This window comes from Candidatus Polarisedimenticolaceae bacterium (assembly GCA_036275915.1).
Taxonomy (GTDB): domain Bacteria; phylum Acidobacteriota; class Polarisedimenticolia; order Polarisedimenticolales; family DASRJG01; genus DASRJG01.
In genome coordinates this window covers 1-55,947 of record DASUCV010000004.1, presented here as the reverse complement: position 1 = coordinate 55,947, position 55,947 = coordinate 1, and the positions used below count along the sequence as shown (strand labels likewise).

Genomic DNA, 55,947 nt, shown 5'->3' with positions numbered 1-55,947 from the left:
CCTCGCGGCGGCGCTCATATATTGGGTTCTTCGCGGGATCGACCCCAAGGACTTGCGGAGCAGCCTCGCGGCCGCGTCGTGGTGGCTCCTTGCCCTCGCCGCGATCGTCAACTTCTCGCATAACGCGTTCCGGGTCCTTCGTTGGCGCTGGCTCCTGGAGCCGACGCGCCATGCGGTCCCGTTCCGTCCGATGTTCGCTGCGGTGATCCTCGGCTACATGACGACCCTCGCCGGCGGCCGCATCGGAGAGCTCGTACGACCCGCCCTCCTCTCGGCGCGCGAGAAGCTGCCGCTCGGCCCGACGATGGGGACGATCGTCACCGATCGGCTCCTGGATGGCTTCAGCATCGTCGCCCTCTTCGCGATCGGCAGTGCGCTGGCCTCGTTCGCGCCTTCGGCGTTGCCGATGGCGGCGAAGATCCGGGCCGGCGCTTGGATCGCGTTCGCGTGCGTCGTCGTCGGCCTCGTCGCGCTAGCGCTCCTCTCGACCGCGGTCGCGCGCGGGCGGCGGTGGCTCGCGGGCCGGTCTGCGCTGGTCCGATGGATCGGTGGCGCGATCCTCGGCTTCGCCGAAGGGGCTGCCGCGCTCCGTTCGTTGCGCCGGCTCGTTCCCATCGTGTTCGCGAGCGTCGCCGCGTGGTTCACGATCGCCGTCGGAACCTGGCTCGGGATCCGGTCGGTCGGGGCGGCGGTGAGCTTGTCGGACGTCTTCGTCCTCATGCCGCTCCTCGCCGCGGGGATCGCGATCCCGACGCCGGGCGCGGCCGGCGGCTATCACGCCACGATGAAGTTCGGGCTGACGACGCTCTTCGGCGTCGATCCGACCTTGGCGGCCGGCGCGGGGGTGCTCATGCACCTCGCGATCGCGATTCCGATCTTCGTGGCGGGCATGATCCTCCTCAAGACCGAGAAGATCTCGTGGTCGGACATGGTCGCGGCGGCGAAGCAGGTACGTACGCTCGGGCACCTGGAAACGGCCGAGGCGGCCCCGTGAAGTGCCCGTTCTGCAGCCACCTCAAGGACAAGGTCGTCGATTCACGCGAGACCGGGTCCGGCGATGCGATCCGGCGCCGCCGCGAGTGCCTGTCCTGCGGGCGGCGCTTCACGTCGTACGAGCGCGTCGAGGAGATTCCGTACTTCGTCGTCAAGAAGGACGGCCGCCGCGAGCCGTTCGATCGCCAGAAGCTGATCGTCGGCCTGCACCGCGCGTGCGAGAAGCGTCCGGTCCCCGCGCGCGCGCTCACCGCGATCGTCGACGAGGTCGAGCAGATGGTCCAGGACAACCCCGAGAGGGAGATCCCGGCGCGGACGATCGGCGAGCGCGTCATGGACAGGCTCAAGGACCTCGACAAGGTCGCCTACGTCAGGTTCGCGTCCGTCTACCGGCAGTTCGAGGACGTCGAGGAGTTCATGTCCGAGCTCAGGAATCTCGTCGACACGCGGAAGTGAGGGGCCGATGACGAAGGGATTGGGATCGATGCTCGAGGCGGCGCGGATCCAGAGCGAGATCAACCGCCTATTCGACAACTTGCTCACGCTCGACGACGGACGCGAGAGCGGGAGCTGGATGCCGATGGCGGACATCGTCGAGACCGAGGACGCGCTCGTCCTCACCGTCGAGCTCCCGGGTGTCGCCAAGGATGACCTGAGCGTCTCGACGAACGGCGGCGACCTGATCCTGAAAGGCGAGAAGGGCAAGCCGGGGCCGAGCGGTCCCGCGCGCTTCCTCGTCGCGGAGCGTGCCTACGGGAGGTTCCGGCGCGTGATCCATCTCGGCGTTCCCGTCAACACGCACAAGGCGGAGGCGTCGCTCGCCGACGGCACGCTCCGGATCCGCTTCCCCAAGGTCGCCAATCGCCGCGGCGAAGAGGTCGCGATCGACGTGAGGACGTCATGACGAAGCCGAGCGCTCCCGGACACGAGGGCGAGCCCAGGATCCCGTCCGAGCTCCCGGTGCTCCCGCTCCGGGACATGGTCGTCTTCCCGTTCATCATCGCGCCGCTCTCGGTCGCGCGGGACCTCTCGATCCAAGCGGTCGATCACGCGCTTTCCGAGAACCGGATGATCCTTCTCGTCGCGCAGCGCGACAAGGACGAGGAAGAGCCGGAGCGCGAGGACCTTCACGACGTGGGGACGGTCGCCGTCATCATGCGGATGCTCAAGCTGCCCGACGAGCGGATCCGCGTCCTCGTCCAGGGGGTCTGCCGCGCGCGCGTCGCCGAGTTCACAGGCACGCGGCCGCACCTCACCGCCAAGATCGAGCGCCTCGTCGATCCGCCGTACGACGGCACGTCGATCGAGAAGGAGGCGCTCGTCCGCTCGGTCAAGCGCGCGCTGGAGCGCGCGAGCGGCCTCGGCAAGAACATCCCGTCCGAGGTCATGGTCATCGCGGGGAATCTCGAGGACCCCGGACGCCTCGCGGACCTCGTCGCCTCGAATCTCGATCTCAAGGTCCACGAGGCTCAGGAAGTCCTGGAGCTCGCCGACCCGATCGAGCGCTTGAAGCGCGTCAACGATCTCGTCCAGCGTGAGATGTCGCTCCTCTCGATGCAGCGCGAGATCGACTCGATGGCGAAGGACGAGATGGACCGGAGCCAGCGCGAGGCCTACCTCCGGCACCAGATGAAGGCGATCATGTCGGAGCTCGGCGAGGGCAACGACCTCGGCGAGGAGATCGAGCGGTACCGCGAGCGCGCCCGCACGCTGACGCTCTCCGCGCAGGCGCAAGAAGAGGTCGAGCGCCAGCTCAAGAAGCTCGAGCGCATGCACCCCGACGCCGCGGAGGCCTCGACCGTCCGGAACTACCTCGACTGGGTCCTCGGGATGCCGTGGGGCAAGACGACGAAGGACAACCTCGACCTCGAGAAGGCGCGCGCGATCCTGGACGAAGACCACTACGGTCTCGAGCCGGTCAAGGACCGCATCCTCGAGTACCTGGCGGTCCGGAAGCTCAAGAAGAAGAGCAAGGGGCCGATCCTCTGCTTCGTCGGACCGCCCGGCGTCGGCAAGACCTCGCTCGGCCGCTCGATCGCCCGCGCGCTGGGTCGGCAGTTCGTGCGTCTCTCGCTCGGCGGGGTCAAGGACGAGGCCGAGGTCCGCGGCCACCGCCGGACCTACGTCGGTGCGATGCCGGGCCGCATCGTCCAGGGAATTCACCAGGCGGGCTCCGCCAATCCGGTCTTCATGCTCGACGAGGTCGACAAGATCGGGCAGGACTTCCGCGGCGATCCCTCGGCGGCGCTCCTCGAGGTGCTCGACCCGGAGCAGAACGGGACGTTCCGCGATCACTACCTCGGCGTGCCGTGGGATCTCTCCGACGTCATGTTCATCGCGAACGCGAACCTGCTGGACCCGATCCACCCCGCGTTCCGCGACCGGATGGAGGTCATTCGCCTCTCGGGCTACACCGAGGAAGAGAAGCTCGTCATCGCGGAGCGGCACATCGTGCCGAAGCAGGTCGAGGAGAACGGCCTCAAGACGAGCCGGATCGAGTTCTCGGACAACGCGCTCAAGGCGCTCATCTCCGGGTACACGCGCGAGGCGGGCCTCAGGAATCTCGAGCGGCACGTCGCCGCGGTGTGCCGTAAGGTCGCGCGCCAGGTCGCCGAGGGCCGCAAGGGAAAGGTCCGCGTCATCGCCTCGAGCCTCGAATCGTTCCTGGGGCCGGCGCCCGCCACGCGCGAGGATGCGCTGGCCACGGACCAGGTCGGCGTCGCGACGGGCCTCGCCTGGACCGAGGCCGGCGGCGACGTCCTCTTCGTCGAGGCGACGACGATGCGCGGCCGCGGCGGCCTGATCCTCACCGGCCAGCTCGGCGACGTCATGAAGGAGTCCGCTCAGGCGGCGCTCTCGTTCGCACGCTCCCACGCGCACGATCTCGGCCTCGAGCCGGAGTACTTCGAGAGCCGTGACATCCACATCCACGTCCCCGAGGGGGCGATCCCCAAGGACGGGCCGTCCGCCGGCATCACGATCGCGACCGCGATGGTCTCGGCCTTCATGGACCGTCCGATCCGCCGCGATCTCGCGATGACGGGGGAGATCACCCTGCGCGGAAACGTGCTCCCGGTCGGTGGCATCAAGGAGAAGGTCCTCGCGGCCCGCCGGTCGGGGATCCGGACGATCCTGCTCCCCGAGGCGAACCGCAAAAACCTCGAAGAGATCCCGAAAGCCCTCCGGAAGGACCTGAGGCTCGAATTCGTCGAGGATGTCCGGGACGTCTTCCGGCTCGCCTTCCGGGAGGCGCTCGAGCTGACCGGCGGCAAGCCCGCCCGCGAGCCGCGGCCCAAGCGGGTCCCCCTGCAACCCGCCCACTGACCGGCCGGCTGATAAACTCCCGCGTTCCCCCGGGGTCTTTGCCCGGGAAAGAGTCCGACTAGACGCTTTCGGACCATCCCCCGTACCACGAAGCGGGTCCGAAACGTCCTGGCGGGGTTTACCTGAGCATGCGGGACGACGAGGACCTGACCGATCTGATCCGCGCCGCTGCGGGCGGCGACCACCGGGCTTTCGAGGATCTCGTCCTGCGAAAGCGCGAACGTGTCGTCCGGACGGCGTTTCAGATCGTAGGCGACCTGGAGGACGCGCGGGATGTGGCCCAAAGCGTTTTTCTCCGGCTCTGGAGGGTGTTGCAGCGGTTCGACCTTCAGCGGAAGTTCGACACTTGGCTGTACCGCATCACCGTGAACCTGGCGATCGATTTCATCCGGCAGCGAGGACCGAAGGGTTTCCTCCAGCCCCTTCCCGACGATGCCGGAGAGCGGCTCGTCGATCCGGGTCACGGACCGGCCGACGCCTTCGACGTCCGCGAACTCCAGCGGACGTTCCTGCGTCTCGCCGCGCGCCTCGCCCCCAAGCAGCGGGCGACGTTCGTCCTCAAGGAGATCGAAGGGCTCGACACCGCCGAGATCGCCCGCATCCTGGGGATCACCGAGTCGACCGTCCGTAACCATCTTCTGCAAGCGCGGCGCGTGCTCCGCGAGGGGTTCAAGAAGCCGTGAGCGCGCACCTCGATCCGGCCGGCTTCGACGCGCTGACCGGCGCCGCCCGCCGCGAGGCGGTCGATCATCTCCGGGTCTGCTCCGGCTGCCGCGCCTCCGCGCTCGCGCACGATCCCACGATCCTCTTCGCGCTCCTCGACCGGACTCCGGTCCCCGCGCGCATCCTCGACGACGTCGCGTCCGGCGTCCGGCGGGAGATCCAGGCGGTGCCCCGCCCGCAGACGGTCCGTCGCTTCGCGGCGGCGGCGATGCTCGCGCTCGCCCTCGTCTGCGGCTTCGTCGCCGGCCGCTCGCCGCTGCCGGCGCCCGCCTCCGCGATCGCGGTCCTCCCGCACGATCTGCCGCGTGCGGCGGTCGACGTCAGCCCGCAGCAGGCTGTGTCCGGCGTCGTCGACTTCAGCGTCGGCGAGACGCAGGTCGTCATGGTCTACAACGGAGATCTCCATCTATGAAGCGCCCCGTGCTCTCCATCGCGGGGCTCGTCGCCCTCACCGTCGCCCTCGCGTCCCCGGCCTTCTCCGGCGTCACGGCGCGCGCGTTCGAGGTGAAATTCAAGTCGCTCGCCGATGCGGCCGAGCTCGTGAGCCCGCTCCTCTCGCCGCAGGGCACCGTGACGCTCCAGCCGCGCCTCAAGACCCTCACCGTCCAGGACCAAGCCGAGGTCCTGGACCGGATCGCCGCGGTGCTCAAGAGCTTCGACACGGCCCCGCGCGACGTCGAGATCGCCATGAGCCTCTTCCTCGGCACCGACCGGCGCGAGCAGGAAGCGGGGCGCTCCGTCCCGCCCGAGACGATGACGCGGGACGTGCGCGGGATCGCCGAAACGCTCGGCGACTTCACGAAGTGGAACTCGTACGAGCCGCTCGGCGGGCGCGCGGTGACGGCGGCGGAGGGCGGAAGGGTCACGGCCTCGCTCTCCGACGAGTACCGCGTCGCCTACGACGTCGAGACGGTGCGCGACGACACCGTGCGCCTCACGAACTTCGTGCTCCAGCGGGTCACGCGCAGCCCCGAGGGGAAGGAGACGGTCCAGGACGTCTACTCCGCGGCCGTCGTGCTTCCCGTCGGCCGCATGCTCATGCTAGGCGCCGCGCAGAACCCCGAGTCCAAGCGGGCCCTCTTCCTCACGCTCCGCGCGAGGCCGAGGTAGCCGTGGCGCAGTTCGTCTGCCGCATGGCGCTCCCGACCGGGGAGATCGTCGAGCGCACGATGGTCGCCGACAGCGAGTCGGCCTTGAGGCGCGAGCTCGAGGAGAAGGACATGCTTCTCCTGGAGTCGCGTCGCGCGAACCCGCTCGCCTCGGCGCTCTCCGACGCGATGGCGGTGCGGTCGCGGATCGCGTCGCGCGAGTTCCTCTTCTTCAACCAGGAGTTCTCGGCGCTGCTCAAGGCCGGCCTTCCGATCCTCGCCAGCCTCGACATCCTGATCGACCGCCGCAAGAACCAGGTCTTCAAGAAGGCGCTCGTCAACATCCGCGAGCGCGTGCGGTCGGGCGAGGCGCTGTCGGAGGCGTTCGCGGCGCAGGGCGATCTCTTCCCCAAGCTCTACGCCGCATCGCTCGCCTCGGGCGAGCGCTCGGGCGAGCTGCCGAGCGTGCTCAAGCGCTACATCTCCTACACGCGGAACGTCATGACGATCCAGAAGAAGGTCGTCGGCGCGATGATCTACCCGGCGATCCTCGTGACGGCGTCGATCATCATCGTCGTCATCATGCTCTTCTACGTGATCCCGACGTTCGCCTCGCTCTTCAAGGATCTCGGCACGACACTCCCCTGGATGACGCAGCTCCTGGTCGACGCCGCGACGTTCCTGCGGTCGATGTGGCAGGTCCTCGTCGCGGCGATCGTCGGCGGGGTCGTCGCCTTCGCCGTATGGAAGCGGAGCCCGTCGGGGCGGGTCGGTTTCGACCGGCTCAAAATGAAGATCCCGCTCATCGGGCCGGCCATCAAGGATTACGCCCAGAACCGCTTCACGCGGACCCTCTCGACGCTCCTCGCGGGGGGCATCCCGCTCGTGACCTCGCTCGAGCTCGCCGCGCGCGCCGTCGGCAACTACGTCCTCGAGAAGGAGCTCATGGACGCCACCGTCCGCGTCCGCGAGGGGCAGTCGCTGTGGGAGTCGCTCGAGCGGACGGGGTACATCGGCGACATGGCGATCGAGATGGTCAAGGTCGGCGAGTCGACGGGCGCGCTCGTCGAGATGCTCGACAACGCATCCGAGTTCTCGGAGGAGGAGATCGACTACCGCCTGTCGAAGATGGTCACGCTCATCGAGCCGCTCATGCTCGTGTTCATGGCGCTCATCGTGACCGGGATGATCCTGGCGATCTACATGCCGCTCTTCCAGGCGGTCGGTAACTCGAAGTTCTAGGAGCGCGGCGATGACCGAACGGCCGGACGTCAAGGACAGGAACCTCGCCCCCGGGCTCGAGCCCGACGCCGAGGGCTCCGTCCTCTCCGAAGAGACGATCGCGCGCCGCGCGGCCGATCGCATCGGCGTCGAGTACGTCGACCTCGAGAACTTCGAGTTCGACCCGGATCTGTTCCGCTCCATCCCGGTCGATCTCATGTTCCGGTACAACTTCGTGCCGCGTCAGCGGACGGCGACGGGGCTCCAGATCGTCGTCGCCGATCCGACCGACGTGCTCATGGTCGACGAGCTCGAGCTCCTCCTCGGGAGCCCGGTCGAGGTCGCCGTCGGGACGCCGACGGCCATCCAGGAGATCCTGAAGAAGTCGGAGTCGAGCCAGCGCGTGCTCGAGGAGGCGACCGAGGAGTTCCGGATCCAGGTCGTCCGGGAGGACGACGAGACCGGCGAAGAAACGCTCACGATCGACAAGCTCACCTCGGACCAGTCACCGATCATCAAGCTCGTCGATTCGACCCTGTTCAACGCCCTCCAGCGCCGCGCCTCCGACATCCACGTCGAGACACGCGACAAGGAGGTCGTCATCAAGTACCGGATCGACGGCGTCCTCTATCAGGCGATGGAGCCGATCGACAAGAAGTTCCACCAGACGATCATCTCGCGCATCAAGGTCATGTCCGAGCTCGACATCTCGGAGAAGCGGGTGCCGCAGGACGGCCGGTTCAAGCTCCGGATGAAGGGGCGCACCGTCGACTTCCGCGTGTCGATCATGCCGTCGGTCCACGGCGAGGACTGCGTCATCCGTATCCTCGACAAGGAGTCGACGAACCGCGAGTTCGCCTCGCTCTCGCTCAACGTCTGCGGCTTCGACGATCGTGAGGTGGTGCGGATGCGCCGCTTCATCAAGGAGCCGTACGGGATGGTCCTCGTCACCGGCCCCACCGGCTCCGGGAAGACGACGACCCTCTACGCCGCGATCTCCGAGATCAAGAACGACGAGGACAAGATCATCACGATCGAGGATCCGGTCGAGTACCAGCTCCCGGGAATCACGCAGATCCCCGTCAACGAGAAGAAGGGACTGACCTTCGCGCGCGGGCTCCGCTCGATCCTCCGCCACGACCCCGACAAGATCATGGTCGGCGAGATCCGTGACGCGGAGACCGCCCAGATCGCGATCCAGTCGGCGCTCACCGGCCACCTCGTCTTCACGACGGTCCACGCGAACAACGTCATCGACGTCCTGGGCCGGTTCCTCAACATGGGGGTCGAGCCGTACAACTTCGTCTCGGCGCTCAACTGCATCCTCGCGCAGCGCCTCGTCCGCCTCATCTGCAGCAGCTGCCGGCGCCCCACGAAGGTCACGCGCGAGCAGCTCACCGAGTCGGGGCTCGATCCCGCCCGTTACCTCGACTACACCTTCTACGAGGGGAAGGGCTGCATCGATTGCAACGGCGCGGGCTACACCGGGCGCACGGCGATCGCCGAGCTGCTCGACATGTCGGACCGCATCCGCGAGATGATCCTCGAAAAGAAACCCGCCGCGGACATCAAGCGCGCCGCCAAGGAAGAGGGGATGACCTTCCTCCGCGAGGCGGCGCTCGCGAAGGTGTTCGCCGGCAAGACCACGCTCCACGAAGTCAACAAGGTGACCTTCATCGAATGAACGCACTCGAGCCGATCCTCAAGCACGTGCGGCGCCTCGAGCCCGAGGCGCTCCTCCACCTGCCGCCGAGCTTTCCGCCGGTCGCGATCGAGATCGACCGCGCCGACCTGCGTCTCGTCCGCATCCGCCCGCAGAAGCGCGAGCGGCCCGCGATCGAGGCGTTCCACGTCTTGAGCGCCCCCGAGGACGCCGCTGCCGCCTCGATCCTGAAGCCGGGCGGCGGGGCGGGAGCGGAGCTCGCGAAGCGCCTCCGCGACCTGTTCCTCCAGACGGGGACGAAGCCCGGGCGCGTGTCGCTCGTCCTCCCCGACAACTTGGCGAAGGTCTCGATCGTCACGCTCCCCGAGAAGCCGCGCACCCGGAAGCAGCTCCTGGAGCTCCTGCGGTTCAAGCTGCGCCGCTCGGTCCCGTTCCGCCTCGAGGACGCCGTCCTGACTGCGAGCCTCCTCCCCGGGCCCGGGCCGGAGGTCGGCGTCCTCGTCGCGGTCATGCTGCGATCGGTCGTCGAGCCGTACGAGGCGGCGTGCGAGGCCGCGGGGGGACGCCCCGGCCTCGTCGATCTCTGCACGCCGAGCCTGTTCAACCTTCTGAGGCGCGATCTCGTCGCCGCGTCGGCGGCGGGCGGCGACGCCGCGCTCCTCAATTGCACGCGCGGCTACTTCACGCTCATCCTCGTGCGCGAAGGGCAGGTCGTCTTCTTCCGCTGCAAGTCGTACGCGGGGGGCGACGAGGCGGGGCGGCCGGAGCCGCTCTCCGTCATGGCGCGCGAGCTCGCGTCGTCCTTGTCGTACTACCAGGAGAAGCTGTCGGGCGCCGGCATCGGCACCGTCTTCGTGCGTGCCCTCGACCCCGGCCTGGACGAGGTCGCGCCGATGCTCCAGCGCATCGGGTTCGGCGCCGTCCGCGCGGTCGAGCCGGCCGGGCTCCTCGCGGCCTCGACGCGGCTCGGCCCCGACGATTTCCTCCGCGCGGCGCCCGCACTCGGGGCGGCCGCGGGAAGGACGGCCGCGTGATGCGCGCGCTCGACCTCAACCTCGCCAGCCGGCCCTTCGAGAACAACGTCCCGTTCTGGGCGGGCCACGCGCTCGGACTGGCCCTCGTCCTCGCGTTCACCGCGTGGAACGTGCGCACCTATCTGGCGACACGCAGCGCGATCGAGAAGGTCCAGGCCGACATCGGCTCGGTCGCCCGCCAGATGGCCGAGCTCGACCATCGGGACGACGAGGCGATCAAGGCGGCTCACGCGTACGACCTCAAGACCCTCCAGGCTCAGGCCGACGTCGCGAACGAGATCATCCTGAGGCGCGGCCTCTCGTGGACCGATCTCTTCAATCAGTTCGAGAAGGTCATCCCCTACGAGGTCCGCGCGACGGCGGTCAGGCCGCTGTACGGCCCGGGAGGTGCCTCGCCCGCGGCGCGCGGGAAGTTCGAGGGGACGGTCCCGATCTCCGTCGAAGGACAGGCGCAGAGCTTCGAGGCGTTCCTCGAGTTCGAGCGCGCGCTCATCATGGACCCCCATTACTCGGCGGTCGAGCCTCTCCGCACCGAGGCGGTGACCGGCGGGACCGATCTCAAGTTCGAGCTCACCTTCCTCTACGACCCGCAGGGCCGCCTCGGCGGCGAGCATCCGAAGCTGCCCCATGTCCTGGACGCGGCGAAGAAAGCGGAAGAAGAGGGGGGCGAAGCCCCGCCCGACGCGATGAAGGCGCCGCAATGACGGCCCCGCGCGCCCGCTTCGACATCCGCCGCTCGTCGGGTCAGATCGCGCTCGTGCTCGGCGCTCTCCTGCTCGCGAATGTCGTGGTGTCGATCGTTCTCGTGCGGCCGAAGGTTGCGGAGTGGCGGCAGCTCACCGACGAGACGGGACCGCACCGCAAGGTGGTGAAGGATCGCGAGAAGGAAGTCCAGCAGCGCGAGACGTACGCGGCATCCTTGAACAAGGCGCGCGACGACATGAAGCGCCTCGCCGAGGACGTCCTCTCCACGCGCCAGCGGCGCATGATCGCGGTCCAGCTCGAGGTGACGAAGCTCGTCAAGGAGTTCGGGATCGCCGCCGACCGCGTCCAGTACGACAATCCCACGAGCGACAACGGCGCGATGGAGCGGTTCGGCATCCAGGTGCCGCTCCAGGGCGGCTACACGAACCTGCGCAAGTTCATCCACGCGGTGGAAAGCTCCGACAACTTCCTCGTCATCGAGAAAGTCGCGCTCGGGCAGGGGAAGACGCCCGACTCGGTCGAGCTCAACATCACGCTGGCGACCTACTTCATCGCGCCCGACGCGAAGCTCGATCAGCTCGGCAAGAAGCCCGTGGCCCCGCCGAAGGAGAGCTGATGGCGCGCGCGCTCTCCAAACGCGAGAGGAACCTCCTCGCCGCCCTGGCGCTCGGCGCCGGGATCTGGATGTGGTATTCGTGGGGGTCAGGCGACGCTCCGGCGGTCGCCGCCAAGAAAGAGGCCGAGAAGGCCAAGAGCGCGCTCGTCATGGGAAAGGTGCCCCTCGTCCACATGGAGCTCCTCGACAAGGCCGAGACCAACTACGACTCCCACGGACGGGACCTCTTCAAGTACTCGACCCGCCCGCCCTCGGTGGCGGAGGTCAGGCGGATGAAGGCGGAGCTCGCCGCGGCGCAGAAGGCAGCGGCCCTGGCGGCCGAAGCCCAGAGGAAAGCCGCGGAAGAAGCGGCGCAACGAGCGGCCGCGGCCGCAATCGAGGCGAAGCTGCACCCGCCTCCTCCGCCCAAGCCGCAGCCGCCTCCGGTCACGTTCCGCTACATCGGCTTCGTCGGACCGCCGAAGGACCGCGTCGCCGCTTTCGACCTCAACAACGAGACCTTCGTCGCGAAGGCCGGGGAGGTCGTCCGCAAGGACTACCGGATCGACGAGATCCGCTACGAGTCGGTGCTCATCAGCTTCGTCAACCCGGAGTTCAAGGGGCAGACCCGCGAGCTGCCGCTCAGCCGCGGGAAGTAACGGGGGACAGACGTGTCGATCACGCAACGCACGGCGGGGGCGGCCCTGGCGCTCCTGATCCTCGCTGGAAGCGGCTGCGCCGCGCAGAAGGCGTACCACACCGCCGAGCAGGCGGCGCGGCGCGAGAACTGGGACCAGGCGGTCCTGGCCTTCAGCAAGGCCTCGGCGCTCGATCCGGGCAACTCGCGCTACGACATCGCGCTGTCCCGCGCGAAGCTGAAGGCCTCCGCCGAGCACTTCGACAAGGCCAAGCGCTACGCGAAGTCCCAGCAGTGGGACCTCGCGGTGGCCGAGTACCAGCAGACGCTCCTCCTGAATCCCGGGAACCAGCACGCGGCGGACGAGATGGACAAGGCGCTCACGATGATCAGGCGCCGCGACGAGCAACCCTCCGAGATCGAGCGCCTGAAGGAGCAGGCCAAGAAGGACGCGTTGGCACCGCCCAAGCTCTCGGCGAAATCGAACATCCCGATCCAGGTCCAGTTCCGCGACAAGCCGATCGGCCAGATCTTCGACGTCATCGGCAAGGCGTCTCAGATCAACTTCATCTACGATGAGAAGACCGACCTGAACAAGCCGATGACGATCGAGATCGGCAGCGTCACGCTCGAGAAGGCGCTCGACATCCTGATGCTGCAGACGAAGAACTTCTACAAGGTCATCGACGAGCACACCCTCTTGATCGCGCCGGACAGCCGGCAGAAGCGGACGGAGCTCGAAGACCAGGTCATCCGCACGTTCTACCTCTCGTCCGCCGAGACCAAGCAGGTCGTCTCGGTCGTCCGCACGCTCCTGAACTCGCGGCAGGTCGCCGAGAACGACGCGCTCAACTCCGTGTCGATCAAGGACACCCCCGACAAGGTCGCGATCGCCGAGAAGCTCATCGACTCGAACGACAAGTCCAAGGGCGAGGTGATCATCGACGTCGAGCTCATGGAGGTCAACCGGCACACGCTCCAGAACGTCGGCATCGACCTGTCCTCCAAATCGCTCAGCCTCCAGTTCCTGGACGGCAAGACGTCGCTCCCGCTGAACAACCTCTCCAGCCTCAAGCAGCAGGGGAACTGGCTCCTCGGGCCGATCCCTTCGGTCGTCATCAACTTCCTCAAGAGCGACACCGACTCGAAGACGATCGCCCAGCCGCAGCTCCGCGTCTCGGAGGGCGAGAAGGCCGAGATCGTCATCGCGAACCGCATCCCGATCCCGAACACGTCGTTCAACAGCTCCCAGACCGTCGGCGGCAACATCGTGCCGATCACCTCGTTCACCTATCAGAACGTCGGCATCACGCTCCAGATCGAGCCGCGCGTCCACCACAACAAGGAGGTGTCGCTCAAGGTGCAGGTCGAGGTCTCGAACCTCGCCGGCACCGTCGACCTCGGCACCGGGGTTACGCAGCCGATCATCGGCACGCGTCAGGTCCAGACGGTCATCCGCCTGCGCGACGGCGAGACGAACCTGCTCGCGGGCCTCATCAAGCGCGACGACACGGTGACGAAGTCGGGGGTCGCCGGCCTCAGCGACGTCCCCGGGATCGGCGACGTGCTCTCGAGTCACAACACCGACCGGCAGGACACCGATCTCGTCCTGACCCTGACCCCGTACATCGTGCGCATCCCGGACATCTCGGAGGACGACCTTCAGACGCTGTGGGTCGGGACCGAGGACAACATGCGCCTCCGCGGTTCCGTGCGCGGCGTCATGGGCGTGTCGCCGTTCCAGGACGCCGACGAGGACACCGGGAAGGCCGTCGCCGGGCCGAACCCGACGAAGCCCTATCTCCCGCCGCTCTCGCCCGACGCGCAGAAGCCGGCGACGGCCGGGGCCCAAGGCGCCGCGGGCACGATCGGCGGCGTCGCGGTCGAGAAGAACCGTGCCGAGGCGCCGGTTCCGGTGCCCGTTCCGACTCCGGCCCCGACCGGTGGATCGAGCGGTACGGTCGGCGGCTCGGGGACGCAAGAGACGCCGCCTCCGCCACCCGCGCCGCCGCCCCAGGGTGGCGAGCAGGGTGGGGGCGAGGTCGTCAACCCTCCGGCGGAGGGTTCGCCGCCCGAGCAGCCGCCGGTTACGAGCCCGGCCACGGTGCGCATCGTGCCGTCGGCGCCGTCGTACCACATCGGCGACCGCGTCGTCGTCGAGGTGCGCATCGACAACGCGACGAACGTCGGCTCGGTCCCGTTCCACCTCAAGTACAACCGTCAGGTCATCGAATTCGTCCCGCCCGCGGTCCAGGGGCCGTTCCTGAACGCCGACGGCGCGAACACCGTCTTCCTCGCCAACGACAACGGCGGCGAGATCGTCGTCGGTCTCTCGCGGCTCGGAAGCGGCGACGGGATGACCGGCGGCGGCACGCTCGCGACCTTCCAGTTCCAGGCGATCAACGCGGGCGACTGCGGCTTCGCGTGGAACGGCGCGTCGGTCAAGGACCCACAGGCGCGCAACCTCCCGGCGAGCTTCCTCACGGCGCCGGTCGCGGTCGAGCCGTAGGAGCCGCGATGATGACGAGGAGCGGGGAGCGGGGCCTGACCTTGATCGAGCTCGTCTGCTGCTCGGCGATCATCATCATTCTCGCGAGCGTCGCGGTGCCGGTGGCGAACACGTGGGTCAAACGCCGGAAGGAGCTCGAGCTCAGGCGGGCGCTTCGCGACATCCGCTCCGCGATCGACCGGTTCCAGTGGGACGTCGAGCACAACCCCGGCATGCGAGGGACCAAGATCAACGCCACCAACGAAGACGGCTACCCGGAAAAGCTCGACTGGCTCTACCAGGGTTACGACATCGGCGACGCGGCGGGGACGAAAATCAAGTATCTGCGCCGCCTGCCGCTCGACCCGATCACCGGAAAATCCGACTGGGGGACCCGCTCGAACAAGGATCGCCCGGATTCCTTGGCGACCGACGGGATGAACATCTTCGACGTACATTCGAAGAGCGAGGCCAAAGCTCTGGACGGGACGAAGTATGCGGATTGGTAGGTCCCGGAGGCGCTCGGGTGAGCGCGGCTTCACGCTCATCGAGCTCATCGTCGTCTGCGCGATCATCGGGATCCTCTCGACGGTCGCCGTGGCGAACTATCGGAGGAGCATCGTGAAAGCGAAGGAGGCGGCCCTCCAGCAGGACCTCTACACGATGCGGACCCTCATCAACCAGTACTTCGCCGACAAGGGGAAGTATCCGGACGGCCTCCAGGCGCTCGTGGACGACCACTACCTCGCGGTCATCCCGCGGGACCCGTTCACGGACAGCTCGGACACCTGGCAGACCGAGCAGGCCGAGATCGACTCGCAAGAGGACATTTCGCAGGAGCCGGGGATCGCGAACGTCAAGAGCGGGGCCGAGGGGACCGCCCTCGACGGACGCTCGTATGCCGAATTCTGAGGAGAGTGCGATGACGACGAGGAGAGCAGCCTGGATCGCGGCGGCGGCGCTCGCGGCGGCGGCGATCGTCCTGCCGGGGTGCGAGAATTCGCCGCTGAGCGCCGGCAAGGATTTCAAGATCACGCTCATCGCGCAGCCCGGGGCGGTGGTCATCGACCCCGCGAACAACATCAACGAGGGGACGTCGACGCTGCTGGCGACGGTGCTGGACGGCAACTCGGTTCCCCAGCAGGGGATCACCGTCTACTTCTCGGCCAACGGCGGCTCCCTGTCGTCGGGCGCCCACGGCGTGAAGACGAGCGGCGCAGGCATCGCCACCGACGTGCTCACGGTCGGCGCCAACGACCCGGCGTCGATCACGGTGACGGCGACCTCCGCATCGATCTCCGGCACCGCCACGGTGACGAAGACGGCCGTCGCGGGGAATCGCCCGCCGTCGGTGCTCATCGTGGCGTCCCCGCAGAACACGCAGGCGTCGGGCGGCGCGGTGGTGTTCGACGGCTCGGGTTCGTCCGACCCCGACACGGGACAGTTCATCACGATGTACAAGTGGGTCATCACGTCGACGAATCCGGACGTCGGGAAACCGAACCCGATCATCGCGGAGGGGCCGGGCGTCTCGGGGGTCTCGATTCCGAACGACGCGATCACCGCGTTCCAGAACGCCCAGGGCCTGACGGTGACGCTCCTGGCCACCGACGATCCGACCGCCCCCGCGACCTTCGCGGCCGGCCAGCCGGTCGCCTACCGCGCGCAGCAGACGATCAACTACACGATCACGGGGTGCGCCAACACCGCGCCGACCGCCGTGATCGCCGGCCCCGCGACCCAGCAGATCATTGGCGGCGCCGGGAGCCTCGCCACGGTCCAGCTCGACGGCAGCCTCTCGACCGATGCCGAGACGCCGATCGATACCTACACCTGGAACTGCGGTAACGGCTCCATTCCTCAGGTGGTTCCTCCGGCGCGCGCGGTCTGCTCGTACCTCGTCGACGGCGTACAGCGCACCTACACCGTCACGCTCGTCGTAACCGACCGCGGGAACGGCCAGATCGTCAACGGCCAGTACCAGTGTGTGAAGCAGTCGACCCCGGCGACGATCCAGCTGCTGGTGACGCCTCAGGCCGGAGGCTAGAGAGGTGGCGATGCCCCGGCGGCGCAAGGAGCGAGGCGCGCTCATGGTCGCGCTCATGGCGGGGCTCGCCATCATGATGATCCTCTCCGCCGTCGCCGTGCAGAAGTGGGCCGACGTCGTGAGGCGCGACAACGAGGCCGAGATGATGTTCCGCGCGCAGGACATCGTCCGCGCCCTGCGCCGCTACCAGAAGGACCAGGGCAAGCTCCCGAACGAGCTCAAGGACCTCCGCGAGCCGGGAACGAAGGGCCAGTACTTCATCCGCCACCTCTGGAAGGATCCGCTCGTCAAGGGCGGGAAGTGGCAGCTCCTCTACGCCGCACCGGGCGGTGGGCTGTTCGACCCGTCGGCGGCGCCTCCCCCGGACGGGAGCAACCCGACGACGACCGCGCAGACGCCGTTCGGCGGCGGCCAGTCGCTCGGCTCGCCGCTCGCGGGTACGCAGCTGCCGAATCAGAACTCGGGCGGCATCCCCGACATCATTCACCACGACGACGGCACGTCGGACGTCACCGGCCTCCCGATCGCCGGCGTCAAGACCCGCTCGACCGACATGCCCTTCCGCCGCTACCGCGACAAGGACCAGTACAAGGACTGGGTCTTCTCGATCTTCGACCAGCAGACGACGCCGGCGCCGGGCCAGGCGCCGAATCCGGGTCAAACGGGAGCTCCGAACCCGAGCAACAACGGTCAGAACCTCGGCCAGCAGCAGGGAGGCAGCGCGAGCTTCCCACCCCGCTGATATACTCGCCGCCCTTTCACGCCGCGCGCTCGCGCGGTGCCTTGCGAGGCCGGCACCGATGACCCGTGGGACGATCCGCAAGGAAACGCTGCCGAACGGCATCACCCTGCTCTCCGAGCGCATGCCGCACGTGCGGTCGGTCACCCTCGGCATCTGGCTGAAGCGCGGGAGCCGTCACGAGCCGGTGTCGCTGAACGGCGCGTCGCACTTCATCGAGCACCTCGTCTTCAAGGGAACGGAGAACCGGACGGCGCGCGAGATCGCGCTCGCGGTCGACTCGATCGGCGGCCAGATGGACGCCTTCACGTCGAAGGAGTACACCTGCTTCTACGCGAAGGTTCTCGACACGAACCTCGCGGAGGCGGTCGATCTCCTGGCCGACATCGTGCTCAGGCCCCGCTTCGACGACGACGAGCTCGAGCGCGAGCGCAAGGTCATCGTCGAGGAGATCCGGATGGTCGAGGATTCTCCCGAGGAGCTGATCTACGACCTCTTCTCGACCCACTTCTATCCGGGGCACGCCCTCGGGCGGCCGATCCAGGGGACCGAGGACACCGTGCGCGGCCTGAGCCGCGCGCGCCTCCTGCGCTTCTTCCAGACCGTCTACGTGCCCGAGAACCTCATGATCGTCGCCGCCGGGAACCTCGAGCACAAGGGGCTGGGGCGGCTCATCAAGAAGGCGTTCGGGCGTATGCCGCGAGGAAGCGGGAAGGACGGCAAGATGCCGCCCCCGCGGGCGCGCGGCGGGGTCGTCACGAGGACCAAGAAAGAGCTCGAGCAGCTCCACCTCCTCCTCGGCGTCCCGGCGTTCCCCGAAGGCTACGAGCGGCGTTATCCGCTCTTCGTCATGAACGCTCTCCTCGGCGGGACGATGTCGTCGCGCCTGTTCCAGAAGATCCGCGAGGAGCGCGGCCTCGCGTACAGCGTCTACTCGGCGGTCAACGCCTTCCGCGACGCCGGAATCCTCATGATCTACGCGGGGACGAGCCCCGAGAAGGCCGACGAGGTCCTGGACGTGGTGCGGAACGAGCTGCGCGACCTGCGCGAGCGCGGGCCGGACGCGCACGAAGTCGAGGTCGCCAAGGAGCACCTCAAGGGCAGTCTCATGCTCTCGCTCGAGTCGACCTCGAGCCGCATGTCGAACCTCGCGCGGCAGTACCTCTACCACGGCCGCACGTTCCCGATGGGGGAGACGCTCGCGCGCCTCGAGAAGGTGACGCTCGCCGAGGTTCACCGCGCGGCGAAGGATGTCCTGCGCCCTGGCGCACCCGCCCTCGCGGTCGTGGGAAAGACGAAGCGGCTCGCCGCGGCGCGCACAGGGTTCGCCCTTTGACCGACGAGGCGGCGGAGGTCGGCGTCCTGCTCCTTCCGCACGGACGCGACCTGCCGCTTCCCGCCCGTGCGAGCGGCCATGCCGCCGGCTTCGACCTTCGGGCGTGCGTCGACGGCGCGGTCACGATCGCGCCGGGGGGGCGCGCGCTCGTTCCGACGGGGATCGCGGTCGCGCTGCCGCCCGGATTCGAGGGACAGGTCCGCCCCCGGAGCGGGCTCGCGCTCAAGGCGGGCGTCACGCTCCTCAACACGCCGGGGACGATCGACGCCGACTACCGCGGCGAGATCGGTGTCATCGTGGTCAACCATGGGGACGCGCCGTTCACCGTGAGCCGGGGCGAGCGGATCGCGCAGCTCGTCATCCACCGGCTACCGACCGTCCGCCTCGTCGCCGTCGACGCGTTGCCCGAGAGCGCGCGCGGCGCCGGGGGCTTCGGCCACACCGGGACGACGTGATGGTCCGTGTCGTCCCCCTGGGGAGCGGATCATCGGGCAACGCGACGCTCATCGCTTTCGGCGAGCGGACGGTCCTCGTCGACGCCGGGCTCTCGGCCCGCGATCTCGCCCTCCGCCTCGCAGCGGCCGGCCAGGCCGCCGAGCGCCTGGACGCGATCCTGCTCTCGCACGAGCACCACGACCACGCGCGCGGGCTCTTCCGCTTCGCGACGCGCCACCGCGTGCCGGTGTTCACGACGCCGGAGGTCCTGGACGCACTGAACCTCGCGCCGCACCACCTACCCGCCTGGCACGCCTTCACGCCCGGCTCCGCCTTCGAGACCGCAGGGATCGAGGTGACGCCGTTCTCCGTCCCGCACGACGCGGTGAATCCCGTCGGGTTCGTCCTGCGGGCCGAGGGGATCCGGGTGGGGATCGTCACCGACATCGGCCACATGACGACCCTCGTCCAGCAGCGTCTCCGGGGCTGCCACGTCCTCCTCGTCGAGGCGAACCACGACGACGCCATGCTCCTCAAGGGGTCGTACCCGTGGGCGCTCAAGCAGCGCATCGGCGGGCGGCTCGGGCACCTGTCGAACGACGAGGCGGCGACGCTCGTCGCCGCCGTCGCCGACGACGAGACCCAGGCGGTGGTCCTCGCCCACCTTTCGGACAAGAACAACACGGCCGCCCTCGCACGGGCCGCGGTCGCGAACGCGCTCGACCGCGCCGGCCGCCGCCGCGTCGCGATGCGCGTCGCCCTTCGCTCCGCACCGACGCCGGCGGTGGAGGTCTAAAGACCGCGATGATTGCCCGCTACACACGGCCCGAGATGGAGGAGCTCTGGAGCGACGAGGCGAAGTACCGCGCGTGGCTCCGGGTCGAGATGGCGGCGACCGAGGCTCTCGCGAAGCGCGGCCTCGTGCCGCCGGACGACCTCGCCGCGATCCGCGAGAAGGCCGCGTTCGACGTCGCGCGGATCGCCGCGATCGAGGCCGAGGTCAAGCACGACGTCATCGCCTTCGTCACGAGCGTCGCCGAGAAGATCGGTCCCGCGGGGCGGCACGTGCACTACGGCCTCACGTCGTCGGACGTTGTGGACACGGCGCAGGCGCTCCTCCTCGTCCAGGCATGCGATCTCATCCTGGAAGCGCACGACGGCCTGCTTCGCGTTCTCGAGCGGCGTGCGAAGGAGCACAAGCGCACGGTCATGGTCGGCCGGACGCACGGGATCCACGCCGAGCCGTACACGCTCGGGCTCAAGTTCCTCGGCTGGTACCTCGAGGCGAAGCGGAACCGCGCACGCCTGGCCCAGGCGAAGGGGGAGATCGGTGTCGGGAAGCTCTCGGGAGCGGTCGGGACCTACGCGCACCTCGATCCCGGGATCGAAGCGGAGGTCATGGCGTCGCTCGGCCTCGCCCCGGAGACGCTCGCGACCCAGGTCGTGCCCCGAGACCGCCATGCGGCGCTCGTCGCGACGCTCGGGATCCTCGCGTCCTCCCTCGACCGGATCGCGACCGAGATCCGGCACCTCCAGCGGACCGACGTCCGCGAGGTCGAGGAGCCGTTCGCGAAGGGCCAGAAGGGGTCGTCGGCGATGCCCCACAAGAGGAATCCGATCGGCTGCGAGAACGTCTCGGGCCTCGCACGGATCGTCCGCTCGCACGTGCAGGCCGCGCTCGAGGACATCCCGCTCTGGCACGAGCGCGACATCTCGCATTCGTCGGTCGAGCGGGTGATCCTCCCGGACGCGACGACGCTCTGCCACTACATGCTCCACCGCATGACCGGGATCCTGGACGGCCTCCTCGTCTACCCGGAGCGGATGGCGGAGAACATGGCGCGGATGAAGGGGCTCATCTTCTCGCAGGCGGTGCTCTTGGCGCTCGCGAAGGCGGGAATGTCGCGGGAAGCGGCCTACGCCGTCGTGCAGCGGAACGCGATGCAGGTATGGGCGGGGGAAGGAACGCTCCACGATCTGCTCGCCGCCGATCCCGAGGTGCTCGCCGTTCTCGACGCGAAAGCGCTCGCCGCGCTGTTCGATCCGGAGCGGACGCTCGCGCACGTCGACGCGATCTACACGCGGGCGTTTCAGGCCGATTGACGCGGTTGCTACAATCGTCCCGTAGCGGTCGCAAACGAACTCGCGAGGGTCCCCCAAGACGTGTGCGGCATCGTCGGCATCTTCGGGCATCCCGAAGCCGCCAAGCTCTCCTATCTGGGACTCTACGCGCTCCAGCACCGCGGCCAGGAATCCGGGGGGATCGTCACCGCCGAGGGCCAGCGACTGACGCGGCGCGGCGGCATGGGCCATGTCGCCGAGATCTTCTCGCGCGAGGTCTTGGACGAGCTTCCCGGTAACCTCGCCATCGGCCACGTCCGCTATTCGACGGCGGGCGACTCGAACCCCGCCAACGCGCAGCCGTTCCTCCTCCAGCACCACCGGGGGCCGATCGCGGTCGCGCACAACGGCAACCTCGTCGACGGCGCGCTGCTCCGCGCCGATCTCGAGGCCGACGGCGCGATCTTTCAGACGACGACCGACACCGAGGTCCTCCTCCACCTCATCGCGCGCTCCCGCGCGGCCGACGTCGTCGACGCGATCGTCGAGGCGATCCGGCACGTGAGCGGCGCCTACTCGCTGCTCTTCCTCGTTCCGGGGCGGCTCGTCGCCGTGCGCGACCCGATGGGGTTCCGGCCGCTCTCGATCGGCCGGGTCGACGGGGCGTGGGTCATCGCGAGCGAGTCGTGCGCCTTCGACCTCCTGGGCGCCGAGGTGGTCCGCGAGATCGAGCGGGGCGAGGTCGTCGTCATCGACGTCGCGGGCGTGCACTCGTTCAAGCCGTTCGCCCCGGTGCGTCCCGCCCCCTGCGGGTTCGAGCACGTCTACTTCGCGCGGCCCGACAGCTCGGTCTTCGGTCAGTCGGTCCAGGCGGTCAGGAAGCGCCTCGGGGCCGAGCTGGCGCGCGAGCATCCGGCCGCCGTCGACCTCGTGAGCCCGGTTCCCGATTCGGGCACCTATGCCGCGCTCGGATACGCCGCGGAGGCAAAGCTTCCTTTCGAGATGGGTCTCGTCCGGAACCACTACGTCGGTCGCACTTTCATCGAGCCGAGCCAGCAGATCCGCAACTTCGGCGTCCGCGTGAAGCTCAACCCGGTGCGCGAGATCCTCGCGGGCAAGCGCGTCGCGCTCATCGACGACAGCCTGGTGCGGGGGACGACGAGCAAGAAGATCGTCCAGATGTGCCGCGACGCCGGCGCGAAGGAAGTCCACCTCCGCATCTCGTGCCCGCCGACGATCGGGCCGTGCTACTACGGGATCGACACGCCGCGGCCGGAAGAGCTCATCGCGGCCAAGCACTCCGTCGAGGAGATCCGGCGTTTCGTCGGCGCCGACACGCTCAGCTACCTGAGCCTCGAAGGGTTGATGCGCGCGATCGGCGGGACCGAGGACCAGTACTGCACCGCCTGCTGGACCGACAAGCACCCGGTGCCGGTGCCGCGCGTGGGAGAGGGCCAGCTCCGCCTCTTCGAGAAGACCCGGCGCTAGTTTCCGGAACGCAACCGCGGCGGCGGAATCAATTGCACGCGCCGGCGGTAGGATGACGACGATGAGCGAGCCGAAGAAGCCCTCGGGCCTCAGCTACAAGGATTCCGGTGTCGACATCGACGCCCAGGACGAAGGGCTCCGCCGGATCAAGGCCGCGCTGCAGGCGACGCGCACGAAGGGCGTCCTCGCCGATCTCGGCGCCTTCGGCGGCATGTTCGCGCCGGATCTCGCCGGGCTCGCGGAGCCGGTCCTCGTCGCCTCTTGCGACGGCGTGGGGACCAAGCTCAAGGTCGCGTTCATGGCCGGCGTCCATCACACGGTGGGTCGCGATCTCGTCAACCACTGCGTCAACGACATCCTCGTGCAGGGCGCGATCCCGCTCTTCTTCCTCGACTATCTCGCGACCGGACGCCTGAAGCCCGAGGTCATGGAGGCCGTCGTCTCCGGCGTCGCCAGAGGATGCAAGGAAAACGGCTGCGCGCTCCTCGGCGGCGAGACCGCGGAGATGCCGGGCTTCTACGCCGAGGGCGAATACGACGTCGCCGGCTTCATTGTGGGCATGGTCGACAAGTCGAAGGCGATCACCGGCAAAGCGATCGAGCAGGGCGATCTCCTGATCGGCCTTCCGTCGGCGGGCCTCCACACGAACGGTTACTCGCTCGCCCGTGCGATCGTCTTCGACCGTGCCGGAAAGCAGCCGGGCGATCGCATCGACGGCCTGACGGGGACGATCGCCGAGGTGCTCTTGGCCGAGCACCGCTCGTACCTTCCTGCACTGCGCGGCGTGCTCGGTCTCGTCCGTGGGTTCGCGCACATCACCGGCGGAGGCCTCACCGACAACCTGCCGCGCATCCTCCCCGAAGGAACCGCCGCCCGCATCGAGCGAGGCTCGTGGCCGGCGCTCCCCGTGTTCGAAGTCCTTCAACGTCTCGGCGGCGTCGCCGACGACGAGATGCTTCGCACCTTCAACATGGGGATCGGGATGGTCTGCGTCGTCGCGCCGGGGAGCGCCGAGGCGTTCGAGCGTCACCTCGACGGCCTCGGGGAAGCCCACCACCGCATCGGCCGCATCGTTCCGGGCGACGGCCGCGTCGTCTATGCCTGACCGGCCGCGCGTCGGCATCCTCATCTCCGGCCGCGGCTCGAACATGGCCGCGCTCGTCGACGCGATGCAATCGGGGCGGGTCCCCGCCGATCCCGCGGTCGTCGTCTCGAACGTCCCCGCGGCGGCCGGTCTCGCCTTCGCGAAGCTCCACGGCGTCCCCACCGCCGTCGTCGATCACACCGCCGTCAAGCCGCGTGCCGCTCACGAGCGCGAGGTCATCGACGTCCTGAAGAAGCACGGCGCGACGATCGTCTGCCTCGCCGGGTACATGCGCTTCCTCTCTCCGGTCCTCGTGCGCGCCTTCCCACAGCGCATCCTCAACATCCACCCGGCGCTCCTCCCGGCGTTCCCCGGCCAGGGCGCTCAGAAGCAGGCGCTCGACCACGGCGCCAAGGTCTCGGGGTGCACCGTCCACCTCGTCGACGAAGAGCTCGACCACGGACCGATCGTCCTCCAGGCCGCCGTCCCGATCCTGGAAGACGACACCGTCGACGCCCTCTCCGCGCGCATCCTGGTGCAAGAGCACAAGCTGTATCCCCAGGCGCTCGCTCTCCTGGCGGAGAACCGTCTCGCCGTCTGGGGCCGCCGCGTCACGATCCGTCCCTAGCCTCCCGGAAGCGTCCCATGTCCGATCCCTGGACCTCGCACGAGTCCGTGCCCGTACTTTCTCTCCCCGAGCCGCGAGGCGAGCCGCCCCGCGCGTTCCGCCCGCGCGAGAAGGCGTTCGCGAAGGGCGTCGCCTTCCTCGGCCACGCCGAGCTTCTCGCCCTCGTCCTCGGCACCGGATCCGCCAAGCGTCCCGCGCTCGACACCGCGCGCCTGATCCTGCGCCGCCACGGCCTGAAGCGCCTCGCCGGCCTCACGCCCGAGGAGTGGCGGCGCGAGGAAGGCATCGGAGCCTCGCAAGGCGCCCGCCTCGCCGCCGCATTCGAGCTCGGCCGCCGTCTCCAGGCGGGCGAGGAGGAAGCGCGCCCGCGCATCACGAGCCCGAAGGACGTGTGGCGCGTCACGCGCGATCTCGCGCGCGCCAGGAAGGAGCACCTCGTCGGCCTCTACCTCGACGCTCAGAACGCCCTCATCCACCGCGAGACGATCTCGATCGGCGCCTTGAACACGACGCGCTCGCACCCGCGGGAGATCTTCCACCCCGCGATCGCGCACCTCGCCCTCGGCTTCATCCTCGTCCACAACCACCCGTCGGGCTCCCTCGACCCCTCCGACGAAGACGTCGCCTTCACGCGCTCCGTCCACCACGCCGGCGAGACGCTCGGCATCGCCCTCTACGACCACGTCATCGTCGCGGGCAGAGGATGGACGAGCTTGAGGGAGAGGGGAGCGTTCTGACCGATCACTGAGGCTGCATCGACGCGTGCATGCAGCTTCCCAAGCGCAGCACGATGTAGGCGAGCACGACGATCAGGAAAAACGCCGTGAGCAGGCGCGGCCAATGGAACGCCCATCGGCGCTCGGTGCCGTCGTCGGCGCGGGCCATCGCATCGATCCGTCGGCCGGAGAGGAGCGCGCGCACGGTGAGGACGATGCCCACCATCCCGCCACCGACGAGAAGCGCCAGACCCGAATCCGCCATCGAAGCGCCGTAAGCCATCGCGCGTCATTAGGTAGCAAGGTGAGTGCCGCCCGAAACGCTTGCTACAATCCGCGATCGTGAGCGCCACAGGTTCGTTTTTGCCCGTCGATGAGCAAATGGAGGTCCTCGGCCGGGGCGCCGTCGACCTCGTCACGATCGCCGAGCTGAAGCGCAAGCTCGCGCGCTCGATCGAGACGCAGACGCCCCTGACGGTGAAGGTCGGGTTCGACCCGACGGCGCCGGACATCCACCTGGGGCACGTCGTGCTCCTGCGGAAGATGCGCCAGTTCCAGGACCTCGGGCACCGGGTCGTCTTCGTGATCGGCGACTTCACCGCGATGATCGGCGACCCGACCGGGCGGTCGAAAACGCGGCCGCCGCTCACGCGCGATCAGATCGAGGCGAACGCCGAGACGTACAAGCGGCAGTGCTTCAAGGTGCTCGACCCGGAGGTCACCGAGATCCGCTTCAACAGCGAGTGGCTCGGCGCCCTCGGGTCGGAGGGGTTCCTCCGTCTGGCGGCGAGCTACAACGTGGCGCGGATGCTCGAGCGGAAGCACTTCAAGGAGCGCTTCGCAGCCGGGGTGCAGATCTCGCTTCACGAGTTTCTCTACCCGCTCGCGCAGGCGTACGACTCGGTCTTCCTCAAGGCAGACGTCGAGCTGGGCGGGACCGACCAGCTCTTCAACCTCAACGTCGGGCGCGACATCATGCCGGGCTACGGCGTCGAGCCGCAGATCGTGCTGACGACGCCGCTGCTCGAGGGGCTCGACGGCGTCGAGAAGATGTCGAAGTCGCTCGGGAACTACGTCGGCGTCGAGGAGGCGCCGTCATCGGTCTTCGGGAAGATCATGTCGATCTCGGACGACCTGATGTGGCGCTACTACTTGCTCTGCACCGACGTCTCCGAGTCGGCGATCGGCCAGATGAAGAAGCTCGTCGCCGAGAAGACGCTGCACCCGAAGAAGGTGAAGCAGGGGCTCGCGATGCGGATCATCGCGGACTTCCACGGCGAGAAGGCGGCAGAAACCGCGCTCGCCGAGTTCGAGCGCGTGTTCACCGGAGACGGCGTGCCCGACGACGTGCCCGTGTTCGACGTCGAGTCGACGGGCGGCAGGGTCTTCCTGCCGAAGCTCCTCGTCGCGTGCGGTCTCGTGAAGTCGAACAGCGATGCGATGCGGGTCATCGCGCAGGGCGGTGTCCACGTGGACGGCGAGAAGGTCGCTCCCGGCACTCGCGACGTCGACGCGCCGGCCGGCGCCACCGTGCTCGTGAAGGTCGGCAAGCGTCACTTCGCGCGCGCGCGATTCTCGTGACAGAAGGGACAGCTTCCGAAACTTGCCGTTCAAGAGTTTCGGAAGCTGTCCCCTCTGAGAGCTACCACCGCACGCCGACCCGGTACACCAGCTTCACTTCCTTCCCCTTCGGGACCGGCACCTGGAACTCGAGGGTCGACTGGTCGATCTTCTGGCCGGGGATGCTCGACGAGATGAGCTTCCAGTCGCCCGCCATCGGCTCGCGCACGGTGACGACGACGTCCTCGTCCTTGCGGTTGCGGAGCGAGAGCGACCACGCGGTCTCGAGCTCGCGGGGCGAGACAGCCTTGTAGTCGGTCTGCGATCGCTCCGCGACGACGTCGAAGGCGTCGCCGACCTGGAGGCGGACCATCTCGTCCTTGGGCGTGTGGTCGATCTGGTCCTCGCCGACGAACTGCTCGGCACCGGACTTGTCCTTCTTGTAGACGCGGACGACGCCCTTCGGGAGGGGAAGGCCGAGGCCGCTCGCCTGGTCGTTCTTGATCTCCAGGACGACCTGGACCTTCTGGCTCTGCGAGCCCGTGCCGAGAGAATTGTTGCGGAACCAGTTGGGCTGGCTCGCGACGAGGAGGCGCTTCGTCACCGGGATCGAGGACGCCGAGAACAGCGAGAGCTGCTTCGTCTGGTTGTCCTTGATCGTCGCGGGGCGATCGAGCGTGTAGAGGTGGTACTCGAAGAACGACTCCTCCTGGAACTGCGGAGCGGCGGCGGCCATCGATTTCATGCGCATGTCGGCTTCCATCTGCATGACCTGGGGCGCGGCGAGGCGCCGCACGTCGCCCGCAACGAGCTTGAGCGTGGCGTTCTCGAACGCCGCGCCGCAGTGGTTGTCGATCGTGACCCAGCCCGAGAGGCCCGCTTTCTTGTCGTCGGCATCGACGACGGCGACGTAGTCCGCCGACCAGTTCATCCCATCAGTCAGGTAGGAGACCTCGGCCGGCACCGTCGCCGGCTTCGTCGCGTTCAGACTCCAGACGAGTGTCGGGCGGGCGACCAGCTCCGCCGGAAGCTCGGGGAGCGTGACCTTGCCGCCCTGGCCGATGACGATCCGGTCGCCGATCCGATAGACCGTTCCGCCGTTCGTCGACAGGAGCGTCGCCTTCACCGTCCGCTGCGTGAGGTCCTCGGCCTGCTCGACGATCTCGACGTCGCGCCCGACGTATTTCTCGAGGAGCTTCTCGGGGGAGATCAGGTCGTACTCGTAGTTCTGCTCGAGGACCGTAAGACCGGGCGCCGCGACGTGTACGGTGCGCGGGTTGATCTGGGACGGTACGTCCATGAAGCGCAGGAACGTCGTTCCGTTCTTGGACAGCACCACGTTTCGCGTCTCGCGCACGAGCGCCAGGTTCTGGTTGTACACGGTCACCGCGACCGAGGTGCGGTCGGCGGCGGTGCTCTGGGGAACGGGCTCGGCGGCGAGCGCAGCAGCGGCGAGAAGGGGAATGAGCGTCGTCATCGGGTCCTCCAGGGGCCTCGGATTATAGAGACCGCCACGGACCCGGGAAGTTCCCTACGTGGCCGCAAGGTTGTTGGTCCAACAACCTTGCGGCCACCCTGGTCACTTGGACGGGACCTCGTGCCCAGGCATCGCCGGTCCGACGTAGAAGCGCATGCCGTTGTAGTCGTAAGGAACGAAATTCTTGGGAGTCTCTCGCGCCTGTTTCGCGACGACTTCCGACAAGACGCCCCGCAGCGAATCGTTCTCGGCTCGCAGCCTCGTGATCTGCTGATTGCAGGTCTCGAGCTGGGACTCGAGATCCTTGACCTGCGCTAGAAGCGCCGCCTTGTCATCGGTCGTATCGGGAGAAACCGACCGCGAGATCCCGACGGTGGTCGCGACGAGGAGAAGAAAAACGCCGAGAGAGCGGAAGATCGCCTGGGGTCGCTTCATGGCTCAGCCTCCCATGGCCGTCGTCGGATGGCCTCCATGGACAAAGCATCGCACGGATCGCGCTCTGTGGCCGCGAGGTTGTTGGTCGGCACTTGAGCAGCTCTTGTTTCTGCGCGTTGGCCCGAAGCCACCAACAAGATTGCGGCCACCGTGACTCAGCGAAGGGTCTTGGCGAGAAACGCGACCATCTGGTCGGTGACCGCGTCGGGGCGCGGGTCGTTGTGGTCGAGGCCGGGCAAGGGGACGAAGGTGACGGGACCGGTCGCCGCCGCCTTGAGCGCCTTGGCGTCGTCGAAGGGGATCAGGCGGTCGGCGTCGCCGTGGAAGAGGAGGATCGGCACGCGAACGTCCTTGATCGCGTCGACGGGCCGGACGGACGACGGCGTGTAGTTCGCGCGCCATCCGGCGACCGCGAGGAGCGGCCGCTCGATGAGGAACGCCGGAAGGTGAAACGCCCCGAGCGTCCGCGCCACGAGGGAGGGAAGGTCGGCGTACGGGCTATCGAGGACGAGCGCCTTCACGCGCGCATCGTCCTTCGCCTCGTAGATAGCGGCGACGGCGCCCATGCTCCGTCCGGCGATCGCAAGCTTGAGTGGATCGACCTCGCTCCGCCCGGCGAGGAGGTCGCAGGCGGCGCGCAGATCGTTCGCCTCGTGGTAGCCGAGCGTGATGACGTCGCCGTCGCTCTCGCCGCGCCCGGTGAAATCGAAGAGGATCTGCGCGAACCCGGCGCGGTGGATCGCCAGGACGACCGGGAGCCAGTGCCGGCGATCGGTGCCGTTCCCATGACCGTACGCCACCGCCGGCACGCGGCCCGGAGTCCCGGCGGGCGGCGGCACGTACCAGCCGCGCAGGGTGAGCCCGTCGCCGTTCCGGAACGCCACCTCCTCGAACGGGAGGCCGATGTCGGCCGGGGTGACCGGCTTGACCGCCACGGTGACGTTGGCGAGGACCCGGGTCTCGTCGCGCATCGCCTCGATCTCGACGGTGTCGCCCTCGCGCCGCTCCGCGATCGCCGCATCGAACATCGCCGCGGTCGGGCTCGTGCGATCGCCGATGCGGACGATACGGTCGCCGGCCTTGAGGCCCGCTTGATGCGCGCTACCCGAGGCCGCGGCCAGGACGAGTCCCTGCGACGAGGAGCGCAGCGCCACGCCGATCGTCGGGCGCCCCGATTCCGACACACGGGGACGGGGAGGCGCGACGATCGCCTGCGAGAGGTAGAGCAGCAGCACGGCCGCGGCCGCCGCGGCGACCCCCGCGCCGATCAGCCAGCGGTCGAGCCGGGTGAAGGCCACCGGAACGCCGACCCGGTTCACGAGATCCTCAGCATGGGTTACCTTCGCGGTTCCGCAGCTTAACCTAGGCATGGAGCGGGAGGGGGCAAGCCGGTGGTCTCGACTCTGGAATGGCTCGAATGCTCGCGATGCGGGACGGCGCACGATCTCTCGGGCCCGCGCGCCCTTTGCCGCTGCGGCGGCGTCCTCCTCGCCCGCTACCGCCTCGAGGAGGCGGCACGGACGATGACGAAGGCCGCGATCGCCTCGCGCCCCCCGTCGCTGTGGCGGTACGCCGAGGTACTGCCCGGCTCCGATGACCCCGTGACGCTCGGAGAGGGGATGACGCCGCTCCTCCCCGCGCGGTTCCTCGCCCAGGACCTCGGTGTCGACCGCGTGCTCGTGAAGGACGAGGCGGCGAACCCCACGGGTTCGTTCAAGGCGCGCGGGATGGCGACTGCGGTCACGATGGCGCGCGCGCTCGGCATCCGCCGCATCGCGCTCCCGTCGGCCGGGAACGCCGGGAGCGCCGCCGCGGCGTACGGCGCCGCCGCCGGGCTCGGAGTCGATCTCTTCCTCCCCGACGACACCCCCGAGCCGTTCCGGCTCGAGGCGGCGGCGTTCGGTGCCGTGGTCCACCTCGTCCGCGGCGACATCGGCGTGTGCGGCCGCACGATGCGCGAGCACGAGGACGCCGCGCAGTGGTTCGACCTCTCGACGCTCAAGGAGCCCTATCGCGCCGAGGGAAAGAAGACGCTCGGCTACGAGATCGCCGAGCAGCTCGGCTGGAGGCTGCCCGACGTCATCGTCTACCCGACCGGCGGCGGCACCGGCCTCATCGGGATGTGGAAGGCGTTCGAGGAGATGGAGCACCTCGGACTCGTCGCGGCGGGACGGCGGCCGAGGATGATCGCGGCCCAGGCGGAAGGGTGCGCGCCGATCGTCGCGGCGTTCGACGCGGGAGAGTCGAAGGCGGTGCCGTGGCCCGATCCGCATACCTACGCCTCGGGGCTGCGAGTCCCCGGGCCGCTCGGCGACACGCTGATCTTGAAGGCGGTGCGCGAGTCCGGAGGCGCGGCGGTCGCGGTGTCGGAGGCCGAGATGGCCGGCGGCCAGCTCGCGATCGCGCGCGGCGAGGGGATCTTCGCGTGCCCCGAGGGCGGCGCGACGCTCGCGGCCGCGCGGCGTCTCGTCGCGAGCGGCCAGATCGGCCACGACGACGAGGTCGTCCTCTTCAACACCGGCACCGGACTCAAGTACCCGCGCATCCCGGGGCTGCGCGTGCCGTGACGTTCCGCGACGCGCACACGCACCTATCGTCGGGCGCGATGGACCTCGCGGATCTCGATCTCAGGGGGCTCGATGCCGACGGTGCGCTTGTCGAGGTCGTCCGGGAAGTCTCGCGGCGTCCGGCGGGCAGGTGGATCGGTGGCTGGGGTTGGCACGGCGATCCCACCGCGAAGATCGAGACGCTCGATCGGGCGACGCCGGCGCACCCCGTCGTGCTCGCCCGGGCCGACGGCCACGGTGCGTGGCTAAACCTCGCGGCGAGGCGAGTGTTGGGATGCGCCGTCCCGATCGTCACGGAGCACGACTACGACCGCCTTCGCCCCCGCCTTCCGCGACCGACCCGGGAGGATCGGATGATCGCCGTCGCGCGCCGGGCCAAGGCTTTCGCCGACGATGGCGTCGCCGCCGTCGACGACATCGTCGAGTCGTGGGCGATCGGCGTGTACAACGAGCTCGCCGAACGCTCCGAGCTGCCGCTCAGCGTCACGATGTGGACCCCCGATTCACTCCGCACGAGCGCGAAGGAGGCATACGACGCGTACGCGACGCATGCTCCTCTCGCTTTCGCCGGCATCAAGATCTTCGTCGACGGCACGCTCGGTGCGCGCACCGCGGCGCTCTTCGAGCCGTACGCCGACGATCCGGAGACGTCGGGACGCCTCCGGAGCGACCCGGACGATCTCAACGCCCGCGTGAAGGAGCTTGCCGGGCGCGGCTATCGGGTCGCCCTTCACGCGATCGGCGATCGCGCGGTCGACGCAGCGTTGAGCGCGCTCGAGCGTGCGCCCAAGAGTCCCGCGGGGCCGCATCGCATCGAGCACGCGCAAGTCGTACGAGAGCGGGACCTGCCGCGCTTCGCCGCGGCGGGGATCGTCGCTTCCGTGCAGCCGCGCCATTTCTTCGACGATGCGGCGTTCCGGGAGGCGCGCCTCGGCGCGCGCGACGGTGTGATCTCGTACCCGCTCGCGTCGCTCGCGCGCGCCGGCGCGACGCTTCTCTTCGGCAGCGACTGGCCGGTCTCCGACCATTCTCCGCGCGCGATTCTGCGCGCCGCGACCGACCCCGATCGCGGTGAGGAAGCGCTCGGCGAGGCGGAGGCCTTGGCCGCGATGACCGCCTGATAAGATGCGGCCCCGATGGCCGACCGGATCTTCGTCGAGGGGATCAAGTTCCACGGCTTCCACGGCCTGACGCGCCTGGAGCGGCAGGTCGGCGTGCGCCTCTCGGTCGACGTCGGGATCGAGATGGACCTCGAGAAGTCCGGCCGGTCCGATCGCATGGCCGACACGCTCGACTATGCGAAGGTCCACAAGATCGTCATCGAGGTCGGGCGCGGCCGCTCCTACAAGCTCCTCGAGACGTTCGCGCGGCAGCTCCTCGATGAGCTGCTGCAGGATGAAAGGATCGATCGCGTGACGGTGCGTGTCCGGAAGGAGACCCCGATGCTCGACGGGATCGTCGACGCGGTCGGGGTCGAGATGACGCGCGCGCGGAACGGGAAACACGCATGATCGTGCGCCGCGTCTTCCGCTTCGAGGCGGCGCACCGCCTCCCGCATCATCCGGGGAAGTGCCGCGAGCTGCACGGTCATTCCTACCGGCTCGTCGTCGCCGTCGACCGTCCGGTCGAGGCCGCGTCGGGGATGGCGATCGACTTCGGCGATCTGAAGGCGATCGTCCGCCGCGAGGTCGTCGATCGGGTCGATCATCGCAGCCTGAACGACCTCCTCGACAACCCGACCGCCGAGGTCATCGCGGCGTGGGCCTGGGAGCGCCTGCATCCCCACCTCGACGGCCTCGCCGAGATCGAGCTGTGGGAGACCGAGGACTGCTCGGTCGTCTACCGGGGGGCCTGACGATGGACGCCGCCAAGATGGAAGCGGGGATCCGCCTCTTCCTCGAGGGGCTCGGCGAGCGCTTTCCGGGCGACGACCTCGAGAAGACGCCGGCGCGGGTCGCGCGCGCCTGGGCCGACGACCTCGTCTCGGGCTACGGCGTCGATCCAGTCGCCGAGCTGACGTGGACGGCGGCGCCGAAGGGGTGCGGCCCCGTCCTCCTCCGCGACGTGAAGTTCGCGTCGGTGTGCGTCCACCACCTCCTGCCGTTCTTCGGCAAGGCTCACGTGGCGTATCTTCCGGGCGAGAGGCTCGCCGGCCTCTCGAAGCTCGGCCGCGTCGTCGACGCGCTCGCGAGGCGCCTCCAGATCCAGGAGCATCTGACGATCGCGGTCGCCGCGGCGGTCGAGCGCGCGCTCGCGCCGCGTGCCGTGCTCGTCGTTCTCGACGCCGAGCACACCTGCATGACGCTCCGCGGCGTGCGCAAGGAGGGGAGCGCGCTCCTCACGTACGCGGCCTCGGGGCTCTGGGAGCGGGACGAGGCGGCGCGCCGGGAGATCTTCGAGCGCCTCGCACCCGGACGGTCTTGACCGCACTTCTCCTCGCGCTCGCGGCCTCGGCCGCGTCTCCCGCCGACGACGCGATCCGCGCCGCGGCCACGGCGGCGAACGCCAAGGGAACGCTTTACCGCGTCGGCCTCGACCTCGGCCACCGGGTCATGATCGGCTCCGACCGGCCGTTCCGCGTCGTCGAACCTCAGACGGGCGCCACCCCGTGGAAGGACACGTACACGGCAGAGCTGGCGTTCCTCGCGGACGGCGGGCCGGAAGGGGAGCCGGCGTCGGTCTTCCGGATCCAGGTCGGCGCCTACGGAACGCAGGAGGCGGCGGAGCAGGAGCGCGCCGCGCTCGAGAAGGCGCTCGGCGCACCGGTCGTCGCGCGCTTCGTCCCCGATCGCGGCTCGTGGCGCGTCCGCGCCGGCGCCGCGAAGGACCGGGCGGCCCTGGCCCCGCTCCTGGCGAAGCTGCGCGACATGGGACGGAAGGGGATCTGGATCGCGGAGGAGCCGCAGGAGGCGCCGGGTCCGGTCACGATCCGTCTCGTCGACACGCTGTGGAACACGCAGCTCACCACGTCGAAGCGCCTGCTCGCGATTCCCACGGATGGGGGCACGCTCAAGGTCGGCGGCAAGCCGTACCGCGGCGTCGTCGAGGTTCGTGTCGACGCGTCCGGGCGCCTGCGCGCCGTCGACTGGGTCGAGCTCGAGAGCTACCTGCGCGGCGTGGTCCCTTCCGAGCTGGGGCCGGAGATCTGGCCGCAGATCGAGGCGCTGAAGGCGCAGGCGGTCGCCGCGCGCACCTACGCGATGGCGAACGCCGGCCAGTTCGAGGACGAAGGGTTCGACATCTGCGCGACTCCGCGCTGCCAGGCGTACGGCGGCGCCGAGGCCGAGCATCCGCTCTCCGACCGCGCGGTCTCCGAGACGCGCGGCGAGATCGCGAGCTACGAGGGCAAGCCGATCGATGCCCTCTACACCGCGACCTGCGGCGGCCACACCGAGGATGCGAAGGAGATCTTCCCCGAGCAGGCGGCGCCCTACCTGGTCGGCGTCCCTTGCCGCGCGGAGGGCGAGGCGCTCGCGCGGACACGAAAGACGGTGACGGGGGCCGCACCGGCGGGGATCACGACCGAGAGCGGCGAGGACGTCACGCGCGACGCCTGGCTCCTCGGCGTATCCGGAGTCTTCGGGGACACCTCCCGCCTCGCGAAGGTGCTGGCGCATCCCGTGAGCGCGACGACGCTCCGGCAGTGGACCGCGGCGGTCGCCCGCCTGTCGGGCCGGCCCGCTCCCGCGGGCACTCCCATCGCCCCGTCGAGCCTGCCGAAGGCGGCCCTGGCGATCGCGCGCGATTTCGCGTGGGACGAGAGGGCGCGCATCCTGCTCGCCGACGCGGATGTCGATGCGGTTCTCCGCGACGCCGCGATCCGCACCCTCCCCGAGGACGAGCGCCGCGCGCTCGTCTACCTCGTGGCGCAGGGCGCGCTCCACCCGGCGCCCGACGGCCGCTGGCTCCTGGAGCGCGAGCCGACGGGGGCGACGCTCGCGGCGGCACTCGCGCGGATCGGCGACGCCTACGACGCCTTCGACCTCGAGGAGGGGACGATCGTCGCCGTCGAGGGCCGGAAGCTCCAGGTCGCGCGCGGGAAGGCGAGCGCCTCGTGGACCCTGGCCGACGCGCCGCGCCTCTTCACCGCCGCCGGCACGCGGAACTTCCCCGTGGCCTCGCTCGCCCTCTGGCCGGGGGACCGGGTCCGCGCCCACCACGACGGAAGCGGCCGCGTCGATTTCCTCGAGCTGCGTCCGCCGGCGAAGGGGCTGTCCGACGACCGATCGGCGGCGGTCTACCAGTGGGAGGTGCGCACGAGCGGCGCCGATCTCGAGGCCGCGATCAACAAGCGCGTCTCGGTCGGCAAGCTGCGCGACCTGCGCATCCTCAAGCGGGGCGTCTCGGGCCGGATCGTGCAGATCGAGGTCGTCGGTCAGGCCGGCAGCACGGTCGTCACGGGGTTCGACGTCAGGAACCTGCTCGACCTCCGCGAGAGCCTGACGGTCATCGAGCTGCAGCGCGACGCCGGCGGAGCGATCACCGCGGCGGTCTTCGCCGGCAAGGGATGGGGGCACGGGGTCGGTCTGTGCCAGGTCGGCGCGTACGGGATGGCGCTCCGCGGCGCGTCCTACCGCGAGATCCTCGAGCATTACTATCCCGGCATTGCGATCTCGAAATCGGCCGACGGCGCGGATAGCGCGCATTGATGCGGGACCTATATTCATCGTCGGCCGGAACCGGGGGGCCGGAAAGTCGGGCACATGGGACGCGGACTATTCAGCTTGGGGTGGATCCTGCTCGTCCTCACGGTCGGGCTGTGGATCGCCGGGGTCGCCGGATGGCTCCCCGAGGCGGCGGACGACCGCTGGTCGGCGTTGACGCTCAAGGCGACGCTCGTCGTGTTCGCGGCGTCGATCGTCCTCCGTGTCGTCACGCCGGTCACGAAGCAGGTGGTGCGCGGGCGGTGCGCGCGCTGCGGCCGGGGGATCGATCGCGGGCAGATCTACTGTCACGACCACATGCAGGAGACGGTGAACGAGTACCGCGACGAAGCGCACGGCCGGATGACGACCAAGCACCACCGCTGAGGATCCTCGTCCTCCTCGGTCCGACCGGTACGGGCAAGTCGCGCGTCGCCGTCGAGGTCGCCGAGGCGCTCGGCGGCGAGATCGTCGGCTGCGACGCGCTCCAGATCTATCGGGGCCTCGACGCGGCCACGGGGAAGCCCACGGACGACGAGAGGCACCGCGTTCCGCACGCGCTCGTCGGCACGGTCGACCCGCGGCACGACTACTCGCTTGCCGAATACGTCCGCGATGCCGACGCCGCCGTGGCGGCGATCGCCGCGCGGGGACGCGTCCCGATCGTCGTCGGCGGCACGGGTCTCTACCTCCGCGGCCTGCTCAAGGGGGTCGTCCCGGCGCCGGGGCGTGACGCGGCGCGACGCGACCGCCTGAGACGCCTCCTGGCCCGCTTCGGCGCCGCGCGGCTCCACGGCGCGCTCGCGGCCCGGGACCCGGGCTCGGCGGCACGGATCGCTCCCGCCGACACCCAGCGCCTCCTCCGCGCTCTGGAGCTCGCCGGGCCCGGCCCGATCTGGAGCGACCGCATCGCGGCGGCCGGCACCTGGTCCACGCCGGGGGAGCGCTACGACGCGCTCAAGATCGGCCTCACGCTCGACCGCGACCTGCTCGCGGCCCGCCTCACGGCCCGGGTCGACCGCTTCCTGGAATCCGGGCTCGAAGAGGAGGTCGCGCACCTCCTCGCCGCCGGGGTGCCGGAATCCGCGAACGCGTTCAAGGCGATCGGCTACCGCGAGGCACTCCGCGCGCGCTCTCTCGGGCTCGATCTCGGCACCGAGCGCGACGCGATCGTCACCGCCACGCGCCGGTACGCCAAGAGGCAACGCACCTGGTTCCGGCGGGAGCCCGGCGTTGTCTGGATGGACGCGTCCGGCGACCCGGACGCGCTCGCCGGCGAGATCGTGGCGTCATGGCGCCGCTTCGTCGCGTGTTAGACTCGACCCACGTGAGAGTCCGCAGGAGGACCCGATGGACACCGAGACCGGAGGCATCCAGAACGAGTTCTTCAACCGGGCACGCAAGGAGCGCGCGCTCGTCACCGTGTTCCTCGCCAACGGCAAGCGCCTGGTCGGGCGCATCCGGGCGTTCGACAAGTTCACGATCCTGCTCGAGACGCACCACGGCGACCAGATGATCTTCAAGCACGCGATCTCGACCGTCGGACCCGCGCGCATGGGTGCCGGCGAGGAGGATGCCGCGCACGCGGGGCACGGCTCGGAGCGGCGCGAAGGTTAGCCGCGCCTAGCGGCGGAAGAAGCCACCCTTGCCCGGCTCGGGAGAACCGCCGGCGGGCGCCTGCGCTCCCGTGCTCGAGAGCTCGCGAAGGCGCGCGTTCATCCGCTCGACCTTGGCCTCGTACTCCTGGCGCACGAGCTGGATCTGCTTCCCGAGACGCTCGTTCTCGGCGCGCAGGTGGTCGGCTTCGCTGCCGACCGCGGCGACCGGCTGGGCATGCGACACCTCGGATCGCAGGCGTGCGATCTCCTCGTCGCGCTCGCCGATCTCCTGCCGGAACTTGTCCTGGAGCTCGTCGTAGAGCCGCTTGATCTCCTGCAGCTCGAGGATCTTCGAGAAGTCGCTCAGCGGTTCGGCCATGTCGTGTCCCTCCTCCGGTGAGCGGTTCTCCGCCGCGTAGAGGAATTTCCTCAGCATGAGGTCGAGGTCGCCCGGCTTGATCGAGATCGCGAGCGCGGTGTCCCGCGCGACGGCCCCCCTGAGCACGAGCGAGGCGAGAGACTGGTTCATCGACTGCATCTTGTAGTACGAGACCGAGTTCTCGATCTCCTCCTCGAGGGCGTCGAGGTTCCCTTCGAGGATCAGCTTCTGCACGCGCGGCGACGTCCGCAAGATCTCGACCGCGGCGATGAGGCCCGATCCGTCGGTCTTCTCGACGAGCTTCAGGGAGACGATCGCCTGGAGCACGTTCGAGAGCTGCTGGCGGATCTGACGGTGATTCGACTCGGGAAACTGGTCGATGATCCGGTCGATCGTCTGTACCGCGCTGTTCGTATGGACGGTCGAGAAGACGAGGTGGCCCGTCTCCGCCGCGGTCAAGACCGTCTGGATCGTCGGCAGGTCGCGCATCTCGCCGACCATGATCACGTCGGGGTCCTGGCGGAGCGCGTTCCGGAGCGCCGCGGAGAACGACGGCGTGTCGGTTCCCACCTCGCGCTGGGTGACCGCCCCGAGGTTGTCCTTGAACAAGAACTCGATCGGGTCCTCGATCGTGATGAGGTGGATCAGGCGCGTGTTGACGATGATCCGCATGAGCGACGCGAGCGTCGAGGACTTCCCCGAGCCGGTCGGCCCGGTGATGAGCACGAGGCCCTGGTTGAGCTTCGTGAACTCGGTCAGGATCGGCGGCAGCCCCCAGTCGTCCATCGACGGGAACTCGAACGGCACGCGCCGGAAGACCGCGGAGTAGGTCCCGCGCTGCAGGAACACCGACGCGCGGAAGCGCGACACGCCCGGGACGCTGTGCCCGAAGTCGGCGGCGCAGTTTTCTTCGATCTGGCCCTTCATCCGGTCGTTCAGGAGCGAGCCGATCATCTCCTTGAGGAGGTCGGGATGGAGCGCGTCGGTCTTCAAGGGGAGGAGCTTGCCTTTGATCCGGAGCAGGGGAGGGCGCATCGGCTTCAGGTGGAGGTCGCTCGCCTCCTGCTTGACCATGAAGCGCAAGAGATCGTCGATCGTCATCGGGGTGTCATCCTTCTCCGAAATGGCGTCCTCGACGCCGGGATGGACCCCGGCCCGACCGAACATAGGTGCCGGGTCCGGGCGGAGTCAAACCACGTGATATAAGCCGGAGTTCGCATGGGGTCGGGTGAGCTCAAGACACGTGTCGGGAACTGGACGCTCGCGAACCAGCTCACTTTCCTGCGTCTGGTCGCGGTGCCGTTCTTCATCCTGGCGGTCCTGGAGGCGAGGTTCTCGCTCGCGCTCGGGATCTTCATCGGCGCCGGGGTGACCGACCTCCTCGACGGCCTGATCGCAAGGGTCTTCCGGCAGCGGACGGCGCTGGGGGCCTACCTCGACCCCGCCGCCGACAAGATGCTGCTCATCTCGGGGTTCATCCTGCTGACGCGCTACCCGAACCTGTTCCAGGGGATCCCGATGGTCAACCGGATCCCCCTCTACCTGACGATCCTCGTCATCAGCCGGGACGGCCTCATTCTCGCGATCGCGCTCATGCTCCACCTCGCGTACGGCCAGAAGCGGTTCCTCCCCTCCGTCATCGGGAAGGTGACGACCGGCACCGAGCTCGTCACGATCGGTCTCGTGCTCCTCTTCAACGCGCGCCTCGAGACGAACCCAATCGTCCCGTTCGCGATCAGGACGACGCTCGTGCTCATCCTGCTCTCGGGCTTCCACTACCTCTGGCGCACCGTCGCGCATCTCCGGGAGCGCGGGCCGGAAGCGACGCCGTGACGTTCGATCTCGATGCCGTCTCCGAGGAGGCGCTCGAGCTCCAGGAGGTCCTCGCCTACGCGGCCGGCTTCGCGGCGAGTCCGCCCGGGCGCTCGGCGCTCCAGGACGCGCGTCCCATCGCGGACGCTGCGGCGCTCGCGGCGGAGCACGCGGCGAACGACGAGGCGGGCCGGTACGCCGAGCGGTTCGGCCGCCTGATCCCGGCGGCTCTTCCCGATCCCGCGCCCGCGCGCGGCACGCTCGGCATCGAAGGGCACGTCGTCGACCCCGTGGCGCTGCGGGATCTCGCGTCGCTGCTCGCGGAAGCCGCCGATCTCGGCAAGCGCCTCGGCCGTCTCGACGCCGGGGAGTTCCCGTCGCTCCAGGCGCTGTCGCACGGCATTTCGGACCTGGGCGCTCTGACGCGCGACGTGGTGCGCTTCGTGGGACCCGACGGCCGCCTCGAGGACGACGCCTCGGCCGAGCTCCGGCGCCTGCGCGTCGCGATCGTCAAGGCCGGCGAGCGCTTGCGCCGGCAGCTCGAGGCGTTCCTCCACGATCCCTCGGCGGCGAGCGTCGTCCGCGACGACTTCGTCACCCAGCGGAACGGCCGCTTCGTCATCCCGGTCCGCGCCGATGCGCCGCGCCCCGTGGAAGGGATCGTCCACGCCGCTTCGTCGTCCGGGCAGACCCTCTTCGTCGAGCCGATCGCCTCGGTCGCGACGAACAACGAGCTGGTCCGTCTCGCGGAGCAGGAAGCGGCCGAGGCGCTCCGAATCGTCCGCGGTTGGACGGAGAGCTATCGCGCACGACTTCCCGAGATCGATGCGGCGATCGCGGGCCTCGCCCGCGCCGACGTCGTCCAGGCCAGGGCGGCGTTCGCCCGCGCGATCCGTGGGACGACGCCGCGCCTCGCCCCGTCGGAACCGCTCCGCCTGGACGCCGTCCGTCACCCGCTCCTCGACCGCCGCATCCGGTGCATTCCGATCACGGTGGCGATCGACCCGTACGATCGCGTGCTCGTCGTCTCCGGACCGAACACCGGCGGCAAGACCGTGGCCCTGAAGACCGTCGGCCTCGCGGTGCTCATGGCGCAGTGCGGGCTGCCCGTCGCCGCGGACGAGGCGACGCTCCCGATCTTCCGCCAGCTTCGCGCCGACATCGGCGACCATCAGTCGATCGCGGCGGACCTCTCGACCTTCTCCGGCCACGTGCGCGCGGTCGTGCGGTTTCTCGACGAGGCCGCGGCACCCGCGCTCTTCCTCTTCGACGAGATCGGCACCGGGACCGAGCCGGGGGAGGGTGCCGCACTCGCGCAGGCGGTCCTCGAGCGCCTCCTCGACCTCGAGATCACGGCGATCGCGACGACGCACCACGCGGCGCTCAAGGCGTGGGCGTTCTCGGATCCGCGCGTGCAGAGCGCTGCGATGGAGTTCGACGAGGAGACGCTGAAGCCGACCTACCGCGTGCTCGCCGGGGCCGCGGGATCGTCGGCGGGGATCGACGTCGCCTCACGGCTCGGTCTCGAGGCGTCGCTCGTCGCACGGGCGCGGGCGCTCGTCGGCGCCGGTGTCCGCGCCGAGGAGTACATGGCGCGCCTGCGCGCGCTCACCTCGGAAGCGGAGGAGAAGACCGGCAGTCTCCGCGAGGCGGAGGCCCGCCTCGCCGCAGAACGCGAGCGGCTCGAGAAGAAGGCCGCCGCGGAAGCCTCGGAGCGCCGGGAGGCCACAGCGAAGACGCTGGACGCCGCCCTGCGCGAGTTCCGGCAGCAGTCGAAGAAGGAGCTCGCCGGCATCCAGGATGCGAAGGAGCGGGCGAAGGCGGAGCGCGCGCAGTTCCGCGCGGAGTCGCGTCTTCGAGCGGAAGCGCGGCGGATCGCGCCGGCGGCCCCCGTCGCGGCGGGGCCGCTCACGATCGCGCCCGGCGCACGCGTGCGGATCATCTCGCTCGAGCGCGAAGGGGAGATCGTCGCCGTGCGCGGCGAGAAGATCGACGTCCGCATGGGGGCGGCGACGTTCTTGGTCTCGAAGGCCGATCTCGCCGCCGCGGGTCAGGAGGCGGCGCCGGCTCCGGAGAAGAAATCCAAGATCGCGTCGCTCATCGCCTCGCGGCGCCCGTCATCGGACGAGCGTCCCGAAGGGCCGCCGCTCGAGCTCCACCTCCTCGGGAAGACGGTCGACGAGGCGCTCCCCGAGGTCGACAAGTTCCTGGACGCCTGCGCGCGTGAGGGTCGCGACGAGGTCCGCATCGTCCATGGCCACGGCACCGGGCGCTTGCGCGTCGGGGTCCGCGCCCATCTCAAGGCTCATCCGCTCGTCGCGTCGTTCCGCCCCGGCGGAACCGGCGAAGGGGGCGACGGCGCGACCGTCGTCACGCTTCGGTAAAACGGGGGGGACAGTAACCAGGTTTTTGTTACACACGAACTGCGTGTGTAACAAAAACCTGGTTACTGTCCCCTTTGATCAAAAGCTGAATGTCCCCATTTCACTCCTCGCCGAACTGCTTCAGCCAGTAGTCGACGTCGTCCGCGCTCTCCGGCTTCTCGCCGGCATCGTCCTTCGCGAGCTTGGTCCGCAGCGACGACGGCGATTCGACCGAGGCGCCGACCCAGCGGCACTGATCGCCGAGCGCGCGATCGCTCGTGACGACGGCCCACCCGGCGACGTCCTTCTCGCGCTTCAGGAGATCGAGGATGACGGCGTCGGCCTTGCGGCCGGGGCCGGAGAAGAGGACGTCGGGGCCGTACGAGACGCCCGGCGGGGACGTGCCGTCGAAGACGACGACGATCCGGCGGCGCTCGACGCGGGCGAGCTTCGCGATCTCCCGAACGAGCTTCCGCTTCTCGGCGTCCGACCGGGTGCGGCCCGGCCAGGTGCCGAGCACGTTGTCCCCGTCGACGACGCGGGGCATGGCGGTCCTACGAGCCGCCGAAGATCGCGCGCTTGAGGTCGTCGCGATCGTCGGTCGCGGCGCTTCCCGCCTGGACGATGACTTCCTGCGCCTCGAGGTGGCCCGGCTCCCACCGCAGCGCTTCCTTCGCCATCCTCACCGCGCGGCCGGGGCGGCCTGCCTTCAGGTACATCTGGGAGAGCGCGAGGTAGGCGGCGACCGACGTCGGGGCCAGCTCGATCGCCTGGAGCAGGCGGATCTCGGCGGCCTCGCGATGGCGCGGGTTCTTGGCGAGCGCGAGCCCGAGCTCGAGGTGGTACTCGGCGTGCGACGGATCGATCTGCACGGCGTTCTCGAGGAAGGTGATCCCCTCGTTGAGCTTGCGCTGCGCGATGAGCGCGCGGCCGCGCAGGTAGTTCTGACGGGCGTAACCGCCGGTGTCGGCGCCCTTGCGGTCGGTATCGGTGTGCGCGGAGAGGAGCATCTGGTCGTACTCCGCGCGGCCCTCGGCGTCCGAGAGCGTGTTGTAGGCCTCGGTGACGTGCGTGAAGAACTCCTCGAAGCGCGGGAGCAGGTCGGCGAGCGACCCGGAGCGGAAGCGGTCCGGGTGATAACGGCGCGCGAGCGCGTAGTACGACTCACGGATCGCGTCGGGACGCGCGGTCCGGTCGAGGCCGAGCACGCCGTAGTGGTCTTGGCCGGTGGCGAGGCTGAGCCGCCCGAGCGCCTCCTCGCGTGTGATCGTCGCCTCGGTCTTGAGCTCGCGCGAGCGCCGGATCTTGGGATCCTCGGGCTCGAGCCAGCCGGCGAGGAGCAGGCCGTAGATCAGCCGGAGCGTCGGCTCCTCCTCGGCGGGCGAGCCCTTGACGAGCTCCGCGAGGTCGCGGCTCCCGTCGCAGTGCTCGAGGAGATAGGTGCCGAGAGCGTCCATATCGCCCGCGGACGCCGCAGCCTTCGGCGGGACGACCGGCCGGAGGTCGGGAGGACCGATCCGGATCCTGAGCGCGTCCAGCGACGCGGGATGCCGCTTCGCATGGGCGATGACGAACGGCCGGATCGCCAGGCGCGCGGTCACCTCGCCGTCGAGCTTCGGCGCGCCGTCCTCGAAGGAGAACGCGCCGTCGGGCCACTCCAAGGTCGACGTGAGGAGCTCGCGGATCAGCCCGTCCATCGCGCGGCGCAGGCTCTCCGGCGACGGACGGCCGGCATCGAGAAGGACCGCCGCGACGGAGATCTTCTTGAGCGCCGCCGTCTCCACGGCGTGGGCGCGTTGATCGGGCGTGAGGATGCCCGAGCGGACGAGATACTCGGCGTACTGCTCCTCGAGCAGGTTCGACGTGGCGTAGACGACCCAGCCCTTCTCGAGACAGAAGAGGCGCTTCAGGCGGCCGCGCGATGCGGTCAGGATTCCCGAGCCGGCCGCTTTCTCGCAGAGGAGGCGGGGGAACTGCCGGAACGGTGAAGGGGGTGACGGCGGCGCCGCCGCGGGCCTCACGGCGTCCCCGCGCGGACCGACTCCGCCCAGGCCTTCGCCATCTCGGCGTAGGTGGCGCCGTAGTAGGCGTGGAGCGCCTCGTCGAGCGAGTCGCCCGCGCCGAGGCGGTCCAGGACGGCGACGAGGACGTCGAGCCCTCGCTGATCGGCGATGTAGCTCGTGAGCGAGAGCGCCGCCGGATAGCTGAAGGCGACGTTCGGCCACGTCTTCGGATCGTCGGGCCGCACCTTCGCCGCGAGGTCCGCGCGCTGCGAGCGCCGGAGCTCGCGAGGCTCCGCGATCTGCGCGAGCCCCTCGTGGAGCCACTTCGGGCAGTTGCCGCGCGTCTTCGAGTGCACGAAGGCGTGCGTCAGCTCGTGCGCCAGCACCTTCTCCGCGGCCGGGTCGAGCTTCTTCAGGCCGGCCAGGGGCACGCGGATCTTGCCGTCGTAGAGCCCGATGACCTCGCTCCCGGCCTGCGTCACGTCGTGGAACGCCTGCTTCGGGTACAGGAGCACGGTGATCGGCTGGCTCGGCGCATGATGGTAGGTCGAGGAGAAGTCGACATAGCGCTCTTCGAGAAAGTCGGTGATCGACGCGACGAGGTCCTGATCGAGGTCGCCGTCGTAACGCATGTTGAAGTGCGCCGCGGCGGAGAAGGCGTAGTTCTTCGCGGCCGCCATCTCGCGCTCGCCCTTCACGATCTTCTCCCGCACGCGGTCGCTCGGCGCCAGGCGGAATGCCTCGCGCCACGCGGTGAGCGCCTCGTCGACCCGCTCGTCGCGGTCGCGCAGGTCGCCCAGGACCTCCTGCAGCTCCGCCGACGCCGGATCGCGGACGAGACCGTCGAGGACGACGGGCAACGCCATGTTGTCCCGGCCGAGCTTCATCTCGGCGACGGCGAGGCCGACGCGCGCTCCCGCCGCATCGGGCTCACGCTCGATGACGTCGTGGAACTTGAGGACCGCGGTCTCGTAGTCGCGCGCCATGAGCGCCTCGTTCCCGGCCTTCATCGCGGCGATCGCCTCGGGATCCGGATGCGCGGCCGGCGGCTTCTTCGCGGGAGGCTGCGAGGCCTTTCCCTTGGGCGCGGCGGCGGACTCGTCGACGCTGACCAGGAGCGCGCGCGGCATGCCGACCGTGCCGGTCGCGGACTCCACGAAGAGCGTGTCGCCGTCGATCCACCAGCGGTCGGCCTCGACGGTTCCGCCCCCCTGGAGGTGAATCAGGGCGGCGAGCATCAAGGTCGCCGGCGTCACGGCAGCACCTTGGCGATCTCGACCGCGCCGGGATGCTCCTTGCCGCGGAGCGCCTTCGGCAGATCGGCCGCGGCGGACGCTTCCTTGGCGGAGCCGTACGCGCCCCAGCAGACGCGCCAGCAGGAGCTCCCATGGACCGTCGCGGGGAGGACGTAGAGCTTGTCGGCGCCGCGCGCCTCCGCGCGCAACCGGTCGACGGTGTCGGCGCGGCAAGCGACGAGGAGCTGAGCGGTGAACGCTCGGCCGGTCGCGGCGAGGCGGCCGGCGTCGTCCGCCGGCTTGGCGACGGGGACGGCGGCGGGGACGGGAGCGGCCGCGCGAGGCGGAGCGGGCGGCGGGGTCTCGACCTCGGGGACCGTCACCGCCGCCTCGACGGGGGGCGGCGGCGCGGCCTCGACCGGGACGGTCTTGCCGAGCTTCACCTCGGGAGCGGCGGCCGCGGGCGGGGGCGTGGGACTGCCTCTGAGCGACCAGCCGGCGAGGAGAACCGCACCGACCGCGCCGACGAGGAGCGCCGATGACGCGAAGCCGCGGACCCCGGCCTCACGCGTCCCGCCGTCGTCCCTGGCGGACTCCTGCTCCTCGCTCATCGCCCAGCCAATATAGACGCGTTCAGTGGATCAGGGTGAAGCAGCGGCTCCAGCGCGACCGGGTGACGAGGTGGGCGACCTTGCTCAGGATCGCCTTGAGCTGGTCCCACCCCCGCAGATTGATGTCGTTCGGACCCTCGGTGTACGACCACCAGATGAGGACCGCGCGGCCCTTGATGAGCTCGCGGGGGACCGTGCCCCAGACCCTGCTGTCGGCCGAGCGGTCGCGGTGGTCGCCCATGACCCAGTAGTGGCCCTCGGGAATCTTGACCGGCTCCCGCGAGTCGGCGAGCCGGTAGGCGTCCTTCACGTAAGGCTCGTCGAGCTTCTCGCCGTTGACGTAGACGTAGCCGCGGCGGATCTCGACCGTGTCTCCCGGCAGGCCGATGACGCGCTTGATGTAGTCGATCTCGGGGGTGTCCGGATACTTGAAGACGATGACGTCGCCCCGGCGCACGTCGCGCGAGGGGAGCAGCATCTTCTCGATCGCGGAGTCCGCGGGAGAGTAGATGTAGCGGTTGACCATGATGTAGTCGCCGATGAGCAGCGTGTCTTCCATGGAGCCGCTGGGAATCTTGGACTGCTGGAAGATGAACGCCCGCGTGAAGACGACGAAGATCACGCAGATCAGGATCGTCTCGGCGTAGTCGCGGACGATCCCCTTCGGCGGCGGCCCGTCGCCCACCGTCGCGCGGTCGTCCCCGTAGCCCGTCCTACTCCCCACGTCCGCCCTCCGCGCAGAGGAGCGTGTCGATCGAGGCGACCGCTTCCTCCGGTTCGTCCGCCACGCGCGTGATCGCGAGCTCGGCGCTCTCGATCATGTTCCCCTTCACCAGGTGATGGAGGAACGGCCGCCACGCGGCCCCCAAAAGTACCACGGGGCGCGGGCCGAGGCTCCCCGCCCGGTGGAGCGCCCAGAGCAGCGTCAGCTCGGCGAGCGTGCCGGACTTCCCGTGGAGCACGACGAAGCCGTCGGACCGCCGGACCAGCTCGGCCATCCGCGCGATGAGGTCGTCGGTCTCGTGCGCTGCGCTCAGGAAGGCGTTCGGTGTCCTCGCCGCGAAGATCGAGCAGGTGACGCCGACCGAGCGGCCGCCGCCCTCGACAGCGCCGCGCGAGGCGCCCTCCATGACGCCGCCGTAGCCGCCGGTGACGACGTCGTAGCCCGCGCGGGCGAGGAGACCGCCGACGCGGCGCGCCGCCTCGTAGAGCGGATCGCCCTCGGCCGGCTCGGACGAGCCGAACACCGCGACCGCGCCGCGCGCGCTCAATAGCCGACCGCCACCGACTCCTCGCGGGGGTCGGGCGCTCCCGTGTAGCGTCCCTGGGCGTCGAGCCCGATCGCCACGACGTTCGCGATCGGCTCCCTCGTCTTCAGGACGTGGCCGCGGGCGCGGAGCGCGCGCGCGACGTCCTCGGAGAGACCGTGCGGCTCGACCTGGAGGACGTCGGGCTGCCACTGGTGGTGCGCCCGCGGGAAGTCGATCGCTTCCTGGAGCGTGAAGCCGTCGTCGACGACATGGACGATCGTCTGGAGCACGGCGGTGATGATCGTGGCGCCGCCCCGCGAGCCCACGACGAGGAACGGACGGGGCCCGGGGGGGACCGCTTCGACGATCGTCGGGCTCATCGACGAGAGCGGGCGCTTGCCGCCGCGGACGGCGTTGGCGGATCCACCGAGGAGGCCCCACTGGTTCGCCACACCTTCGCCGAGCGCGAAGTCGTCGATCTCGTTGTTGAGAAGGACGCCGGTTCCCTTCGCGACGATTGCCGCCCCGAACCACGAGTTGATCGTCGTCGTCAGCGAGACGGCGCCGCCGCGCGCGTCGGCGATCGAGAGGTGGAGGGTTTCGCCTCCCTCGCGCCCTGCGACTCCCGGGCGGACCGCGGACGACGGCGTGGCGCGGTCGTCCCGGATCGACGCGGCGCGCTTCGCGACGTAGGCCGGATCGAGCAGCGCCTTGACCGGGACGTCGACGAACGCCGGATCGCCGAGCGCCCCGCTGCGATCGGCGTAGGCCCGGCGCTCGACCTCCGCCAGCCGGTGGAGCGTGAGCGACGACCCCGCGCCCGACGCCGCCAGGTCGAAGCGCTCGAGCATGGCGAGCATCTGGAGCAGGATCACGCCGCCGCTCGACGGCGGGGGAAAGGTCACGACGCGGTGGCCGCGGTAGGCGCCGACGAGCGGCTCGCGCTCGACCGGCTTGTAGCCGGCCAGGTCCGCGGCGGCGAGGACCCCGCCGGCTGCCGTCACCGTGCGCACGACGGCTTCCGCCGTGTCGCCTTCGTAGAACGCCTTGGCACCGCCGGCCGCGATCGCGCGGAGGGTCTTTCCGAGATCCTTCTGGACGAGGCGGTCGCCCGCCTGGAGCGGCGCACCGTCGTGCGTGAAGAGCGCGCGCGCCGCAGGATCGGCGGCGAGGCGCGCGTTCTCGTCGCCGAAGATCTTGGCGGACACGGCGGAGATCGGGAAGCCGGTCTCGGCGAGCTCGATCGCCGGTGCCAGGAGCTCGGCCCAGGGTCTCGTGCCGTAGCGGGCGTGGGCGAGGGCGAGCCCCGCCACCGATCCCGGCACCGCGACGGCAAGCCCGCCCTCTTGGCTCTTCTTCGGGTCGATCTCGCCTCGCGCGTTCTTGAAGTGCGCCGCGGTCAGCGCCGCCGGCGCCGTCTCGCGGAAATCGATCGCGGAGCAGCGGCCGCCGGGGGCGCGATAGATGAGGAATCCGCCCCCGCCGAGGTTGCCGGCACGCGGAAAGGTCACCGCGAGCGCGAACGCCGTTGCGACCGCGGCGTCGACGGCATTCCCGCCCTTCTCGAGAACGTCGAGCCCCACGTCACCGGCCAGCTTCTCGGGCGACGCCACCATCCCGCGCGGCCCGACGACGGGAGTCGCCGACGCCGCGAGCGCTCCGGGGAGGAGCACCAGGAGGGCGGCGAGGGCGGCAGCGAGGCGGCGCACGGCCGGATTATGCCCGACCTGATAAAATCTCCGGTCATGACGCGTTCATCCGTTCTCGTGGCCCTTTCGATCTCGCTCCTCGCCGCCTGCGGCGGTTCTCAGCCGCGCAACGCCGACGCCAAGCCGGCCGACGCCGCGGCTCCGGCCGCCGCTGCCGTCCGCGCGGCTCCCGACTTCGAGCTCAAGGACGTCAACGGCAGGGCGGTCCACCTCTCCGACAGCAAGGGACAGCTCCGGCTCGTGGACTTCTTCACGACGTGGTGCGCTCCCTGCCGCGAGGAGATCCCGATGTTCAAGGAGCTGAACGCGACGTACGGCGCGAGGGGATTCACCCTCCTCGGGATCGCGATGGACGACGAGGGTGCGTCGAAGGTCAAGCCGTTCGTCGACGAGAACAAGCTCCCCTACACGACGCTCATCGGCTCCGAGGCGGTCGCCTCCGCCTACGGCGGCGTCGTCGGTTTCCCGACGAAGTACCTGATCGACCGCGACGGCAAGATCGTGGGCTACTGGATCGGCCCGGTCCCGCGAGCGATCCTCGAGAAAGCGATCCAAGACCACCTGTAGTCGACGGGTACGGAATCGTCATGGCGGGCCTCTTCCGCCTTCCTTAGTTTTCTCCCCGATGAGCCGGTCCTTCGCTCGTGCGGCGGTGGTGTCGTTGGCGCTCCTGGGAGGCCGAGCGTCTGCCGAGTCTCCGCCTCGGCCGGTGGTGGCGCTCATCCTCGACGACGCCTCGCCGGCGACACGAGCCGCGGCGCTCTCGGGGATCGCCTCGCTCGGTGGACGGACCGTGCACGCGTTCGACGGCGTCCTCATCGTCGAGCTGCCGCCGGGATCCGAGTTCCGCGCGCTCAAGCTCGCCGGCGTGCGCGAGGTCGCGCTCAAAGGTGCCGCGGCCCGGGCGGGGCGCGGCGTCCCCGGATGGGGGCTCGCGGCCTGGAGCGCGATCGCGCACCTCGGCGACCGGACCGACGAGCGTCCGCCGGCGGAGATCGGCGACGATGCGCTCGTGCCTCCGGCGACCACGCTCGACGCCGTGCGCGCGGCGCGCGCCGGCGTGAGGAAGGTCGCGGCGTCGTCGACCGGGAGCCCGGGCGCCCCGTACGGGGCGACCGATCTCAACACGAGCGAGTTCTTCGCAGGAGCGGTGAGCATCAACGTCATCCTCGTCGAGAGCGACGGGACGATCGAGTTCCAGTCCGAGAACTGGAGCGCCGACCGGGAGGACGAGGTCGTCGCGAAGATCGCCGCGGGGCTGGAGTGGGTGCGCCTTCAAGAACCGCGCGCGGGTCTCCGCTTCGTCTACCACGTCCTGGCGGGTCGGGTGCAGCCCGCGGCACGGACCGGCTACGAGCCGATCCGGCACGCCGCCGATCCCTACGGCACGACCGGCGAGGCGCTCTGGGCGACGCAGGTCCTGGGGAAGCTCGGCTACACGAGCGGCGACCGCTTCGCGCGCTCGCGGGCCCTGGCGGCCGATACGCGCCGCTACGACGGCACCGACTGGGCGGTCAACGTCTTCGTCGTCGACTCGTTGAACGACGTCGACGGGAAGTTCGCGGACGGACGTTTCGCGTACACGTGGGTCGGCGGACCGCACATCGTCATGACCTACGACAACCAGGCGTGGGGGATCGACCGCATGGACCAGGTCCTCCGCCACGAGATCGAGCACGCCTTCTACGCCTTCGACGAGTACGCGTCGAGCGGCTGCGTCTGCACCGACCACCGCGGCTACCTGGATGGGCCGAACGCGAACTGCGCGGCGTGCAATGCGGCCGCGGCGGCGTGCGTCATGATCGCGAACGGCGACTCCATGTGCGACGCGACGCGGCGGCAGATCGGCTGGGCCGACCTGGACGGGGACGGCGACCTCGACGTCGTCGGCGAGAACCCGGACACGTTCCTGGATGCGCTGCCGGCGCAGGCATGTCGCATCCCGGCGGTGACCGGCGTCGCCACCGTCGTCGCGGCCACGAACCGCAACACCTACACCGCGACACCGGCCTCGAACATCAGCATCAACCGGATCGCCGGCGTCGAGGTGCGCGCCGACGGAGGCGCGTGGATCGCGGCGAGCCCGGAGGACGGCGCGTGGGGAGGCCCGGTCGAGCGGTTCAGCGCCGCGCTCCCGACCCTCTCGTCGGGGCCGCACACCGTCGAGGCGCGCGCGATCGACGATCATGGGAACGTGGACGCGGTGCCCGGATCGGCGAGCATCCTCGTCGCCCCGGGCTCGAGCCCGCTCGGCGACACCGTCCGGGTCGGGCGGGACGCGGGACCGGGCGCCACCCTTCAGTGGAGCGCCTGCCCGGGTGCCGCGACGTACCGGATCTACCGCGCGGCGGCGCCGTCCCAGGCGTTCACCCTCGCGGCCGAGACGTCGCTCACGACCTGGGACGACGCGGCGAGCGGCGCCGCCTGCTACGAGGTGCGCCCGGTCGACGCGTGCGGGAACGAGAGGGCAGACTGATCGTCATGACGCGCGAGACACGCATCATCGTCATCCTCGTCGGCTTCGGCGCCGCGGGTGTCGGCGCGCTCGCGTTCGTCGCCCACCAGTACGAGCGCGCGCTGGGACCCAAGGCGACGACGCAGGCGGCGGTCTCCCACGACACCAAGGCGGATGCCGGGGCGGCGCTCCCCCTCGTCGATGCCTTCCTCGCCGTGCGCGCGGCGCAGGCCCGCGCGGCGGAGCGTCTCGGCGTTAAGGCCGACGACCGGACGTTCGGCGACGAGGCGCTCGCGGCGTGCCGGGTCGCCCGATTGAGCACCGCGGGGGCGCTCGGGATCGACGGCGCGGCCTATCTGCGCGTGCGCGACGCCTGGCGCGCCTGGTCGCGCGGCGAGGCGGTCGAGCCAGCGCTCGCGTCGGCGTTCCAGGCAAGGCTCCCGTCGACCTCGCGCGAGCGCCTCGGCCCGGGCGACGCGCTCGACCTCGCGATCAAGCCGTAGCTTTCGTCTTCCTCTCGAGCGCGTCGAGACGGCGGCCGACGTCGGCGATCCGTCGCGCGAGGAGCGCGAAGTACACGACGAGCCCGGCCCAGACGACGAGATAGCCCCAGAACAGGAACGAGTAGCTCTTCATCGCGCCCTCGCGGCCGCGTCTTCGAGCGCGGCGAGCTGGCCTTCGAGCGCGGCGAGGCGCGCGCGAGCGGCGACCAGCAGGGTGAAGAGAAGCAGGAAGCTGAACATACAGGCCATGAGGGCGGAGCCCATTCCCGGCGCCAGGGGATCGGTCTTTCCGGCGCCGAAGACGATCGGGTGCTGTCCGCGCCACCAGTCGACCGCCTTGTAGACGACCGGCACGTCGAGCGCGGCGACGACGCCGAGGATCGACCCGATCCGCGCCGCCTGGTCGGGCGCGGTCGCGTAGGCGCGCGCGAGAAGACTCCCCGCGAGGAGGAGCCACAGGATGAGCGTCGTCGTGAGCTTCGCCTCCCACGTCCACCACACGCCCCACGCGGGCTTGGCCCAGATCGGGCCGGTGATGAGGACGAGCGTGCAGAAGACGAGGCCGACTTCCGTGGCCGCGACCGAGACGTGGTCCCACACGGCGCGCCGCGTCCAGAGATAGCCGACGCTCCCGGCGAGCAGGACGAAGACCGCGAGGAACGTCATCGCAGCGATCGGCACGTGGAAGTAGAAGATCTTCTGCACCGCGCCCATGACCTTCTCCTCGGGCGCGTTCAAGAACACGAGGGCGAGGGCGAGGGCCATCAGGGCCGCAGTGGCGGCGAGGAGCAGCATCAAGCCGGCGTCGAAGCGGCGTGCCATCAGTCCTCCATGAGGGCGTCGAAGACGAGGAGAGCGACGAGAACATACAACACGTCGAGCCCCGCGCTGAGGAGGAGCCACGTGCGCGCGTCGGCGAGACGCCCGTCGAGCGCCGATGACGTGCACTGGACCGCGGAGAGGAAGAGCGGCGTCGCGGCCGGGAGGAGGAGCGTCGCGAGGAGCGCCTCCCCGCGGCCGAGCCGCGAGACGACGCCGCCGAAGAGCGTGCCGAGCGCCGCGAGCCCGAGCGTGTGCACGAGGACGACGAGGGCCAACGGACCCGCGGGGGTCACGATGTCGGCGTCGAAGAAGACGGCGGTCAAGGGGAGCAGGATCGCCTCGATCGCGATCAGGAGGACGACGTTCGCGATCCACTTCCCGGCGAAGACGGCGCCGCGGTCGATCGGCGCCATGGCCACGGCGACGAACGCGCTCCGGTCGCGCTCCAGGCGGAACGAGCGGGTGAACCCGACGATCGCGGAGAACGCGACGGTGACCCAGAGGATCCCCGGGATGACCTGGGGGCTCCCCATGCGCTTGATCGTGTCGATCCCGAAGGCGAACGCAAAGACGACGAGCGTGACGAGCGCGAACAGCAGGCTCGCAGCGAGCGTCTCCTTCGTGCGCCCTTCGATCCTCAGGTCCTTCCGCGCGACGATCCAGGCGGCCTTGAAGAATCCCGGGGGAGCGTTCATGCCGTTCCGCGGACGAGGGAGCGGAGGCGCGCGGCGTCCGGGCCGGTGCTGGCGCCCGCGTCCAGGGCGCGACCGCGGTCGAGGGCGACCCACCGGGGACACAGCGCGAGCCCCTCGTCGAGGTCGTGCGTCGCGAGGAGCCAGGTGACGCCCCGCGCCGCGGTCTCGCGGAGCGCCGCGCGGAGACGGCTTGTGGAGCGGAGGTCGAGCCCCGACGACGGCTCGTCGAGGAGGAGGAGGCGCGGCTCGTGCAGGAGCGCGCGCGCGAGCGCGACCCGCTGCTGCATGCCTCGCGAGAACCCGCGTACCGGCTCGTCGGCGCGCTCCTCGAGCCCGGCCTCCCGGAGCATGACCGTGGCGCGGGCGGCGGGATCCGGGAGGCCGTGGAGCCGTCCGAAGAACTCGAGGTTCTCGCGCGCGGAGAGGTCGTCGTAGAGCAGCGTGTGATGCGAGAGGAATCCGATCCTCCCGCGCGCCGCGGCCGGCGAGCGCCGCGGGTCGGCGCCGTCGATCAGGATCCGGCCGCCGTCGGGACGCAAGCCGCCGGAGACGATGCGGAGGAGCGTCGTCTTCCCCGCGCCGTTGATCCCGAAGAGCGCGACGGGCTCGCCGGCCGCGACCGTGAGGTCGATGCCGTCCAGGGCGGTCGTGGCGCCGAATCGCCGCGTGACGCCCACGGCGGCGACGAGGGGAGGCGCGTCCAAGGGGCTCCTAGTGGCGCTCGGCCAAGGCGTCGAGCTCCTTCATGAGGCCGATCGCCGTCGCTTGGAGCCTCGCCTTCATGTCGGCGTAATCGGCGTCCCCGATCTTGCCGGTCGTCCGGTCCTCCTCGAGGTCGCGGAGCGCGGAGAGCGCCATCGCGTGGCGCGCGCCGACGTCCTGCTCGTGGCTCAGGCTCTTGGCGACGCGCTCGGCCTCCCGCGCGTCCGGGCGGAAGAGCGGCGCCAGGACGAAGACGGCGACGGCGAGCGCGAGCAGGCCGATGACGGCGGCGCTCAACGGAGGTCCTCGAGATCGCGGGCGAGACGCGCGAGATCGGCGTCGCTGACGCCGGCCGCGGGCGACCCGGCCGCCGGCTTCGAGGCGCGCTTCCAGCGGGAGATGACCCCGCCGATGAGGAGCGCCGCGGCGAGGAGGCCGGCCGCGGGCCCGAGCCAGGCGATGAGGTTGAACCCCGCGGCCGGGGGCGAGACGAGGATCTTCTGCCCGTTCCGGGCGACGTACCCGGCGATGATCTGATCGCCGCTCTTCCCCGCGGTCGCGTCGGCGGCGATGGAGGTGCGGAGCTCCTCCGCCCGCATGCAGGCGCATTCCTTGATCGACTGCGGCGCGCAGCCGCAATCGCAGAGGAGCGACGTCGCCGCCTTCTCGTACGCTCCCTTCGCCGGACCCTCGGGGACGACGACGGCCGGGATCATGCCGCGGCGCGCTCCTCGAGCGCACGCGCCGCCTGGAGCCGCTTGCGCTCGCGCGCGTCGGGGAAAACGCAGATCGTCGCGCCGATCACGAGGACGAGCCCGCCGAACCAGAGGAAATTGACGAGCGGATTCACGAAGACGCGGAAGTTCGCCTCGCCGGTGAACGGGTCGACGCCAAGCGGCGTCACGTAGAAGTCCTCGGCGAAGCGCTGCGGGCGCGTGAGCGAGAAGCTCTTGTGGATCGCGACCTCGGTCGACGGAGTCTTCACCTCGCGACCAGCGATCTCCTCGAGCCGGCTCATGAGCGTGTAAAGCCCGGCGACGGCGTCGTGGTACGCCCCGGGGTCGCCGCCGCGCATGCTCTTGGCCTGCAGGAACGCCGCCTTGAGGTCGGGGAAGAGCATGTTCGGGTGCGCGCGCTGCTGCGCTTCGAGGCGCGCGACGAAGCGGCCGTCCTGCCAGATCGAGACCTCGGTGACGGCGGCGATGTAGTCGTCCTGCGCCTCGAGGCGGTACCCGTCGTAGACCATCGCGTAGCCGTCGAGCTTGATCGTCCCCTTCGGCGCGATCTGCTGGACCAGCTCCTTCCGGTACGCCGACGACGCGGCGACGCCGATGCACACGATGACGAAGCCGACGTGGACGACGTAGCCGCCCCAGCGCCGCTTGTTACGCCAGACGAGGAGGCCGAGCGCGGCCGCCGGGTTCTCGCCGTACTGGTGCATGCGCGCCCGCGTGCCGCGCCAGAACTCGAGGACGACCGTCGCGAGGACGAACGCGGCGAGACCGAAGCACGCCGGCGGGTAGAAGGTCTTGAGCGCGTCGAACATCGCGCCGAAGTCCGCGTGGACGAGACTCCGGAGCACGGTCCCCGCCGCCGTGAGCCCATCCCGCCCTTCGAGCGCCAGGAAGAGAAGAAGGGTCCAGAGCCCCACGAGCCCCGGAACGATGAAGTTCCGGCGGAGGTTCTCCGCGGTCGCCTTCCGCCACGCGATGAGCGGCCCGACCCCCACGAGGAAGAGGAGGACGAGCGCCCAGGGAATGTTGACGAGGTTGAAGATCGGCGGTCCCATCGTGACCCGCCGGTTCACGACCGCCTGCGAGACGAGCGGGAAGGTCGTGAGCAGGAGGACCGTCCCGGCGATGCCGACGAGGACCATGTTGTTGAACAGGAAGCTCGACTCGCGCGAGAGCACCGATTCGAGCACCGCTTCCGACCGAAGGTCGTTCAGGCGGAGCACGAGGAGGGCGAGGGAGCCAAAGAAGGTGATCCCGAGGAACCACGCGAACGCCGGTCCGATGTCGGAGGTCGCGAACGAGTGCACGGACGAGAGGATCCCACTCCGCGTGAGGAAGGTGCCGAAGATCGCGAGGCAGAAGGTCAGGACGACGAGGATCATGTTCCAG

The 55,947-nt window shown here is 69.8% G+C and carries 60 protein-coding genes (1 of these 60 only partly in view); 41 read left to right on the top strand and 19 right to left on the bottom strand.

The window, feature by feature from the left end; all coding sequences use genetic code 11:
* The 26 genes from VFV19_02415 to radC all read left to right on the top strand — a co-directional run.
* Positions 1-994: the 3' portion of a lysylphosphatidylglycerol synthase transmembrane domain-containing protein gene (locus VFV19_02415; protein ID HEX4823145.1), read on the top strand. It extends 35 nt beyond the left edge of the window; 994 of the gene's 1,029 nt are visible here — the last part of the coding sequence; its start codon lies off the left edge, out of view; its stop codon occupies positions 992-994.
* Positions 991-1,449, top strand: coding sequence for a transcriptional regulator NrdR (gene nrdR / locus VFV19_02410; protein HEX4823144.1), 459 nt, complete (start codon positions 991-993; stop codon positions 1,447-1,449). Before VFV19_02415 ends, nrdR begins: the two co-directional genes overlap by 4 nt.
* A 7-nt stretch (positions 1,450-1,456) precedes the next feature.
* Positions 1,457-1,897, top strand: coding sequence for an Hsp20/alpha crystallin family protein (locus VFV19_02405; GenBank protein ID HEX4823143.1), 441 nt, complete (start codon positions 1,457-1,459; stop codon positions 1,895-1,897).
* On the top strand, positions 1,894-4,317 hold the full coding sequence (gene lon / locus VFV19_02400) for an endopeptidase La (GenBank protein ID HEX4823142.1): 2,424 nt from the start codon (positions 1,894-1,896) through the stop codon (positions 4,315-4,317). Before VFV19_02405 ends, lon begins: the two co-directional genes overlap by 4 nt.
* Positions 4,318-4,445: 128 nt before the next feature.
* Entirely contained in the window at positions 4,446-5,000 is a 555-nt protein-coding gene (locus VFV19_02395; GenBank protein HEX4823141.1) for a sigma-70 family RNA polymerase sigma factor, read from the top strand.
* Positions 4,997-5,452, top strand: a complete 456-nt coding sequence (locus tag VFV19_02390; GenBank protein ID HEX4823140.1) for a hypothetical protein — start codon at positions 4,997-4,999, stop codon at positions 5,450-5,452. Before VFV19_02395 ends, VFV19_02390 begins: the two co-directional genes overlap by 4 nt.
* Positions 5,449-6,150 (top strand): secretin N-terminal domain-containing protein, encoded by a 702-nt coding sequence (locus VFV19_02385; GenBank protein HEX4823139.1) that lies wholly within the window; start codon positions 5,449-5,451, stop codon positions 6,148-6,150. Before VFV19_02390 ends, VFV19_02385 begins: the two co-directional genes overlap by 4 nt.
* 2 nt (positions 6,151-6,152) lie before the next feature.
* On the top strand, positions 6,153-7,370 hold the full coding sequence (locus tag VFV19_02380) for a type II secretion system F family protein (GenBank protein ID HEX4823138.1): 1,218 nt from the start codon (positions 6,153-6,155) through the stop codon (positions 7,368-7,370).
* 10 nt (positions 7,371-7,380) lie between these two features.
* A complete protein-coding gene (locus tag VFV19_02375; protein ID HEX4823137.1) occupies positions 7,381-9,033 on the top strand; it encodes a GspE/PulE family protein in 1,653 nt (550 codons plus the stop codon).
* The gene (locus VFV19_02370) at positions 9,030-10,046 is read left to right on the top strand and encodes a hypothetical protein (protein ID HEX4823136.1); all 1,017 of its coding nucleotides are present in this window, start codon (positions 9,030-9,032) and stop codon (positions 10,044-10,046) included. The genes VFV19_02375 and VFV19_02370 overlap by 4 nt, the downstream gene beginning before the upstream one ends.
* Positions 10,043-10,750 (top strand): hypothetical protein, encoded by a 708-nt coding sequence (locus VFV19_02365; GenBank protein ID HEX4823135.1) that lies wholly within the window; start codon positions 10,043-10,045, stop codon positions 10,748-10,750. Before VFV19_02370 ends, VFV19_02365 begins: the two co-directional genes overlap by 4 nt.
* On the top strand, positions 10,747-11,367 hold the full coding sequence (locus VFV19_02360; GenBank protein ID HEX4823134.1) for a GspMb/PilO family protein: 621 nt from the start codon (positions 10,747-10,749) through the stop codon (positions 11,365-11,367). Before VFV19_02365 ends, VFV19_02360 begins: the two co-directional genes overlap by 4 nt.
* Positions 11,367-12,005, top strand: coding sequence for a hypothetical protein (locus VFV19_02355; protein ID HEX4823133.1), 639 nt, complete (start codon positions 11,367-11,369; stop codon positions 12,003-12,005). Before VFV19_02360 ends, VFV19_02355 begins: the two co-directional genes overlap by 1 nt.
* A gap of 12 nt (positions 12,006-12,017) precedes the next feature.
* Entirely contained in the window at positions 12,018-14,492 is a 2,475-nt protein-coding gene (locus VFV19_02350; protein HEX4823132.1) for a cohesin domain-containing protein, read from the top strand.
* An 11-nt stretch (positions 14,493-14,503) separates the two neighbouring features.
* The gene (locus tag VFV19_02345; GenBank protein ID HEX4823131.1) at positions 14,504-14,980 is read left to right on the top strand and encodes a type II secretion system protein; all 477 of its coding nucleotides are present in this window, start codon (positions 14,504-14,506) and stop codon (positions 14,978-14,980) included.
* Entirely contained in the window at positions 14,967-15,383 is a 417-nt protein-coding gene (locus VFV19_02340; protein HEX4823130.1) for a type II secretion system protein, read from the top strand. The genes VFV19_02345 and VFV19_02340 overlap by 14 nt, the downstream gene beginning before the upstream one ends.
* A gap of 10 nt (positions 15,384-15,393) precedes the next feature.
* Positions 15,394-16,518, top strand: a complete 1,125-nt coding sequence (locus tag VFV19_02335) for a hypothetical protein (protein HEX4823129.1) — start codon at positions 15,394-15,396, stop codon at positions 16,516-16,518.
* Between the two features lie 4 nt (positions 16,519-16,522).
* A complete protein-coding gene (locus VFV19_02330) occupies positions 16,523-17,260 on the top strand; it encodes a type II secretion system protein (protein HEX4823128.1) in 738 nt (245 codons plus the stop codon).
* A 58-nt stretch (positions 17,261-17,318) separates the two neighbouring features.
* Positions 17,319-18,593, top strand: coding sequence for a pitrilysin family protein (locus VFV19_02325; protein HEX4823127.1), 1,275 nt, complete (start codon positions 17,319-17,321; stop codon positions 18,591-18,593).
* Positions 18,590-19,048, top strand: a complete 459-nt coding sequence (gene dut, locus VFV19_02320) for a dUTP diphosphatase (GenBank protein ID HEX4823126.1) — start codon at positions 18,590-18,592, stop codon at positions 19,046-19,048. Before VFV19_02325 ends, dut begins: the two co-directional genes overlap by 4 nt.
* Positions 19,048-19,824 carry an MBL fold metallo-hydrolase gene (locus tag VFV19_02315; GenBank protein ID HEX4823125.1) on the top strand — a complete coding sequence of 259 codons (777 nt, stop codon included), beginning with the start codon at positions 19,048-19,050 and terminating at the stop codon, positions 19,822-19,824. Before dut ends, VFV19_02315 begins: the two co-directional genes overlap by 1 nt.
* 8 nt (positions 19,825-19,832) lie before the next feature.
* Complete coding sequence (gene purB / locus VFV19_02310; GenBank protein HEX4823124.1) at positions 19,833-21,131, top strand: adenylosuccinate lyase; 1,299 nt, start codon at positions 19,833-19,835, stop codon at positions 21,129-21,131.
* A 60-nt stretch (positions 21,132-21,191) separates the two neighbouring features.
* Positions 21,192-22,577 (top strand): amidophosphoribosyltransferase, encoded by a 1,386-nt coding sequence (gene purF / locus VFV19_02305; GenBank protein HEX4823123.1) that lies wholly within the window; start codon positions 21,192-21,194, stop codon positions 22,575-22,577.
* Positions 22,578-22,638: 61 nt separating this feature from the next.
* Complete coding sequence (gene purM, locus VFV19_02300) at positions 22,639-23,682, top strand: phosphoribosylformylglycinamidine cyclo-ligase (protein ID HEX4823122.1); 1,044 nt, start codon at positions 22,639-22,641, stop codon at positions 23,680-23,682.
* The gene (purN, locus tag VFV19_02295) at positions 23,675-24,289 is read left to right on the top strand and encodes a phosphoribosylglycinamide formyltransferase (protein HEX4823121.1); all 615 of its coding nucleotides are present in this window, start codon (positions 23,675-23,677) and stop codon (positions 24,287-24,289) included. Before purM ends, purN begins: the two co-directional genes overlap by 8 nt.
* 17 nt (positions 24,290-24,306) lie before the next feature.
* Entirely contained in the window at positions 24,307-25,026 is a 720-nt protein-coding gene (gene radC, locus VFV19_02290) for a DNA repair protein RadC (GenBank protein HEX4823120.1), read from the top strand.
* 4 nt (positions 25,027-25,030) lie between these two features.
* Here radC and VFV19_02285 read toward each other — a convergent pair whose 3' ends face one another.
* The gene (locus VFV19_02285; GenBank protein ID HEX4823119.1) at positions 25,031-25,288 is read right to left on the bottom strand and encodes a hypothetical protein; all 258 of its coding nucleotides are present in this window, start codon (positions 25,286-25,288) and stop codon (positions 25,031-25,033) included.
* A gap of 59 nt (positions 25,289-25,347) precedes the next feature.
* Here VFV19_02285 and tyrS point away from each other — a divergent pair, with 59 nt between their 5' ends.
* Positions 25,348-26,586, top strand: coding sequence for a tyrosine--tRNA ligase (gene tyrS, locus VFV19_02280; protein HEX4823118.1), 1,239 nt, complete (start codon positions 25,348-25,350; stop codon positions 26,584-26,586).
* Positions 26,587-26,647: 61 nt separating this feature from the next.
* Here tyrS and VFV19_02275 read toward each other — a convergent pair whose 3' ends face one another.
* From VFV19_02275 to VFV19_02265, 3 genes are all read right to left on the bottom strand, one after another.
* Complete coding sequence (locus tag VFV19_02275) at positions 26,648-28,042, bottom strand: DUF4139 domain-containing protein (protein HEX4823117.1); 1,395 nt, start codon at positions 28,040-28,042, stop codon at positions 26,648-26,650.
* A 102-nt stretch (positions 28,043-28,144) separates the two neighbouring features.
* On the bottom strand, positions 28,145-28,477 hold the full coding sequence (locus VFV19_02270; protein ID HEX4823116.1) for a hypothetical protein: 333 nt from the start codon (positions 28,475-28,477) through the stop codon (positions 28,145-28,147).
* Between the two features lie 155 nt (positions 28,478-28,632).
* Positions 28,633-29,796, bottom strand: coding sequence for an alpha/beta hydrolase (locus VFV19_02265; protein ID HEX4823115.1), 1,164 nt, complete (start codon positions 29,794-29,796; stop codon positions 28,633-28,635).
* A 72-nt stretch (positions 29,797-29,868) separates the two neighbouring features.
* Between VFV19_02265 and VFV19_02260 the strand changes: the two genes are divergently transcribed.
* Genes VFV19_02260 through hfq form a run of 9 tightly spaced genes read left to right on the top strand, consistent with a single transcriptional unit; the run spans position 29,869 to position 37,304 of the window.
* A complete protein-coding gene (locus VFV19_02260; protein HEX4823114.1) occupies positions 29,869-31,044 on the top strand; it encodes a threonine synthase in 1,176 nt (391 codons plus the stop codon).
* Positions 31,041-32,165, top strand: coding sequence for an amidohydrolase family protein (locus VFV19_02255; GenBank protein ID HEX4823113.1), 1,125 nt, complete (start codon positions 31,041-31,043; stop codon positions 32,163-32,165). The genes VFV19_02260 and VFV19_02255 overlap by 4 nt, the downstream gene beginning before the upstream one ends.
* A gap of 15 nt (positions 32,166-32,180) precedes the next feature.
* On the top strand, positions 32,181-32,555 hold the full coding sequence (gene folB / locus VFV19_02250) for a dihydroneopterin aldolase (GenBank protein ID HEX4823112.1): 375 nt from the start codon (positions 32,181-32,183) through the stop codon (positions 32,553-32,555).
* Positions 32,552-32,899 (top strand): 6-carboxytetrahydropterin synthase QueD, encoded by a 348-nt coding sequence (queD, locus tag VFV19_02245; GenBank protein HEX4823111.1) that lies wholly within the window; start codon positions 32,552-32,554, stop codon positions 32,897-32,899. Before folB ends, queD begins: the two co-directional genes overlap by 4 nt.
* A gap of 2 nt (positions 32,900-32,901) precedes the next feature.
* On the top strand, positions 32,902-33,468 hold the full coding sequence (gene folE / locus VFV19_02240; protein ID HEX4823110.1) for a GTP cyclohydrolase I: 567 nt from the start codon (positions 32,902-32,904) through the stop codon (positions 33,466-33,468).
* Positions 33,465-35,693: a SpoIID/LytB domain-containing protein gene (locus VFV19_02235; protein ID HEX4823109.1), complete on the top strand. Its 2,229-nt coding sequence runs from the start codon at positions 33,465-33,467 to the stop codon at positions 35,691-35,693. The genes folE and VFV19_02235 overlap by 4 nt, the downstream gene beginning before the upstream one ends.
* A gap of 54 nt (positions 35,694-35,747) precedes the next feature.
* Complete coding sequence (locus VFV19_02230) at positions 35,748-36,074, top strand: hypothetical protein (GenBank protein HEX4823108.1); 327 nt, start codon at positions 35,748-35,750, stop codon at positions 36,072-36,074.
* Positions 35,960-37,003 carry a tRNA (adenosine(37)-N6)-dimethylallyltransferase MiaA gene (gene miaA, locus VFV19_02225; protein HEX4823107.1) on the top strand — a complete coding sequence of 348 codons (1,044 nt, stop codon included), beginning with the start codon at positions 35,960-35,962 and terminating at the stop codon, positions 37,001-37,003. Before VFV19_02230 ends, miaA begins: the two co-directional genes overlap by 115 nt.
* A 34-nt stretch (positions 37,004-37,037) precedes the next feature.
* Complete coding sequence (gene hfq / locus VFV19_02220; protein HEX4823106.1) at positions 37,038-37,304, top strand: RNA chaperone Hfq; 267 nt, start codon at positions 37,038-37,040, stop codon at positions 37,302-37,304.
* 6 nt (positions 37,305-37,310) lie between these two features.
* On the opposite strand, the gene VFV19_02215 is transcribed toward hfq, so the two are convergent.
* Positions 37,311-38,765: a PilT/PilU family type 4a pilus ATPase gene (locus VFV19_02215; GenBank protein HEX4823105.1), complete on the bottom strand. Its 1,455-nt coding sequence runs from the start codon at positions 38,763-38,765 to the stop codon at positions 37,311-37,313.
* Positions 38,766-38,882: 117 nt separating this feature from the next.
* On the opposite strand from VFV19_02215, the gene VFV19_02210 reads away from it, so the two are divergent.
* Both VFV19_02210 and VFV19_02205 read left to right on the top strand, forming a co-directional pair.
* Positions 38,883-39,497 carry a CDP-alcohol phosphatidyltransferase family protein gene (locus VFV19_02210; GenBank protein HEX4823104.1) on the top strand — a complete coding sequence of 205 codons (615 nt, stop codon included), beginning with the start codon at positions 38,883-38,885 and terminating at the stop codon, positions 39,495-39,497.
* Entirely contained in the window at positions 39,494-41,860 is a 2,367-nt protein-coding gene (locus VFV19_02205; protein HEX4823103.1) for a Smr/MutS family protein, read from the top strand. The genes VFV19_02210 and VFV19_02205 overlap by 4 nt, the downstream gene beginning before the upstream one ends.
* A gap of 100 nt (positions 41,861-41,960) precedes the next feature.
* On the opposite strand, the gene VFV19_02200 is transcribed toward VFV19_02205, so the two are convergent.
* Genes VFV19_02200 through ggt form a run of 7 tightly spaced genes read right to left on the bottom strand, consistent with a single transcriptional unit; the run spans position 41,961 to position 48,647 of the window.
* Positions 41,961-42,386 carry an NYN domain-containing protein gene (locus VFV19_02200; GenBank protein ID HEX4823102.1) on the bottom strand — a complete coding sequence of 142 codons (426 nt, stop codon included), beginning with the start codon at positions 42,384-42,386 and terminating at the stop codon, positions 41,961-41,963.
* Positions 42,387-42,393: 7 nt separating this feature from the next.
* Entirely contained in the window at positions 42,394-43,860 is a 1,467-nt protein-coding gene (locus VFV19_02195; GenBank protein ID HEX4823101.1) for a DnaJ domain-containing protein, read from the bottom strand.
* Positions 43,857-45,098: a hypothetical protein gene (locus tag VFV19_02190; GenBank protein HEX4823100.1), complete on the bottom strand. Its 1,242-nt coding sequence runs from the start codon at positions 45,096-45,098 to the stop codon at positions 43,857-43,859. Before VFV19_02190 ends, VFV19_02195 begins: the two co-directional genes overlap by 4 nt.
* The gene (locus VFV19_02185; protein ID HEX4823099.1) at positions 45,095-45,688 is read right to left on the bottom strand and encodes a hypothetical protein; all 594 of its coding nucleotides are present in this window, start codon (positions 45,686-45,688) and stop codon (positions 45,095-45,097) included. The genes VFV19_02190 and VFV19_02185 overlap by 4 nt, the downstream gene beginning before the upstream one ends.
* 22 nt (positions 45,689-45,710) lie before the next feature.
* Positions 45,711-46,412 carry a signal peptidase I gene (lepB, locus tag VFV19_02180; protein HEX4823098.1) on the bottom strand — a complete coding sequence of 234 codons (702 nt, stop codon included), beginning with the start codon at positions 46,410-46,412 and terminating at the stop codon, positions 45,711-45,713.
* Positions 46,402-46,959, bottom strand: a complete 558-nt coding sequence (locus VFV19_02175) for an LOG family protein (protein ID HEX4823097.1) — start codon at positions 46,957-46,959, stop codon at positions 46,402-46,404. Before VFV19_02175 ends, lepB begins: the two co-directional genes overlap by 11 nt.
* On the bottom strand, positions 46,956-48,647 hold the full coding sequence (gene ggt / locus VFV19_02170) for a gamma-glutamyltransferase (GenBank protein ID HEX4823096.1): 1,692 nt from the start codon (positions 48,645-48,647) through the stop codon (positions 46,956-46,958). Before ggt ends, VFV19_02175 begins: the two co-directional genes overlap by 4 nt.
* Before the next feature lie 36 nt (positions 48,648-48,683).
* Here ggt and VFV19_02165 point away from each other — a divergent pair, with 36 nt between their 5' ends.
* Genes VFV19_02165 through VFV19_02155 form a run of 3 tightly spaced genes read left to right on the top strand, consistent with a single transcriptional unit; the run spans position 48,684 to position 51,605 of the window.
* Complete coding sequence (locus tag VFV19_02165; GenBank protein HEX4823095.1) at positions 48,684-49,214, top strand: TlpA disulfide reductase family protein; 531 nt, start codon at positions 48,684-48,686, stop codon at positions 49,212-49,214.
* 58 nt (positions 49,215-49,272) lie between these two features.
* Positions 49,273-51,123 carry a hypothetical protein gene (locus VFV19_02160; protein HEX4823094.1) on the top strand — a complete coding sequence of 617 codons (1,851 nt, stop codon included), beginning with the start codon at positions 49,273-49,275 and terminating at the stop codon, positions 51,121-51,123.
* Positions 51,124-51,128: 5 nt separating this feature from the next.
* The gene (locus VFV19_02155; GenBank protein HEX4823093.1) at positions 51,129-51,605 is read left to right on the top strand and encodes a hypothetical protein; all 477 of its coding nucleotides are present in this window, start codon (positions 51,129-51,131) and stop codon (positions 51,603-51,605) included.
* Here VFV19_02155 and VFV19_02150 read toward each other — a convergent pair.
* The 7 genes from VFV19_02150 to VFV19_02120 all read right to left on the bottom strand — a co-directional run.
* Positions 51,595-51,738, bottom strand: a complete 144-nt coding sequence (locus tag VFV19_02150) for a CcmD family protein (protein HEX4823092.1) — start codon at positions 51,736-51,738, stop codon at positions 51,595-51,597. The genes VFV19_02155 and VFV19_02150 overlap by 11 nt on opposite strands.
* Positions 51,735-52,427 (bottom strand): cytochrome c biogenesis protein, encoded by a 693-nt coding sequence (locus VFV19_02145; GenBank protein ID HEX4823091.1) that lies wholly within the window; start codon positions 52,425-52,427, stop codon positions 51,735-51,737. Before VFV19_02145 ends, VFV19_02150 begins: the two co-directional genes overlap by 4 nt.
* Positions 52,427-53,122 (bottom strand): heme exporter protein CcmB, encoded by a 696-nt coding sequence (locus tag VFV19_02140; protein HEX4823090.1) that lies wholly within the window; start codon positions 53,120-53,122, stop codon positions 52,427-52,429. Before VFV19_02140 ends, VFV19_02145 begins: the two co-directional genes overlap by 1 nt.
* A complete protein-coding gene (gene ccmA, locus VFV19_02135) occupies positions 53,119-53,826 on the bottom strand; it encodes a heme ABC exporter ATP-binding protein CcmA (GenBank protein HEX4823089.1) in 708 nt (235 codons plus the stop codon). The genes VFV19_02140 and ccmA overlap by 4 nt, the downstream gene beginning before the upstream one ends.
* Before the next feature lie 7 nt (positions 53,827-53,833).
* Entirely contained in the window at positions 53,834-54,121 is a 288-nt protein-coding gene (locus VFV19_02130) for a hypothetical protein (GenBank protein HEX4823088.1), read from the bottom strand.
* Positions 54,118-54,540: a cytochrome c-type biogenesis protein CcmH gene (locus tag VFV19_02125; GenBank protein ID HEX4823087.1), complete on the bottom strand. Its 423-nt coding sequence runs from the start codon at positions 54,538-54,540 to the stop codon at positions 54,118-54,120. The genes VFV19_02130 and VFV19_02125 overlap by 4 nt, the downstream gene beginning before the upstream one ends.
* Positions 54,537-55,947 (bottom strand): cytochrome c-type biogenesis CcmF C-terminal domain-containing protein (locus VFV19_02120; protein HEX4823086.1); only part of this gene is annotated, 1,411 nt, incomplete at its 5' end. The genes VFV19_02120 and VFV19_02125, both read right to left, overlap by 4 nt.

What these genes read in the sequence shown, in the direction of transcription:
- VFV19_02270 (HEX4823116.1), bottom strand. Translation starts at nt 28,477, where the DNA reads ATGAAGCGACCCCAGGCGATCTTCCGCTCTCTCGGCGTTTTTCTTCTC.
- hfq (HEX4823106.1), top strand. Translation starts at nt 37,038, where the DNA reads ATGGACACCGAGACCGGAGGCATCCAGAACGAGTTCTTCAACCGGGCA.
- VFV19_02285 (HEX4823119.1), bottom strand. Translation starts at nt 25,288, where the DNA reads ATGGCTTACGGCGCTTCGATGGCGGATTCGGGTCTGGCGCTTCTCGTC.
- VFV19_02315 (HEX4823125.1), top strand. Translation starts at nt 19,048, where the DNA reads ATGGTCCGTGTCGTCCCCCTGGGGAGCGGATCATCGGGCAACGCGACG.
- lon (HEX4823142.1), top strand. Translation starts at nt 1,894, where the DNA reads ATGACGAAGCCGAGCGCTCCCGGACACGAGGGCGAGCCCAGGATCCCG.
- VFV19_02230 (HEX4823108.1), top strand. Translation starts at nt 35,748, where the DNA reads ATGGGACGCGGACTATTCAGCTTGGGGTGGATCCTGCTCGTCCTCACG.
- VFV19_02335 (HEX4823129.1), top strand. Translation starts at nt 15,394, where the DNA reads ATGACGACGAGGAGAGCAGCCTGGATCGCGGCGGCGGCGCTCGCGGCG.
- purM (HEX4823122.1), top strand. Translation starts at nt 22,639, where the DNA reads ATGAGCGAGCCGAAGAAGCCCTCGGGCCTCAGCTACAAGGATTCCGGT.
- radC (HEX4823120.1), top strand. Translation starts at nt 24,307, where the DNA reads ATGTCCGATCCCTGGACCTCGCACGAGTCCGTGCCCGTACTTTCTCTC.
- VFV19_02370 (HEX4823136.1), top strand. Translation starts at nt 9,030, where the DNA reads ATGAACGCACTCGAGCCGATCCTCAAGCACGTGCGGCGCCTCGAGCCC.
- VFV19_02165 (HEX4823095.1), top strand. Translation starts at nt 48,684, where the DNA reads ATGACGCGTTCATCCGTTCTCGTGGCCCTTTCGATCTCGCTCCTCGCC.
- VFV19_02395 (HEX4823141.1), top strand. Translation starts at nt 4,446, where the DNA reads ATGCGGGACGACGAGGACCTGACCGATCTGATCCGCGCCGCTGCGGGC.
- VFV19_02405 (HEX4823143.1), top strand. Translation starts at nt 1,457, where the DNA reads ATGACGAAGGGATTGGGATCGATGCTCGAGGCGGCGCGGATCCAGAGC.
- VFV19_02150 (HEX4823092.1), bottom strand. Translation starts at nt 51,738, where the DNA reads ATGAAGAGCTACTCGTTCCTGTTCTGGGGCTATCTCGTCGTCTGGGCC.
- VFV19_02145 (HEX4823091.1), bottom strand. Translation starts at nt 52,427, where the DNA reads ATGGCACGCCGCTTCGACGCCGGCTTGATGCTGCTCCTCGCCGCCACT.
- VFV19_02355 (HEX4823133.1), top strand. Translation starts at nt 11,367, where the DNA reads ATGGCGCGCGCGCTCTCCAAACGCGAGAGGAACCTCCTCGCCGCCCTG.
- VFV19_02340 (HEX4823130.1), top strand. Translation starts at nt 14,967, where the DNA reads ATGCGGATTGGTAGGTCCCGGAGGCGCTCGGGTGAGCGCGGCTTCACG.
- VFV19_02385 (HEX4823139.1), top strand. Translation starts at nt 5,449, where the DNA reads ATGAAGCGCCCCGTGCTCTCCATCGCGGGGCTCGTCGCCCTCACCGTC.
- VFV19_02275 (HEX4823117.1), bottom strand. Translation starts at nt 28,042, where the DNA reads ATGACGACGCTCATTCCCCTTCTCGCCGCTGCTGCGCTCGCCGCCGAG.
- folE (HEX4823110.1), top strand. Translation starts at nt 32,902, where the DNA reads ATGGACGCCGCCAAGATGGAAGCGGGGATCCGCCTCTTCCTCGAGGGG.
- VFV19_02360 (HEX4823134.1), top strand. Translation starts at nt 10,747, where the DNA reads ATGACGGCCCCGCGCGCCCGCTTCGACATCCGCCGCTCGTCGGGTCAG.
- VFV19_02215 (HEX4823105.1), bottom strand. Translation starts at nt 38,765, where the DNA reads ATGACGATCGACGATCTCTTGCGCTTCATGGTCAAGCAGGAGGCGAGC.
- VFV19_02155 (HEX4823093.1), top strand. Translation starts at nt 51,129, where the DNA reads ATGACGCGCGAGACACGCATCATCGTCATCCTCGTCGGCTTCGGCGCC.
- VFV19_02160 (HEX4823094.1), top strand. Translation starts at nt 49,273, where the DNA reads ATGAGCCGGTCCTTCGCTCGTGCGGCGGTGGTGTCGTTGGCGCTCCTG.
- VFV19_02125 (HEX4823087.1), bottom strand. Translation starts at nt 54,540, where the DNA reads ATGATCCCGGCCGTCGTCGTCCCCGAGGGTCCGGCGAAGGGAGCGTAC.
- folB (HEX4823112.1), top strand. Translation starts at nt 32,181, where the DNA reads ATGGCCGACCGGATCTTCGTCGAGGGGATCAAGTTCCACGGCTTCCAC.
- purN (HEX4823121.1), top strand. Translation starts at nt 23,675, where the DNA reads ATGCCTGACCGGCCGCGCGTCGGCATCCTCATCTCCGGCCGCGGCTCG.
- VFV19_02185 (HEX4823099.1), bottom strand. Translation starts at nt 45,688, where the DNA reads ATGAGCGAGGAGCAGGAGTCCGCCAGGGACGACGGCGGGACGCGTGAG.
- VFV19_02375 (HEX4823137.1), top strand. Translation starts at nt 7,381, where the DNA reads ATGACCGAACGGCCGGACGTCAAGGACAGGAACCTCGCCCCCGGGCTC.
- VFV19_02200 (HEX4823102.1), bottom strand. Translation starts at nt 42,386, where the DNA reads ATGCCCCGCGTCGTCGACGGGGACAACGTGCTCGGCACCTGGCCGGGC.
- VFV19_02140 (HEX4823090.1), bottom strand. Translation starts at nt 53,122, where the DNA reads ATGAACGCTCCCCCGGGATTCTTCAAGGCCGCCTGGATCGTCGCGCGG.
- VFV19_02325 (HEX4823127.1), top strand. Translation starts at nt 17,319, where the DNA reads ATGACCCGTGGGACGATCCGCAAGGAAACGCTGCCGAACGGCATCACC.
- purB (HEX4823124.1), top strand. Translation starts at nt 19,833, where the DNA reads ATGATTGCCCGCTACACACGGCCCGAGATGGAGGAGCTCTGGAGCGAC.
- VFV19_02345 (HEX4823131.1), top strand. Translation starts at nt 14,504, where the DNA reads ATGACGAGGAGCGGGGAGCGGGGCCTGACCTTGATCGAGCTCGTCTGC.
- VFV19_02210 (HEX4823104.1), top strand. Translation starts at nt 38,883, where the DNA reads ATGGGGTCGGGTGAGCTCAAGACACGTGTCGGGAACTGGACGCTCGCG.
- queD (HEX4823111.1), top strand. Translation starts at nt 32,552, where the DNA reads ATGATCGTGCGCCGCGTCTTCCGCTTCGAGGCGGCGCACCGCCTCCCG.